The organism is Arthrobacter sp. MDT2-34-1, assembly GCF_059091365.1.
In genome coordinates, this window is record NZ_JBNHGO010000003.1 from 396,761 (window position 1) to 451,345 (window position 54,585).

Sequence of the window (54,585 nt, forward strand, 5' to 3'; positions counted from 1 at the left end):
CAACGCCATCAAGTATTCCCCGCAGGGCGGTGACGTCACGGTCAGCTGCACCGGCGGCGACGAAATGGTTCGATGCGAGGTAGCGGACCGGGGCATGGGGATGGGTGCCGAGGAGAGCCGCAACGTCTTCACGCGGTTTTTCCGCAGTCCCGCCGCCCGCCGTAGTTCCATCCCGGGGCTGGGCCTCGGACTTGCCCTGTCCAAGGACATCGTGGAACGGCACGGCGGCAGCATCAGCTGTGAGAGCGAGCCCGGCCGGGGCAGCGTCTTCACGTTTACCCTGCCCGTAGCCGGTCCGCCCCGGGACGATGAATCCGAAGCCGATAAGACCAGCGTCCAAGGCGCCACCGTCGGCGCCCGGCAAGAGCCGTAACCCCGCCGCCCTGCCGCAACCTGATCGTGCAGACCATCGGGCACGCCACCACGCCACCACGCCACCACGCTGCCCGCCAGCTGCCGGGTCGGCTTCTTCCCGCTCAAGCTCACCGCAGCGGGCGGCGCCCCTGTGCGCGACGTCGCCTGGACGTAGCAGCGAACGACGGCGGGGCCCGCCTTCTACAGGTGGGCTCCGCCGTCGTTGTGGTTTTGGCGGTTTCAGTCCTTGGGTGTGGACTTGGCGGGGTCGACGAAGGGCTTTTGGACGACCTGGCCTTCGCGGACTCCCTCGGGCGTGTGGATGGACAGCGTGGTGCCTTCGCCGCTGAGGTCGATCGGCACCATGGCCAGGCCGATGTTCCGTTCCAGTCGCGGGGAGTGGCAGGCGCTGGTGACCTCCCCGATGGGGGAGCCGTCGCCGACCGAGACCGGGAACGGCTCGATCATGGAGCCGTCGTTGTAGCTGCCCAGCGGCTCGCCGCCGATCTCCACGCCGACCATCAGCCGGTCGATGCCCTTCTCCCGGATGCGGCCGAGCGCTTCCTTGCCCACGAAGTCCGCTTCCTGGTCCAGATCCACCATCCAGTTGTAGTCGTAACCAACCTCCAATGGGTTGGTGCCGAGCGTGATGTCGCACCCGTAGGCCAGCATGCCCGCCTCGATCCGGCGGATGTGGCAGGGACCGATGACCCGCAGGTCGTGCGCCTGCCCGGCTTCCCAAACCGTGTCCCAGAGGCGCCCGGCGTTTGCGGTGGCGTTGTAGAGGTAGATCTCGTAGCCGACTTCGCCGGTGTAGCCGGTCCGGCTGACCACCACGTCCATGCCGTTGAGGGTGTGGTGCTGCATGTAGTAGTACGGCATGTCCAGGATCTGCGGGCCGAACAGGTCGGACATCAGCCCCTTGGCCTTCGGGCCTTGGACCTGGACGGGCGCCACGTCCACCTCTTCCACGGTGACGTCCCAGCCGCCGGCGTGCGCCAGGCCCATGGCCCACAGGTGCACGTCGCTGTCCGCCAGCGAGAGCCAGAACTTGTTCTCCTCCACGCGCAGCAGGATGGGGTCGTTGATGATGCCCCCGTCTGCGGCGGTGATGAAAGCGTACTTGCACTGGCCCACCTCGCACTTGGTCAGGTCCCGCGGGGTGAGCATGTTGGTGAAGTCGAAGGCCTGCGGGCCGCTGATCTGCAGCTGCCGCTCCACGCCGACGTCCCACAGGGTGACGTCGTTCAGCAGCGACCAGTACTCGCTGACCGGATCGCCGTAATGGCGCGGGTGGTAGGTGTGGTTGTACACGCTGTAGGCCGCGACGCCGTGCTCCCGCGACTTCCAGAAGTAAGGGGACTTGCGCAGCCGCGTGTAAAGGGTGACGGCCGGGTTGGGGTTAACGCGGGACGAATCGGTGCCGTTGAACTGGGCGGAGCCAGAATCGAGAATCTCCGACATAGGGGCTTACTCCTTCGAGGTTCTGGCGCCAGCCGGACCTGAAGAGTTGCGCATGATGCGCAACTTTGCGCCATGTGAGACTGCCATGGTGGCAGTCGCTCCGCCGGGGAGTCAAGGGGCAGCGCCAACCGGTTGCGCGGCGCCGCGGCGCCCCATCTGCCGGCGCGCGCCCCCGGACTCGAGGGGTCCCACCGGTTGGTACTCCCGGGGACATCAGGCGCACGCGTGAGATAATTGAGGCAGCCAAGCTCGCGGGTTTGGGGCGGGTCCATCCGCATGGATCCGAGCCGGTCCGCGTGCTCACAATATCGAAGCTCCGGTCTGCTGGCCGCGGTTTCGGTCCGTGGGACGACCGTCTGGCGCGAGGGCCCCGGGGCGCTCCGTCCACTGATGTCGAGTGTGGCGCTCGTGCGAATCAGAGGACTCTTAAATGCTGTTTGCTGAAGGTCAAACCCTTGTTCACCCACACCACGGTCCGGCCGTTGTCCGAGGCATCGGGACCCGGCCCCTGCGGCAGGACGCGGAATGCCGCTACGTCATGCTGGAAGTTAAGAACTCGAACCTGACGGTCGGTGTCCCGCTGGAGCGTGCCGAGCAGGTCGGCCTGCGGCCGGTCTTCGACGAGGGACAGCTGGAGGCACTGTTCGACGTGCTGCGCGCCGCCTCGCGGGAGGAGGATCCGCAGTGGTCCCGGCGCTTCAAGGACAACCAGGAACGGCTCCGCACCGGCGACATCTTCGTGATCGCGGGACTGGTCCGCGACCTCGCCCGGCGCCTGCACGCCAACGGCAACATGTCCCATGCCGAGAAGGACATGCTGCAGTACGCCAAGAAACCGCTCGTCACCGAAATTGCGCTGTCCAAGGGCATTGACCTGCAGGAAGCCGAAGAGGTCCTCGAGTCCGTGGCGACCGGTTCGGGGCCGGAGGTGGAGCACCTGGCCGGCGCCTGAACGACGACGACGCGCAGTGCGACCGTGCATGGGGTCCCTGCTTGGCGAGGGCGGGCTTGGACGACGGCGCGTATGACGGGCGGCGCGCATGACGCGCTCATCACGAAGGGTCAGGCGCGGACCAGACGGGACGTCGCGGCCAGGTCATGGATGGCGTGGTCGTACGCGATGGTGAGCGCGCCGCCGTCGTGCTGGAACTCGTGGTTGGCGCCGTCAAGCACGCCGTACGCCCCGTAGTTTTCCTCCCACGAGCGGTTCAGTGCGAACTTGAAGTTATACCGGCCGGCGGGCAGCTCGGCGTCCAGCTTCCACAAGCCGTCCGTGGCGTCGAAGCGCATCTGCACCGCCCCGTCGGCCGGGTCCCAATCTTGGTCGGCGCCGAGCAGCACGCCAAAGTCGCCCACCACGGCGACTCCAGCAGGTTGGTCGGCGGGCAGGGCGGGCTCCGCCGCCGGCGGCGACGGTTCCGGCAGCGGGGTTCCCGCCGCGAGGGCCGCGGCCAGTTCGGCCGCATCGGGAAAGGCGGTGACCGCCCGCAGCCCCTCCTCGGTGATGGCCCACCCGCCGCGGCCCTTCGACATCCAGCCGGCTTTCACCAGCCGCGCGGTCGCCGTCGTCAGGTTTTTGAAGCCGCGGGGCACACCGCCGCTCAGCAACTCCTTCTCGTGCGCGGTCGGCGGTACGCGCCGCAAGGCCTCGCTGATGACGTCCCTGGCGTCAGGCCGGGTGCCGGTTGCGGCTGCCGCCGCCAGAATCTCGAGGACAGGTTTGAGACGCAGATGGGTTTTGAGCATGGCCGTGGCTCCTTCGCGGGGCTGCCGGAACTGGTGACGCTCCCAGTCTGTTACCCGGCCATGCCGAGCACCACTATTTGGCGTTGTGTGTCGGCTCCCCTAGACCTTGATGACCACCTTGCCCCGCACCTCGCCGGCCTCCAGGCGGCGGAGTGCTTCCGGCATCTGCTCCAGCGGATAAGTGTGGTCGAGCACGGGCTTCAGCTGCCCCGAGACGATCAGCTCACTCAGCCGTTCGAGGTCCGAAGCCGCCTGTCGGGCCATGAACATGACAACACGCTGCCGGTTGAAGAGGGACAGGATCATTCCGCCCAGCGGCCTGAACAGGCCGCCCGTCCAGCGGTCGCCGTGCTCGCCGCCGACGATAACCGCCGTGCCGTCCGCTGCAAGGGCCCGGCGCACGCGCGACAGGGACGGGTTCCCGGCGATGTCCACGATCACGTCATACTTGTGTCCTGCTGCCGCAAAGTCTTCGCGGGCGTAATCGATGACGGTCCCGGCACCGAGGCTCCGCACCAGCTCCGCCTTGGCTGCGCTGCAGACGCCGGTGACCGTGGCGCCCAGGGCCGTGGCTATCTGCACGGCGTAGGTGCCGACGCCGCCGGAGGCCCCCGTGATGAGTACGCGGTGCCCGGCCTGTACGCGGCCGGCGTCCCGCAGCGCCTGCAGCGCTGTCACGCCGGAGACCGGAAGGGCCGCTGCCTGCTCGAAAGTCAGGTCTGCCGGCTTTCGGGCCAGCAGCGACTCCGCTGCCACCGCAAATTCCGCGAAGGAACCCTTGCCGAAACCGAAGACTTCGTCTCCGATCGAAAATTTCGTGACGGCACTGCCTACCGCCGCAACCGTTCCCGCGACGTCAAGCCCGGGGACCGGGTTCTTCGGGGACTTCCACCCGGAGACGGCGCGGACCGGGTACGGCAGGCCGGTGGCCATGTGCCATGTCCCGCGGTCCAGGCCTGCGGCGCGGACCTTGATGAGGACCTGGTTTTCGCCGACCTCCGGTACTGCGATTTCTTCGGGGTGCAGGGCATCGGTGACTCCGTACCGGGTCTGCACTATCGCGCGCATGGTGGGTCTTGTGGGGTCGGGGGAGCCGCTGCCGGGAACCGGCTGCGTGTTCGCGGCCGAAGGGGTGGATTCTGTTGGTTCCATGGGACTTCCTTCTCGAGGACGTGGATGACGTGGAGCCCAAGTACTTCGTACAATGTACGAAGCTACCGTACAATGTACGAGAATGCTATAGTCGCGGGAACAATGATCAAAAAACCGGGCAGCGCCCCCGCGCAACGTGAGCCACTCAGCAGGGAACGGGTGCTCCGCGCCGCCATGGAAATCGCCGACGGCGGCGGGCTGGCCCGCCTGACCATTCGTTCACTGGCCCAGGCACTGGACGCCAAACCGATGTCGCTCTACCACCACGTGCGGAACAAGGACGAGATCCTCGACGGCATCGTCGACGCCGTCTTCGAAGAGATAGAGCTGCCGGTGCCGGGCCGGGAGTGGAAGGCGGAGTTGAAGCGGCGTGCCGCCTCCGCCCGCGACGTGCTGCGCCGGCACCCGTGGGCCATAGCCTTGATGGAATCGCGCACCGCGCCGGGACCGGCAAACCTGCGCCACCACGATGCGACCCTGGGGACTCTTCGGGCTGCCGGGTTCTCGCTGCCGCTGGCGGCCCACGCCTATGCGGTGCTCGATGCGTACGTTTACGGGACGGCTCTCCAGGAGGCATCGTTGCCTTTCGACGGGCCGGACAGCCTGGCGGAGGTCGGCGGGCCGATGGTGGAGATGTTCACCGTCGAGGACTATCCACACCTGCGGGAGTTCGCCGTGGAGCATGTGCTGCAGCCCGGATACGACTTCAGCCACGAGTTCGACTTCGGCCTCGACCTCATTATCGGCGGCTTGGCGGCGTCGCTGCAGGGCCGCTCCGGGACTGGGGAAGAGACACCAGAGCGGGCCGAGGCGCCCTCGCCCTGAACCACCGGGTCGCGGGCGAGGCCATGGGCCCGGAACCCCTGGAACGCGATTGCAGGCAGGAGGGCCCGTGAGGCCCCGCCTTTATTCCGCATTGTCGTTGGCCTGAACCGGAGCGGCGGGACACCCCACTCCGGTGGAGTGCCCCGCCATCGCTCCGGGGTTGCGATTGGTGCGCGCGGGCACATCAACCGCGCCCGGCGTCAGTCGCCGCCGCTATGCCGCAGCGGACATGCTGTCTGCCGCGACGCGCAGCCCGTCGTCGCCGGCGGCCACGCGGATTCGCCCGCCGTCTGCAACGGCCTCGGCCACCAGCAGGTCCGCGATCCGGTCATCCAGCTCGCGCTGGATCACGCGGCGCAGGGGCCGGGCGCCGTATTCGGGCTCGTAGCCGGCCTCTGCGATCCATTCCACGGCGTCCTCGCCAACCTCCAGCGCGATGCCCTGGGCCGCCAGCCGGGCTTCGGTCTTGCGCAACTGCAGCCGCACGATGGAACGCAGCTGCTCCTGATCCAGCTTGCGGAACAGCACGATCTCGTCGATCCGGTTCAAAAACTCCGGCCGCATGGTTTCGCGCAGCCGGCCCATCACCCGGGCGCGCAGATCCTGCTCGCTTCCGAAGCCGTCCACCCCGTCGTTGGCGGTGAAGCCCAGCGCTCCGCCCTTGCTGGCCAGGAACTCCGAGCCGAGATTGGAGGTCATGATCACAACGGTGTTGCGGAAGTCCACGGTGCGGCCCTGCCCGTCCGTAAGACGTCCGTCGTCGAGGACCTGCAGCAGGAGATTGAACACGTCCGGGTGGGCCTTCTCCACCTCGTCCAGCAGCACCACAGAGTACGGGCGCCGGCGGACGCGCTCGGTCAGCTGGCCGGCCTCGCCGTAGCCGACGTAGCCCGGAGGGGCGCCGACCAGCCGTGAGACGGTGTGGCGCTCGCCGTATTCGCTCATGTCGAAGCGCACCATGGCGTCCTCGTCACCGAACAGCGACTCCGCCAGGGCCTTGGCCAGCTCGGTTTTGCCCACACCGGTCGGGCCCAGGAACAGGAAGCTGCCGACGGGCCGGCCCTCGTCCCCCATGCCGGTGCGGTTGCGCCGCACGGACCTGGCGATAGCGGCCACCGCATCGTCCTGGCCAATCACCCGGGCGTGCAGGTCCTCCTCCAACCGCGCCAGCCGCTGCCGGTCGCCCTGGGTCAGCCGGGCGGCCGGAATGCCGGTGGCGCGGGAGATGATCTCGGCGATCTCGGCCTCGCCCACCACATCGGAAGACGCGACGCCGGGGCGGGCCCCGCCGTCGTGGTCTTCCGTGGCACCCGGGGCCGACTGCTGGGCGGAGGCGGCTTCCAGCCGGGCCTTCAGCTCTTCGATCTCGTCGCGCAGCTTCGAGGCGTCCTCGTAGCGTTCCTCGGCGACGGCGGCGTTTTTGGCCGACTCCAGCTCGGCCAGCCGGCCGCGCAAGGCCTCCACGTCAACGCGCGGGCCGCGTCGCAGGCTCAGCCGCGCGCCGGCCTGGTCGATCAGGTCGATCGCCTTGTCCGGCAGGAACCGGTCGGTGAGGTAGCGGGAGGACATCTCGACGGCGGCCCGGATCGCTGCCTCGGTGTAGGCCACCTGGTGGTGTTCTTCGTAACGGTCCTTGAGGCCGGACAGGATGCGGACGGCGTCCTCGATCGAGGGTTCTGAGACCATGACGGGCTGGAAGCGCCGCTCCAGGGCAGGGTCCTTCTCCACCTTGCGGTACTCGCCCAGGGTGGTGGCGCCGAGCAGGTGCAGTTCGCCGCGGGCCAGCCGGGGCTTGAGGATGTTGCCGGCGTCCATGCCGCCCTCGCCGCCGCCGCCGGCACCGATCACGGCATGCAGTTCGTCGATGAACACGATCAGTTCGCTGCTCGCGGCGCTGATCTCGTCCAGGGTCTTGGTCAGGCGTTCCTCGAAGTCGCCGCGGTAGCGGGTGCCGGCCAGCATGCCCGGCAGATCCAGCGACACCACACGCTTGCCGCGCAGCTGTTCCGGGACGTCGCCGGCCACGATGGCCTGCGCCAGCCCCTCGGCGATGGCGGTCTTGCCCACGCCGGCCTCGCCGATCAGCACCGGGTTGTTCTTGGTCCGGCGCGCGAGGATTTCGATGGTCTGGGCGATTTCGTCCGCGCGGCCGATCACCGGGTCCAGCCGGTTCTCCCGGGCCAGGGCCGTCAGGTCGGTGCCGAACTGGTCCAGCATGGGGGTTTCCGACTCGGTGCCGGTGCTCTGTTGCGGGCCGGTTGCAGGGGTGGGGCCGTCGGGCTGCGCCGCAGCTGTCTCCGCCGCCTGCTGCAGTGCCTGCGGGGTGACGCCCGCGCCGGCCAGGATCTGGCCTGCGGGGGTCTCCTGGTTCAGCACGAAGGCGGCGAAGAGGTGCTCGGGGTCGATGTAGGTGGAGCCGAACGCGCGGGCCACTTGGTGCGCATCCAGCAGGGCACGCTGCGCCGACGGCGTGAGCGACGGCGTTTCCCGGGTCGGACCGGTCTTTTCCGGCAGGCCCTGCTCCGCGGAACGCGCGATGGCCTGCGGGTCCGCGCCGGTCAGCTTGATCTGGCTGGCGGCCGGCTCCTGGCCGACCATGACGTGCAGGATGTGCAGCGCGTCCACCTCGATGTGGCCGAGGCCTGCGGCGAACCGGGCTGCCTGCGCCAGCACCTCATGGGTGCGGCGGCTGAGCAGCCGGGTGAGGTCGACCGTGCGGGATTGGGCCGCCCGCTGGCCCTGCAGGTAGCGGGCCAGGAACTCGTCGAATGAACCGTTGCCGGAAGCTGGTCCGAAGAACAGTGGCATGGATAATCCTCCTGTGGAACGTGAGTGTCTTCGACTCATGTTAACGCCTCTACGGCAGGATTATTCCAGAAGTTACCCAAACTTGAGTGGAGCTGGCTCATATGTAGGCCACGGCGGGCCGGTGCTAGTGTTGTGTTCGAAGCTTTGTTCGAAGACGGGGGTCGGGATGTTCGGTGTAGAGCAGCCGTCGGGTGCTTCGGCGGGCCCGGAGATGGGCAGCGGAGCGCCCGAGGAGGCGCGCGGTTTCCCGTCGCCGGCCAGGGACTACTTCCACGGCGGCATCGATCTGAACCGGCACCTGATCCGCGACCGCACCAGCACCTTTGTGATGCGGGTGGCCGGAAACTCGATGGCCGCGGCCGGGATCAGTGATGGCGATGAGCTGATAGTGGATCGCTCTTTGACCCCGCGCGACGGTTCGGTAGTGGTCGCGGTGCTGGACGGGGAACTGGTGGTCCGGCGCCTGCATCTCACCGCGGACGGCGTGCGCTTGCAGGCGGACGACGGCGGCGTTCCCACCGAGGTGGGCGAACTCGCCGACCTGAGGATCTGGGGCGTCGCCACCCGTTGCCTGCACCATGTCTAGCGTCCCCGTGCCCGGGGCAGGCGGGGCGACCTCCGGCCAGCCGTCGGGCTCCGGCGGAGCGACCTCCGGCCGGCCCGGCGAACGGATCGCGCTGGTGGACGTCAACAATTTCTACGTCTCCTGCGAGCGGGTCTTCGATCCGTCCCTCGAGGGACGCCCCGTCGTCGTGCTCTCCAACAATGACGGCTGCGTGGTGGCGCGCTCCGAGGAGGCCAAACAGCTGGGGCTGAAGACCGGGACGCCGTGGTTCCAGGTGGCGCCGCGGGCCAAGGCCTGGGGGCTGGTCGCGCGGTCCAGCAACTACGAGCTGTACGGGGACCTGAGCGCCCGGGTGATGGAAGTGCTCGGCCGGTTCGGGGCCTGGCAGGAGGTCTATTCGATCGACGAGTCGTTCCTGGGCCTGCCCGGCGACGAGGCCCAGTTGCTGGAGACCGCCGGCCGGATCCGTGCCGCAGTTAGTCGTCAGGTGGGCGTGCCGGTCAGCGTCGGCGTGGCGCAGACCAAGACGCTGGCGAAGTTCGCCAACCACGTTGCCAAACGGAATCCCCACATGGCCGGGGTGTGCTCCTTGGGTTCGATGCCCGCTTCCGACATCGCCTGGATTCAGTCGCGCGTCCCGGTCACCGGGCTGTGGGGCGTGGGCGGACGGACGGGGAAACGGCTGAACGCCCTCGGGATCGAGTCGATCGCAGACCTCAAGGCCGCCGACCCGCAGGCAATCCGCAAAAAGTTCTCCGTGGTGCTGCAGCGAACCGTGCTGGAACTGAACGGGACGCCCTGTATCCCGCACGCGGAGGAGCGGGCCGACAAGCAGCAGATCATGTTCTCGCGCAGTTTCTCCACGCCGGTGACCACCCTCGAGGAGATGGACCAGGTGATGGCGGTCTATGCCCAACGCGGGGCGGCCCGAATGGCGGCCGAGGGGCTCCGCGCCTCGGTGCTGACGGTGACTGCGGGGACCAGCAGGTTCGCCGGCGGCGAGGCATCGTTTCCCGCGGCCAGCGTCAACTTGGCGGCGCCTACTCAGGATCCGATCCAGCTGACCAAGGCTGCCGTGGCTGCCATGCGCGGCTGCCTGACTCCGGGCGCCCACTATGTCCGGGCCGGGGTCCTGCTGTCGGGGCTGGAGCCTGCGGCCGGCCAGCAGACCTTCGACCCCTTCGTCAGCGATTTGGAACAGCGGCACATCGGCGACCTGCTGGGCGCGGTGCGTACCAAGTTCGGCGAAGCCTCGATCGGCCTCGGGCAGGGCGGGCTGGCGGCACCCGCGGCGTGGTCAATGAAACGCGAATTTTCCTCGCCTCGCTACACCACCGAGTGGAGCGACCTGCCGGTGGTCAAGGCGTAGCAATGGCGGCCCAACGGTCGCGGCAGCGGCCCAACGGGCACGGCAGCGGGCGAACAGGGCACGGCAGCGGCCGTATCCCGACGACCGCTGCCGTGCCCGCGGTGGATCAGTCGCTCGGGCTCGTGTCGGTGGTGAGCCCGCGGTCGTCCGGCGTTTCCTGGTCCTTCTCTTCAGCCGGCCCGGGCGCGATGTTCATGCCCTCCTTGCCCTCGGGCTCGGGGGCGGAATCGGCCGCCTGCTGCTCCTGAGCATCCGGCGGATCTGCCGGGGTGCCCGACTGGTCCCGCGGACCTTTGACCTGGCCGGTGTCGTTCTCCGTCATGCCAGTCCTTCCCTCTGCCGTTAATGCAGGCGGAGCCCCGGCGAGGGGCCGGGCCCGCCAAAATCCCGGGCGGGTTACACACCGGGCGGGCGCAGGTCGTCGTCCCTGTTGAGGGTGGCGGGTCCGTCCGGCATAGTGCCTCCCTCGCCCGTCCAGCTCTGCCCGAGTTCGTCGTTCTGCGCCGGATCCGACATCGTGGTGTCGCCCAAGGTGGTGCCAGTGGTGTCGCCGAGGGTGGTGGTGCCCGTGGTGCCGCCGGCGGTGGTGGTGGGGCCCGTGGTGCCGCCGTCGTCCTTACCCGAACCGTGGTTGCCGGGCAGCTTGGAGGTTGCCGCGGACCCTGCCTTCTTGGCCGCTTCGGTAACACGGTCGGCGACGCCTGGTGCCTTTTCCTTGACCATGTCGGTGGCTTCGTGCACTTTTTCCTGTACCGCTGGGTTCTGCCAGAACTCCTGGCTCTTGGCCTTCAAGGAATCGTAGGCGGACCTTCCGGATTTCGAACCCAGGACGAATCCGAGGGCGATGCCGGCGCCGAATGTGAGTTTCCCTTTCACAGCGTGCTCCTGTCTGTAGACGGTTGATGGGCGGTGCTAGGTAGAGGTGCGGGCGGTGCCAGTCAGCCGGGGAAAGGCGCGTTGGGCGCGTCCCCGCGGCCGTCCTGGTCCTTGTCGCCGTAGGCCTTCTTGACCAGGTCGTCGGCGAGTTTCTCGTCACCGTGGACCGGGATGTGGGCCTCGTTGACTTCCTTGTCGATGCCGCCTGCGTCGGCGGGAGTCAGAGTGTCGTCATTCGCGTCGTCCGGGTGTTCCGGGCGCCGCTCCTCGTTCGGATTCATCAGGTCCTCCTTCTCGAGCGGGTCGTCCTGTGGGATCAGACCGGGCAGCTGCGCTTTTCGCGCGGCTTCCCATGGGGCCACACTACGCGCCGGTCTCCGGCTTCGCACGGGTCCAGCGGCTGCGCGGGCGCATCGCGGGGGATTCCGTGACCCCTCCGGCCCCGGCCATTCCCGCCAGGACTTCACGGATCGCCGACAACGAATCCACCTGCGGTATCCAGCCGAGTTCGTCCCTGGCCCGGCTGGTGTCCATGACCGGAGCGTAGCGGGCCATGTCCACCCAGCCGGGGTCGCTGGCCAGCAGCCGGAGGGACCACGCGGCGCCGACCAACTGCCGCACCAGCGGCACGGGAACGGGCAGCCAGCGCCGGGCACCGAACAGGGAGGCGACGAGTCCGGGCGTTACCACCGGTTCGGCCGCCACGTTGAAGGCGCCCCTCGCGCCCTGGTCCAGCACCCGCCAGTAGGCGTCCGCCACGTCGTTGGCATGCAACGCCTGGAAGATGAACTCCTCGGGGAACGGGAACAGCGGCAGCCGCAGCCGGTTGACGAAGAACTTGGGGATCCACCGGCCCACAAAGTAGCGGCCGATCTGGCTGCCGGCCTCGGCTTGGAAAATCAGGCCGGGCCGCAGCCGCGCCACCTTGATTTCCGGGTGATCGTCGGCGAACTCGTCCAACAGCGCTTCCTGCTGGCCCTTGAACCGGCTGTAGTGCGAGCTGGCGATGCCTCTGGCGGGCCAATCCTCGCGGACACGGGAGTGCTTCGGTCCGGGGCTGTACGCGCCGACCGACGAGGCGCAAACCACTTGCCCGACGCCGGCGTTGGTGGCAGCGGCGAGCACGTTCGCGGTGCCGTCCACGTTCACCCGGCGCAACTGCTCTTCATCGTGGTTCGGTTGCAGCAGCCACGCGAGATGGACGACGGCGTCGCATCCCTTAAACGCCTGGGTCAGCCTTTCCCGGGCATCGCGGGAGGCGATGTCCAGCGAAACCCACGTGACGCCGTCGTACGGTTCCGTCGTGGCATCGGGCAGCCGCCGCGCGATGCCGACGATCTCCACGTCGTCCGCGCGTTCGCCCCGCGCCTTCTGCAGCCGGCGCAGCACTGCTGTACCGACGTTCCCGCTGGCTCCGACCACGGCGACTCGCATGGACAGACGCTACCGCGGATGCCACGGCTTGGCGAGGGCCCGGCTGGGCGGCCGGCCGCCGGAATTCGGGCTGGATTCGGCCGACGTCCGGGATTTCCGCAGGTCAGCCGCCGCTTAAACGTGGAGGTCGCGCGGTGACGGCTACCGCTCCACTTTGACACGTTCGTTGGGCACGCAGTGCGTCATGGTCAGCCCGGAAACGTCCCGCGGCCCGTTCTTGCCGAGGTTGGCCATCCACTGCTGCTCCGCTTCGGAAAGGTTCTGGCTGGCCAGAGGCCCAAGGTCCTTCACCTCGTCCAGCGAGATGCCGATGCCGCCGCCCACGCCCTGGCCGAGCTCGTCCGCAATCATGTAGAGGTGCCAGAGCATGCGCTCCTGGATCGGCCGGTCGCACTGCGCCAGCGCGTTGGTCAGGTTGGTGATCAGGTCCTCGCGCTCCCAGTCCTCTTGCAGGTAGAACCGCTGGCCGGCCTGCAGGTAGTCGTTGGTCCGCTCGATCCGTTCCCTGGTCAGCCGGCCGCCGATCTCGGGACCGACGGCGTGGTGGTAACCGGAATCCTTCGCCGCCTCCTGCAGCCCGCCGGTGATAGTCGGCTCGTAGTTCACGTGCGGGTTCTGGCCCGGCGCGGTGTCCACAAAGTGCGTCAACTGGCCGTCCCGCTGGTTGGTGGCCACCGGCACCTTCGGGCTGTTGACCGGAAGCTGCAGGTAGTTCGGGCCCACCCGGTGACGCTGGGTGTCGCTGTAGGAGAACGTCCGGCCCACCAGCATCTTGTCGTCGGAGAAGTCGAGGCCGTCCACCAGCACGCCGGTGCCGAACGCGATCTGCTCGCTCTCGGCGAAGAAGTTCTTGGCGGTGCGATCCAGCACCATCCGGCCGACCGGCCGGGGAGGGAACTGCTCCTCCGGCCAGACCTTGGTATCGTCCAGCGGGTCGAAGTCGAGCTCGGGATGCTCGTCGTCGGACATCATCTGCACCACCAGCTCCCACTCGGGGTAGTTGCCGGCTTCGATGGCGTCGTAGAGGTCCTTGGTGTGTGACCCGAGGGTCTGCGCCTGCACGTTCGCGGCGTCCTCGGCGGTCAGCGACTTCACGCCCTGCTTGGGCATCCAGTGGTACTTCACCAGCACCGTCTCGCCGGCGGCGTTGACCCACTTGTAGGTGTTCACGCCGAAGCCCTGCATATGCCGGTAGTCGGCGGGGATGCCGCGCGGGCTGAAGACCAGCATGACCATGTGCATGGATTCGGGGGACTGGCTGAAGAAGTCCATCGCCCGGTTCGGCACCGACGCCTCGAACGTTACCGGGTCCGGCTTCTGCGAGTGGATGAAGTCGGGGAACTTGATCGCGTCGCGGATGAAGAACACGCCCAGGTTGTTGCCGACCATGTCCCAGTTGCCGTCCTCGGTATAGAGCTTCACGGCGAATCCGCGCGGGTCGCGGGCCACCTCGGAGGAATCACGGCCGCCGGCCACGGTGGAGAAGCGGATGGCGAGGTCGGTGCGCTTGCCCGCTTCCTGGAACAGCTTGGCGCGGGTGAACCTGCCGATCGGCTCGTCCCCCCACTTGCCGTAGGCCTCGAAGTAGCCGAAGGCCGTGGTGCCGCGCGCATGCACCACGCGTTCGGGCACGCGCTCGCGGTCGAAGTGGCTCATCTTCTCCAGGAACTGGTAGTTCTCCAGGGTCGCCGGGCCGCGGGCGCCGATGGTTCGCGTGTTCTGGTTGTCGTAGACCTTGTGGCCCTGGCGGTTGGTCAGGGGCTGGTCCGGGAACTGGGCCGCATCGGTCATCACTGATCACTCCTGGGGAAAAGGGGGAGGCCGCTCGCCGTGATTCCAGCTTCCTCCTCGGCCGCGGCGAGGGCAAGAGCCCGACGACGACGCGGCCGGGCTTCGCGGAGGAGTGCCCGTCGCGGTGCGGCGGGAGCCTCGCGGGAGTGGACGTGGCGGTGCGACGGGAGCTTCGCGGGAGTTCCCGGTGGCGGTGCTTTTCGCTCCCACGTCTTGGCAGCGGCTCCCGGCGTTTCGCCTAGTCAGCGCGCTTTAGGGGTAGCCAAAGATGGGCAGTTAGTCCGAGACATGGGAGCGAACACACCGGACGCCCGGTCCGGACCCCGGGCCCGGGCCCGGACCCGGCCCCGCCCCGCCCGGACCTACCGGTGGGCGAAGCTAAGCCCCAGGCGTTTCTCGCTCAAGTACACGCTCAGGCCAATGCCAAGGGCCGCGAACGTGCAGGTCATCCACCAGGTGGACTGCCAGCCGCCGGTAACCGTGGCCAGCCAGGCGATCATGGCCGGGCCGGTGAAGTTGCCGACGTTGAAGATCTGCTGCATCAACCCCATGGCGGCTGGCGGGGACCCGTCCGCCGGCGCCAAGTCCACGGCCATGCGGGTGAGCGTGGACGGGATCACCGAGCCCACCATGGAAAACAGCGCCACACAGGCGAACTGGATGGCCATGCCGCCCGGCGCAACGGTCCAGTCGATGCCGAAGGTGAGCACCGTCGTCGTGCCCATCAGGATGAAGGTGGGGATCATCAGCAGCCGCGGGGGGACGCCGCGCTGCAGCAGGGGAGCGGCGCCGATGGCCCCCAGCGCGTTCAGGCCGCCGACCACCGCGGACAGGATGCCCGGCCAGATCCCGGTGACCCCGTTCTGCTCATAGATGGTAGGCAGGAAACCGACCACGGCCATCCACTGGACGGTGTAGCAGGCGAACACCACGCCGGCGATCCACGGCTTGGGGGACCGGACGGTGCGGCCGATGCGACGGGTGGCCGCGGGCAGGCCGGAACCGTCGCGCCGCGGGTCCTGCGGCACGAACTTCAGCACCAGCGGGATCGGAATGAGCGTCAGGGCGGCCATGATCCACCACCACGTGTGCCAGCTGGTGGCCTGCAGGATGAGCGCGCTGGCCACCAGCCCGGCGAAGGTCGCGAAGCCCTGGTACGCGCTCCAGAAGCCGACCGCCAGGTTGACGCGGACCCCGGGCGTGTTCGCCCGGATGAGCCCTGGCGCCACCACCGTGGTCAGCAGGAAGCCCGCCCCTTCAAGTGCGCGGCAGGCCATCAGCACGGCGGCCGAGTCGGCGAACCCCCCGATGACCGATCCGATGATGAGCAGCCAGAGGCCGGCCAGCAGGCAGCGGCGTGCGCCGATCATTTCCGCCAGCAGGGAAACCGCCAAGCCACCGACCATGCCGGCCACCTGCACCACGCCCAGCAGCACTCCGGCCTGCACCAGGGACATGCCGAGCTCGTCACGGATCACGGGAATGGCCGACGGCAGCTTCCAGATGTGCATCGCGGCCGTGACGCCCGCCAGGACGACGACGATCCATGCCGCGTCTGCCCGCGGCCGGATGGCGCTGGTGGTGGCCACGCTGCTCCTTTCCGGGGGGTTCGATTAGTTGCCCGTACAGACTATCCGCGGCCGGAGAAGGGTGACGCGCGGCACGTAAGACGGGCGCCGGCGTCGTAATAGTTGACTACGATATGGGCGGAGCCGGGCGGGCTCGGCGCGCCATGCCGAGGCGCGGCGGCACCGCACCGCCGTGGATAGACTGGCCAAGGCGGCAAACCCGCCGGGGAACTACGGGAGGGCAACATGTTCGAACCTGGGGCGCCGATCGACGAGGTCGAGCGCGACGTCGAAGCGATCATCATGGAATTGGTGCACGAGCTGGGCGAGCGGGCCGACGCCGATCCGGAGCCGCTGGGCGCCGAGGAGCGCGCCTACATCGCGGCGTTTTCCGACGCCAGGGCCAACAACGACCGCAACCAGACGGCGTTGCTGTCGACGGCAATACGGCAGCCGAACCTGGCCGAGTCGCTGGTCTACCTTAACCAGCGGCTGGACCGGCAGGATCTTGACCCGCGCGAGCCCGTGGGCATCATCGGGATCATCGTCCGGCTGGCGATGGACGGGCTGTGGGTCTCCGACATGCTGGACAGCACGCGGTTCAAGCCGGAGGACCGGCGCCGGATCACCGACGTGCTCACCGGCATGACGTACCTGACCGACGCGCGGCTCAAGGAACTGCTGGCCGAGCTGGCGCCGAAGGGACGGGCGTCGCAGAAGGACTGACCAGCGCAGCCTGCGCCACCGGGCCCGCCCGCAGCTTCAACGGCTGGGGGCGGGCCGGCTGTCGTAAGGGTGTTCCCGTCGTCGTAACCGGCCCGCCCACAGCTTGACCGCTGGGGGCGGGCTCGTCGTCGTGAGGGGTCCGGGCCGTCCGGGGGGAACTAGGCGTCGGTTGCGTCGTGGCCGCGCTGCCGGGCCAAAGCCTTGGCCACCCGGGTGATCAGGTCGTACGGAACGGGCCTTCCCAGCGGAAACTTCAGGGTTCCCTTGGCCGCCAGGTACGGTTCCATGTCGTGCTGCAGCGCCGCATCGGCTTCCGGTACGGGGTAGAGCGAGACGTGGTGTTTCCAGCCGGCGAAATAGACCAGATAGTGTCCCTCAAACATGATGGTCGGTATGGCGTAGCTGATCTTCTCTTCAGCCCCCGGGACCGCGCTGTGGATGGTCTGCCGGATTTCCTGCAGGATGATCCTGACGTCCTCGGGGAACGACGCGATGTAATCGTCGATCGTCGCAAACTGCTCCGCCATCCTGACCCACCTGCCGCCTTCCGGCCTTGCCCTATCAGACGTCCTATCCGGCCACGTCCTAGCCGGCGTGTCCCGCAAACGGCGTCAGCACGATCTTGCCGGACGCGTGGCCCTCCTGGCTGTAGCGCATCGCGTCCGCGGCCTGATCCATCGAAAACGTGCGGTCGATGTCCACGGTGAGCTTGCCCGCGTCGGCCAGCTCGCTCAGCCGCGCGAGTTCGGCAGCGTCCGGGCGTACCCAGATGTAGTGGCCGCCGTGCTTGCCTGCGGTCGGATCGGCGATCGACGCGTGCCGGCCGCCATTGCGCAGCACGGCCAAGGTTTCCTCCAGAACCCCTCCCGCGAAGTCCGCCACGGCGTCCGCGCCCTGCGGAGCGAGCCCGCGCACGCGGTGCACCAGCCCGTCGCCGTATTCCACCGGTTCCGCGCCGAACTCCCGCAGCCGTTGGTGGTGTTGCTTGGAGGCGGTGGCGATGACCCGGAGGCCGCGTTCGGTGGCGAGCTGGATGGCGATTCGACCGACGCCGCCGGACCCGTTGTGGATCAGGATTGTCTCGCCGGTTGACGGGGCCAAGGCGTCCAGGGTCCGCTGTGCTGTCATGCCGGTGAGCGGCAGCCCGGCGGCCTGCTCCCAGCCCAGCGATTTCGGCTTGCGCGCCACCATGGATACCGGCAGCGCCACGAACTCCGCGTAGGTTCCGCCGCTCACGGTGTCCCGGCGGCCGTAGGCGTAGACTTCGTCGCCGGGAGCGTATTCGGGGGTATCCGGTCCCACCTCCTCGACGACTCCGGCCACGTCCCAGCCGGGAATCACCGGGAAGTGCACGTCCAGCATCGCGTCCAGTCCGCCGGCCATCACTTTCCAGTCCACCGGGTTCACGCTGGCCGCTTTGACCCGGATGAGCACCGCACCCGGTGCCACCTTTGGCCGCCGAACCTCCGACTGCTCCAGGACCTCCGGCCCGCCGTACCGCGAGTAGGTCATGGCCTGCATGGTCTTAACCAACGAATGCCGCCTTCCTGTTTTCGCTCCACCCTAGCGGCGGGTTGCAAGCCTTGCCTATGCAGAGGGCCGCGTAACGAACCTCACAGGCCCGCAGGAAATTCCGGCATGGAGGGGCGGTGTTCAACCCTGTAGACCCATCCCGCAACTAAGGAGTCACATGAGCGTCGAAACCGTTGACGTCAGCCTCGAGAACGAACTGGCCGTGGACCGCGAGGCCGCGAACCAGCTGTTCCTGGAAGCCCGCACCGCGAACACCTTCTCCGCCGAGCCGGTCTCGGACGAGCAGCTCGCCGCCATCTATGAGCTGGCCAAGATGGGCCCGACCATGATGAACAACCAGCCGCTGCGCATCACCTGGGTCCGGTCCGCCGAGGCCCGCGAGAAGCTGGGCGCCCGCATGGCGGAGGGCAACCGCGCCAAGACGCTGACGGCTCCGATGGTCGCCGTGCTCAGCTACGACGCCGACTGGCACGAGCACTTCGAGACGTTCTTCCCGCACGCTCCCGAGCGCAAGGCAATGTTCGACGACAACGCCGAAATGCGCGCCGAGGTCGCCAAGAACAACGCGTGGCTGCAGGCCGGTTACTTCATCATGGCCGTCCGCGCCGTGGGCCTGCACGCCGGCCCGATGGGCGCGTTCGACGCCGCCGGCATCGACGAGGACTTCAACGCCGGAACCTCCCACCGCACGTTCATGGTGGTCAACATCGGCACCCCCGGCGAGAACCCCTGGTTCCCGCGGCTGCCCCGCCTGGACGCGGAAATCGCCGTGCAGACGGTCTGATCCCGTCAAACCGCTGACGACGGCGGTGCCCACCCACCGGGGGCTCGCTAGCTTCCCGGGGGAGGGCGCCGCCGTCGGCGTTTAAGGGTGGCGGGCGAGGGCCGCCACCGGAAGGACAGCCAGGACAGCACAGTTCCTGCCGGTCATGACAGCGCGCGCCCCGCCGGACAGGGCGCCACGGCGTCGCCGGCCGGTCAGGACAGCGCGGCGCCGCCCTGCCAGAGTGCGTCGAACGGGGCGTGGGAGGAAACCCGCGCCTTGATGCCCTCGGTGACGAAGTGCTTGGCGGTCTTGGCCGCCTGCAGCGGGGTGGCGCCCTTGGCCAGTTCGGCGGTCACCGCGGCGGCCAGCGAGCAGCCGGCACCGGAGACGGCCACTTCGCCGACCTTCGGCGCGGAGAGCACTTCGAGGGTTTCGCCGTCGTAAAAGACGTCCACCGCGTCCGGGCCGGCCAGGCGCACGCCGCCCTTGGCCAGCACCGCGGCGCCGGAGGCCTCATGGATGATCTTGGCGGCCCGTTTCAGGTCCTCGACGTCGTTGATCGTGATCCCGGAGAGGGATTCGGCCTCGAAGTGGTTCGGGGTGACGAAGGTGGCCAGCGGCAACACCTGGGCCTTGAGCGCCTGGTCCGTGTCCAGCGCGTGACCGGGTTCCTGCCCCTTGCAGATCAGTACCGGGTCCAGCACGATGTTGTCCCATTCCTGGTTCTGCAGCGCCGCCGCGACCGTGTCGATGGTCGCGGGCGAGCCCAGCATGCCCAGCTTGACCGTCTTCAGCGAACCTTCATAGCAGGTTTGGATCGCCTCCAGCTGATCCGCGATGACGCCCGCGTCCACCGGGACGAAGCGGTGGTTCCAGTTGTCCTGGGGATTGAAGGACACGATGCAGGTCAGGGCGGTGATGCCGTAGGTGCCCAAAGCCTGGAAGGTCTTCAGGTCGGCCTGGGCTCCCGCGCCACCGGTGGCTTCGGAGCCGGCGATGGTCAGCGTGATGGCGGGCCGGTTGGTTTCGGTGATGGAAACAGACATGCGGCTATTTTCCACTGACACACCCTCAGCCTCCTAATGACGACGACGGCAGTGCCCCCACCGCCGGCGAGTGTGCGGTGGCCATCAGCTGAGCCGGCTGCCGCCCTCAAGCGCACGTCGGCTCAGCGGATGTCCACCATCCGCCATACGCTGAACCGGCCGATTGCCGCGGCCAGCCCGATCAGCGCTGCCAGTTCCAGCGTGCCGAGCGGGTCGCCGCTGGAGAGCGAAACCAGGATCAGGAACGAAGCAGCCGTCATGACCGCGAAGAACGCGAGCACGTGCAGCCATTGGTTAGCCACCGGCCGGAGCAACATGCCCAGCACGAAGGCGATGGGTGCGCCGATGACCAGCCCGATGCCGCCGGCGTACAACCCGACGACCAGCGCCAGGAGCGCGGCCGACGCGAATTGGTGCCAGCTAAGCGGGCCGCCGGCCAGGGTGAGCAGCAGGGCGCCCAGCGCGAATACGGAGACGGCCACGAGGAATCCGACCACGAAGGCCCCGAACCCGAACGTCACCCGGTGGCGCGGGTTGTCGTCCTCGAAGTCGTCGGGTTCGGGCTCCTCACTCATACAGCCAGAATAGGACGGCGGCGCCGTGAAGCAGTCGGGCATCGCAGGTGCCGGAGCGCGCAGCCCCGCGCGCATGGGAGAATGGTAGGCGGTCCGGGTGGCAGACGGACCCCTAGTGCTAATACAGCGGACGTTTCTTCAGGTCACCGTGAGGTGCGAAACGTTGCGCGAACCACTACTACGAGGGTGAACACCACTGATGACTGAACTGAAATCCCGCACGCCTGCCCGCTTTGCCTCGATCGGCAGCCCCTACTTCGGCGTCATGCTTGCCGTAATGGCGGTGGTCCTGATCCTGTCCAACATCGGCGCCTCCAAGGGCGTGGCCCTGGGCCCGATCATTACTGACGGCGGATTTTTCCTGTTCCCGCTGGCGTACATTCTGGGCGACGTGATCAGCGAGGTCTACGGCTTCAAGGTGGCGCGGAAAGCCATCCTCACCACCTTCGCGCTGTCGGTCTTCGCCTCGCTGTGCTACTGGGTGATCATCGCGCTGCCGGGCTTTGACGACGAGTTCGGGCAGATGAAACAAGAGGCACTTGAGGGTGCGCTCGGCCCGGTGCCTCTGATCGTGCTGGCCAGCCTCCTGGGCTTCCTCGTGGGGCAGACGCTGAATTCCTGGGTGCTGGTGCGCATGAAGGAGCGCTGGGGCGAACGCCGGTTGTGGGCGCGACTGATGGGTTCGACAGGTGTGGGCGAGTTCGCGGACACGCTCATTTTCTGTTCCATCGCGGCCTCGGTGATCGGCATCGGCGATGTCCCCACGTTCATTAACTACGTGGTCGTCGGCTTCGTCTACAAGACCGCGGTGGAATTCCTCTTCGTTCCTGTCACGACCGCCGTCATCGGGCGGGTGAAGAAGCGCGAACCGTCCTACAGCGCGGCGCCTTCTTCGTCCGCCGGCTGATCCTCGGCGGCGAGCGCCGGGACGCGTTCACTGAGCTCCGTCGGCGACAGGTTCGCTGCCCCGCTGATCTCCTCCGGGGCGGCCCCGGCCTTGAGCGCTTCGTCAATTGCAGAGTCCAGGATCGTCTCCGCCTGGTCCATTTCGCCCTGCAGCGTTTCTACAGCCGCGGAGGCGGTCCAGACCTGCTTCAAGTGCTCATCCATTGCTCTACTTCCTATCTCGCCGAGGGATGAATCCCGCCCGAAGGGCATGTCGGCATCGGTGGTGCGGAGTCCGGGGCCCGGAAGCCCCAGCTTACAATGTAAGCCCTGGGGAAATCGAGCCCCGCCGCCGATTTTGTGGCGTCTTCTGCCCAAAACTTTTCATACTTTCGCCAACGGCGGCAAAACCGCGGGTTACCGCGGAAAATCACGTACTTTTGGTACCGGATTAACCGGCTGCCGAGGGGGCTCCGGCCGACGGGCGGGAGGACAGGGCGAAGCCCGGCGCGTAGGCTGGGGCGCGAATGCAGGAGGGAGCGGTCAATGGTCGAACCCGAAACATCTTCGGCGGCTGATGCGGCCCACGGCGGCCACGACAGGCAGCGCCTCGATCGACAGCGGATCCTGGAGGCTGGGGCAGCCTTCATCGAACAGCACGGGGTCCGTCAATTGAGCATGCGGCGCCTCGGGGCGGAGTTGGATGTTGAGGCCATGTCGCTCTATCGCTACGTGCCGTCGCGGGAGCATCTGCTCGATGGCATCGTGGAGATAGTGGTAGATGAGCTGTACAGCGACCCGGAAGTGTATGTGGAACCCCGCCACGGGTGGCAGGACTACCTGCTGCGGTTGGCTCATGGGCTGCGGCGGCTTGCCGTTAAGCATCCGGAGGTTTTCCCGCTGATTGCCACACGCCCCACTGAGGCTCCCTGGGTACAGCCGCCCTTGCGCAGCCTGAAGTGGGTGGAGTCGTTTCTCAAGGCCATGACCGGCGCGGGTTTCAGCAACGAACAGGCCGTGGAGGCCTACCGGGCCTTCAGCAGTTTCCTTATCGGCCACTTGCTACTGGAGGTGGCTGCGCTCGGTGCCGATATAGGGCCGGTCGAGGAGGGCACGCCACCGCCGCCCGGCCAAACTGACCTGACCGACTATCCGCTGCTGCAGAAACTGCAGGGCCTGCTGTCCCAGGACCGCGCCAAGCAGGAATTCGAGGCCTCGCTGGACTGGCTGCTCGAGCGCCTGGACAGCCAGCTTTCCTGATCGCGGATACGATCCACGCCGTGCCGCGGCGGCGCTTCCGCCGTCGTACGTTATTGCGTCCGTAGTAAGGGAATTTAGCTGCGCCGTTTTGCAGATTGATAATAAGCATGCTTTGCTTACATCGTAAGCATGATTACCGTTTGGTCCGGCACCGCCGGACCGAGGTTCCCAGCCAGGGGTCCGGTCGGGTCACGCCCGCGCCCTCCGGTTGGAGACGCTAAGTGAGGAGAGGCATGCAGGTCATACGCAACAACTACGACGCATCACGCTTCGACGCCTATGTAGACGGAGAAGTAGCGGCGTCGCTGCAGTACAAGATCCAAGACGGTGAGATGTGGCTCCTCCAGATTGACGAAGACCGTTTGCACCGCGGGCTTGGCCTGGCCGACGAATTGGTGCGCCGGGCATTGGTTGAAGCCCACCGCCGCCGCCTGCGCGTATTGCCGTTCTGCCAGGAAGCCCGGCAGCAGGTCTTTAACCATCCTGTGTTCCTCCGGCTGGTACCGCAGGAACAGCGCAGCCGCTTCCATAAGTCGTGGGCCTTGGAGAGCAAGGCCGGGGCGGGTCGTCGCCGGCGCCGGGTGTCCTCCGGTGTGGCCCGGAATTCCACCGCGCCGAAGGCAACGGCCCGAAGTTCCGCTGCGCCGAAGGCAGCGGCCCGATGAGTGGCAAACTCAAGGTCACGGTCCGGGTCGACCTGGAGTGCTCGGCCGCGCACATCGAGGTACGCGGGCGCGTCGACGAGCGGAACGTTTTGGCCGTCTACTCTCTGGCCAGGCGGGCAAACTCGCTGGCGTCAGGACTTCAGATAACCATTGACCTGCAGAATGCCTCCGTGGACGGGGCAGTCCTGGCAGACCTGCAAGGATGTGCGGAGGCCGGAGCGCTGCCCGCACATGCCGACCCCGGGCAGTCCGACTGTTGGCTGAGCATTCTGGCTCCGGCCACCGAGCTCTCCGACGTGGCGCTGGCCGCCTGATACCCGGCCCGCACCAAGACACGGAAGGCCGCCGTCGTTCTCACGGAAACGACGGCGGCCTTCCGCCTGCCCGGACCTTGACCCGCCTCCGGCCTGCCGAAACCCTGTTCCGGGCCGCGCCGGTAGATCAGGCGTAGTAGCGGCCGAGCACCTCGGCCTTGAAGTCAAAGAAGGAACCGTCGTCGATGGCCAGCCGCGCGTCGTCGACCAGTTTTACGGTGAAGCGCTCATTGTGGATGGAGATCAGCGTGTGGCTGACCATCTCGTTTGCCTTGTACAGGTGGTGGATATAGGCGCGCGTGTAGTTCGCGCAGGTGTAGCAGTCGCAGCCGTCCACCAACGGGGTGAAGTCCATTTTGAACCGGCGGTTGGACAGGTTTTTGCGGCCGTCGGGCGTGTAGAACGCGGAATTGCGCGCCACCCGTGTGGGGGAGACACAGTCGAAGGTGTCGGCGCCGTTCTCTATCGCGGTGAAGATGTCGTCCGGTTCGGAAATACCCAGCAGGTGGCGGGGCTTGTCCTCGGGCAGCTCCTCGGTGCACCAACGCACGATCGTGCCCAGGTTCTCCTTCTCCAGCGCGCCGCCGATGCCGAAGCCGTCGAAGTTCATCGCTCCAAGGTCGCGGCAGGCCTTGCGGCGCAGGTCTTCATACTGGGCGCCCTGAATCACCCCGAAGAGTGCCTGGTACGGCCGGTGGGAGCGCTCCTCCGTGAGCCGCTCGTGCTCGGTCACGCACCGCTCGGCCCACCGCCGCGTGCGTTCCAGCGACTCCTCCTGGTAGCCGCGCGAATTCATCAGCGTGGTCAGCTCGTCGAAGGCGAACATGATGTCCGCCCCGAGCTGGTGCTGTACCTGCATGGAGATCTCCGGCGTGAAGCGGTGCTTGTCGCCGTTAAGATGCGACTTGAACCAGACGCCGTCGTCGTCCACATGGGCCAGGCGTTCCTTGCCGGGGGCCACCCGGTCGTCGGAGCCGCTGCCGGCCGCGGCCGCGTCCATGCTGATGACTTTCTTGAAGCCGGAGCCCAGGCTCATCACCTGGAAGCCGCCGGAGTCGGTGAAGGTGGGACCGTCCCAATTCATGAACCTGCCCAGCCCGCCGGCCGCATCGAGCACCGCCGCCCCGGGCTGCAGGTACAGGTGGTACGCGTTGGCCAGCAGCGCCTGCGCGCCGAGCTCCTTCATCGACTCCGGGAGGACGGCCTTGACCGTGGCTTTGGTGCCGACGGCGATGAAGGCGGGGGTCTGTATCTCTCCGTGCGGCGTGGTGATGGTTCCGGTCCGGCCCTGGAACGCGCCCCCGTTGTCTTCTACCTGGGCGGGGGCGGGGCTGGCGGTGTCGGACAGGCGGCTGCCGACGCGAAAGGAAAAATCAGACTGGGGCACCCCACCATTTTGCCTTACCGGGCGGCGGCCGGACTCCGGGGCATTGGGTGCGTGGGCGGTGCGTGCGTGGCTGCGCCCGATGAAAGACGGGAGCAAGGTAGCTACAGTAGGCAACCGAAAGGCGGAAGGCATGCTGAAGCAGCACGTGCGCGAGTTCTTCCGGGTTGGTCCGGCGCGCCAAGACCATATTGTTGCCACGCGTTGCGGCCTCAGCGTGGGCCTGCCGCTGCTTGCCCTGCTGGCGTTCGGCCGGTTTGACCTGATGGTATTCGCCGCCTTCGGCGCCTTCACGGGGATCTACGGCCGCGGCGAAGCACACGGCTCCAGGCTGCGGCACCAAGGCTGGTTTGGCGTCCTGATCCTGATGGTCATGTTCCTTGGCGCGCTCACTGCCCGGGCCGGCCCCGGACCCTGGGGGATCGTGTTCGGCACCACCGTGGTAGCCGGGTCGTGCTCCCTGGCAGTCAACTACCTCCGGTTGCGGCCGGCCGGGGTCATCTTCTTCACCTTCGGTTATGCCGCCATCGGCTCGATTCCGCCGGCGGCGCCGTTGTGGCAGGCGATGCTGACCGGACTGGTGAGCGTGGTGCTGGCCATGCTGATCGGGATCAGCAGCCGGTTGGTGCCGTCCTGGCGGACGTCCATGGCCGCGCCGCCGAAACAGGAACTGACCGCTGCACACTGGCGGGAATTCGCGGTGGAGGCCGGCGCGAATGCCGTCGCGGCGCTCGCGGCCGGGACGCTCGCCACCATGGTGGGTCTGGGGCACAACTACTGGGCGATGGTGGCCGCGGTGGCCCCGATCGCCGGTCCCAGCCTGGTCCAGCGGGTGAACAAGGGCGTGCACCGCATCCTGGGCACCTTTGCGGGCGTGGCGGTGGCCGGGGTGCTGCTGGCCCCGCACCCGGCGCCGTGGGTGCTGGTGCTGATGGTGGTGGCGCTGCAGTTCGCGGCCGAGATGTTCGTGCTGCGCCACTATGCCCTCGCGCTGATCTTCATCACGCCGCTGGCCCTGATCATGACCGAGCTCGCTGCCCCCACGGATCCTCAGGAGCTGATGGTGGACCGGGCTTTGCAGACCGCGATCGGTGCGCTGGTAGGGCTGAGCCTGGTGTACCTGATGCACCAGCGCACCGTGCGCATGAAGAACCGGCGGCGCTTCCAACGCAAGCACCGCGGCGAGGGATGAGCGGGGTTCGCCCGCCCGCCCTCCGGACTGCTGCGGTATGGTCTATTCGGCGACCGGCCCCGCGGTGCTGCCGAGCACCAGCGGGTCGGCTTCGGGCAGCGCGCTGCTGCGCCAGCCGTCCCAGGCTTTCCGGATTTCGGCGAGCCGGCGGGCACCGAGGCCGTAACAGCTGATCAGCACCTGGCAGCCGCCCTCCGGCCGGCCCTCCGGATGCGGCGGCGTCGTCGCAACAATCAGGAGGCCGCCGCCATGGTCGGCATATGAATCCACCGTCAGCCCGAGCTGGCGCTCCGACCGGAACCACACCTTGCCGGAGAGAGCCTCACCGGTGGACAGCGTGGCGGAGTACGGCTCGTCCGGCTCCGGCAGGTTGTCGAGTCCCAGGCTGGCGAGCAGGCCGCCGGGCGGCAGCGAGTCGGCGCCGAGGTACGTGGTCTGGCGTGGGTCGTTGGGGTGCCGCTCCAGGGCGAACCGCAGCTGCTGCAGGAAGGTCAGCCAGCCTTCGGTGACGTCCTCCCACCACTCGTCGGACTTCTCGCCGGACTCCCGGCCGCGCTCGAGGCTTAGCTGGACGCCGTCGCCCACCGGCTTCAGGATAAAGGCATCGCCGCCGCTCAGCCTGAGTTGTTTGTGGTCTTCGGATTCGGTGGCACCGGTGAAGTAGATCTCGCGGATCTCCTCGTCCAGGCCCTTCATGTCCCAGCCGTGCCACTGTGCAATGGACCTGGGCTCGCGCAGCATGACCCAGACCTGGCGGGCGTCCGCATTGATGTGGACGCTCAGGGGACCGGTCGCCGGTGCAACGTCGCTATCCGTCATGCGGCCGACTCTACCCGCGGGGCCGCAGGGGTGGCCAGAGTCGGGCGGAACGGGCCTAGGAGTTCCGCTGCTGGGCGTCCAGTGCACGGATCGCCACCAGCTCGTTGCTGATCCGGCGGTCCAACTCGACCGGCTCCAGGGTCTCCGATCCGCCGTGCGTGCGCAGGTACAACAATGAGCTCAAGCGCAGTTCGCGCCACTCACGCTCCACGTCGCGGTCGGCGGCGGCCATGGCGCGGTGGATTTCCTTGTCGTAGAGGTTCGGCTCGTTCAGCTGGCGCTGGCGGACCTCCGCGTTGACCTTCGCGCGGAACGGGTCCTCGTCGGCGTCGTCGGGGGTGCGCAGCGCCTCGGCCAGCCTCCGGGCTTCCTGCTGGTCCTCCTCGTCGCCGGACTCGCGCAGCATGTAGGCGGCCATGGCCATCGCCGACTGAATCCATTTCCACCGGCCGAAGTTCCCGTCGAACGGCTGGTCGATGATCAACCGGCAGACTGTGAGTGCGCGTTCGCGATCGTCCAGCTCCACGAACAGGATATGGGCCAGGTCCCGCACGTCCTGCAGGTGGCTGCCGGCCTTGGTGTTGAGGCCCCGGCTCAGGCGTGCGGCCAGCCGCTGCACCCGGGCATTGCGTGCGTGTGCCCGCGCCACCTCGACCACCACCGCCTCGGGAGTGCCTTCCTCGGCCGGGATCAGTTCCAGTTCAGCCAGCGCCAGCGCGCCGGGCAGCGGCGCGGGCCGGCGGGAGGAAGCCACGCGGATGCGCGAGCCGTGGGCAATGCGCACCTTGCTGCCGTCTTCCAGCGTGGCCACCACCAGCGCCGGCGTGCCGAAATCGTCGGGTACGACGGCGGTGCTCGCCACCGGCGCCGAGTGCTCGCCGGAGCGGGTCAGGAACCGGGCGCCCGCGGCCACGGCCTCGGCCTTGACATGGTGGATGTATGTCTCGGCCTGCTGTTCCGTCATGGGTAAATCCTTAGTCACGCTCGCGATCGTCTGAACAGTATATGAATTCGTTATCTTTTCGGGGGGAGGTGCGGCCCGGTGTCCAGCCCGCCGACCTGATGAAACGATGGATTGTGATCGGCCTCTCGCGCTGTCCAAATCCTGGGAATAGGGACGGTGCGCCCGGGCGTTGATCTCGGCACCGGAGACCGCGGGCCCAAAAAATCGGTGTCCGGCTCGGGATCGAGGACCAAAGATGACCGCGATCGCCGATAGCGTCAAGACATCGAAGTTCCCGCCGGAACCGTACCTCGTCGGTTGTTCCGACGAAGCACCTCACGCACAGCAGCCCTACATCCTTGTGAAAGCTGAATCCAGCCATGAGCATCATTCTTGCCCCGGAGGCCCGCCTTGGCGAAGCGCCGACACACGCCCCCGTGTACCCCGAGCAGTTCCGCAGCAGGAGCCGTTTGACCGTGCTGCTGCATGCCGCCGGCGCGGCCCTGACGGATCTGGCCAACCGCCGAAGCCAGCGGCCGGTCCAGCTGAAGCGGCTGAGCTACCAGGACCAGCACCGGGAGGAGTCCCGGGACCTCGCCGCCCAGATGTACGTCTGGATGCTGCCGAAGTAACCGGGCGGTCAAGCCGCCGGCACTCGGCGGGAGGCCTGCGCCGGCACTCGGCCGCGGTCAGCCCGCCGACCCACCGGGCGGTAAGCCCTCCGACATCCGGGCGGCGGTCAGCGGCACCAGCCCGCGTGAGCCAAGGCCTGGCGCAGCAGGTTGCCGCGGCCGCCGATGAATTCGGACTGGACCGCCTGGCTCAGCGCATCTTCCGGCGTCATCCAGCTCAGTTCCAGGGCATCCTGGCGCGGGTTGCATTCCCCGGTGACCGGGATGACGTAGGCCAGGGCCACGGCATGCTGCCGGTCATCGGTTAGCCCGGTCTCGGACGGCGAGGGGAAGTATTCCGCCACCGTGAAAGGCACCGGGCTGGCCGGCAGTTGCGGCAGGGCCAGCGGGCCGAGGTCCTTCTCCAGATGGCGCAAGAGGGCGGCCCGGACCGTCTCGCGGTACATGACCCGGCCGGAGACGAACGTGCGCACCATCTCGCCTTCGTCCGAAGCCTGCAGCAGCAGGCCGATCTCCGTGACATATCCCAGCGAGTCCAGCCGCACCGGCACCGCCTCTACGTAAAGCATCGGCAGGCGTTGCCGCGCCTCGTGCAGGTCCTCGTGGGACAGCCAGCCGGGATACGGGTCGGGAGTACGTACGCTCATGTACTTGTTCTACCGCACCCCTGCGACGCCAGTCACGCCGGCCGCCCCGCCGGCGCGTCCGTTCCAGTGCAGCCCAGCCACGGCCGGACCCGCCAGAACCGCGGAACCGCTGGTCCCGTCAGGGCCAAAGCGTCGGCGGCAGCGGGTGGTCTCCAGTCGAACCGTTTCGCGGGGCGCTGAACCGCAGGTACCCTCCGCTGGCCTGGTTCGCGCCGTCAGGATGCTCCACCAGTAGGACCACCCGGCCGGCCTCGTCCGCCCGGGAGCAGTCGTAACCGGCCGTGGCGAGGCGCTCCCGTAAGGCGCACAGGTCGCCGTCGTACTCAAAGGCCAGCCCAAGCTGCTCCGTACCGCCGTGCTGTACCTCGACCAGCCCGCCGTTCTTCGCCGCGAAGACCACGCAGGTGCCGTCGCCGCTGAACCGGGGGCGCGCGCCGATTCCGCGGAGGGTGGCCGCAGCACCGGATACGTCCGGCGTCACCCAGACCGGCATGACGGCCCACACCGGATCGGGCGGGTTGTGCCCGGCCTCGTGCCCGAACGACGGCGCGGCGGCCCGTGCCAGGAAGCTGAGGCCCGAGGGTGCGGTGATCCGCGCGGACCGGTCGTTGCCGGCCTCCTCGATTTCCGCCCGCGTGCCGTCGGCCACGGTGCGGCGGACAAATTCGTCGAGGTCGCGGACCTCGAAGCCCAGTTCCACGCTGCCGTCGGTGGCGTCGCCGGGATCGGCCGGGCGCAGGTCCAGCCGCCCCGAGCCGGCGGCGAACTCATGCCGGGCACCGCCGTCGTGGGCCACGCAGGCCAACCCCGCCGCGGTCAACAACTCCCGCCACGGCCCGATGCGGGAGGTGGACAATACGGGACGGACGCGCAGCATCTGGGTTCCTCCTTGGGCCGGCACGGGACGATACCCCAAAACACTAGACGGCGCGGCCCTGCCGTGCTGCCATGAGGGCATGGCCGTTGAGCTTCCGGAGTTGCTGGTGCCAGACGCCGCCGCATGGCGGGCCTGGTTGGAGGAGAACCATGCCTCGTCGGCCGGCGTCTGGCTGATCCTGGGCAAGAAGGGTGGAACGGTTACAGCCTTGGATTATGCCGCCGCCCTGGACGAGGCGTTGTGTTTCGGCTGGATCGACGGGCAGGGCAAGCGGCGCGACGCGGAAAGCACCCTCCAACGCTTCACCCCGCGGACGAAGCGCAGCATCTGGTCGCTGCGGAACGTCGGGCACATCGAGCGGCTGGAGCAGGCCGGGAAGATGCACGAGGCCGGCCGGGCTGCAGTGGCCGCGGCGCAGGCCGACGGCCGCTGGGAGAAGGCCTACGCCGGGCCCGCCACGGCCGAGGTGCCCGAAGACCTGGCCGCGGCGATCGCCGCCGTCCCGGAAGCGCAGGCGATGTTCGAGGTGCTCACCTCGCAGAACCGCTTCGCGCTGATCCACCGGCTGGCCCAGCTGAAGACCGATGCCGCCCGGCAGCGCAAGATCGCCGGCTTCGTGGAGATGCTGGCCCGGCAGGAGACGCCGTATCCGCAGCAGAAGAAGCCGTCCTGACTGCCGGGCGCAGGGGCGTGCACGGGCCCCGGCCGTGCGCCGGTTCACCAGCCCGTTCCGACGCCCGTGCCCACGCCCGCGCCGACCCCGGTGCCCACGCCCGCTCAGGCGGGCAGCGTGGCGGCGGCTTCCAGGGTCATCCAGGCCTGCAGTTGGGTGGACAGCTCGACGCCGCCGCCGGGCCCGCCCGCTGCGGCGGCCGGAACCCCTGGGTCGGGGGAGAAGAGCAGCGCCTCCCCGGTGCGGTGGTTTCCGAGGGTCCGCCCGCCCCAAAAGCCTTGCGCGGTGTCCAAGACCATCCGCGCGGCCAGTTCCCGCGCCGAGTCCGGCAGCCGGTCCGAGCGGGCAGCCAAGGCCAGGTATCGGGCCAGGATCCCGGTGAACAGGCCGCCGTCGCCGGCGCCGTGCGTGCGCAGGACGAGTTGACCGCCGTCGCCGTCGGTCGCCGAAGTTCGTTGGACGAAACCGGCCGCGATGCCCTGCACCAGTTCGGCGGCCCGCGCCAGGTCGGCGTCGCGGCCCGTTTCCAGCAGTGCCCCGAGCACCGGCCCTTGGTTGTAGGTGTAGAGGTCGTCCACCAAAACCGGCCGGCCGCCGTCGACCCGGACGCCGTCGACCCGGACGCCGTCGAGATATAGCCGCTGCCGGGGCGCGTACAGGGTGGCGTCCAACCAGTCCAGGAGCCGGGCGGCCTGCGCCCGGTCGCCCGTGCGCGCCAGATACAGGGCCGCCGGTGCCGTGGCGGGGGTGTTCTTGAAGTCCCTGGCGGTGTTCCAGAACAGGCCGCCGCCCAGGTCCGGGGTGTGCGCCGATTCCAGCTGGGGCAGCAGGCGGCGTGCCGCGGCCCTGTTCCGGAAGCGGGGCTTGTGCGCCTCGGCGGCCAGCATGTCCAGCCGCTGCGCCGCCAACGCGAGCCAGGCCATGTCGTCGTAGTAGGAGTTGTCGAAGCGGAATCCGTTGCGCCAGCGGAGCGTGCGCAGCAGCCGCGCGGCGAGACGGCCGGCGCTCGGCCCGGTGCCGCCGTCGTAATGCCGGCCCCGGCGCAGCTCCCGCCACCCGGCATCAACCAGGCAGTCCAGGAAGTGGGCCTGCCACCAGTAGTGCCACGGCCCGCCGCGGCCGGGGGAGGGTCGGCGGACCGCGCCCAGCATGGTGAACGGAAGGCCCAGCAGGCGCTGGCGGAAATGGCGGACGACGGCGATGGCGGCCTCGTCCGCGCGTCCGGCCGCCAGAACGGGCTTGGGCGGGCGGAGTGCTCCGCCGCCGGGCAGGGTGGGCATGTGGACCAGCCTAACGGCGGATCGGCGCGGCGCAGGCCGGAATCTGCCCGCCGATGCCCGGGGTGTGCGCCGGGCCACACTAGGCTGAGGGTTGCAATGCCGCCGGCAGGAAGGCGGCCGGAGGGATGAGTGTTGAGGACCCGGAGGAGGATCCAGTGGAGGTAGCCGGAACCGTAGCGTTGATCACGGGCGGAGCATCGGGGCTGGGGGCTGCGACGGCCCGCCGACTGCATGCCGCCGGTGCGTCGGTAGTGCTGATGGACCTGCCCGGCTCGAAGGGGAAAGAGCTCGCCGCCGAACTCGGGGACCGGGCCGTGTTCGCGCCCGCCGACGTGACCCATGAAGAACAGGTGCAGGCCGCGGTGGAGGAGGCCGCGGCACTGGGACCGCTGAGGATCGTGGTCAACTGCGCCGGCGTCGCCACCCCGGGCAAAGTGCTGGGCCGCGACGGGGTCCTGCCGCTGGAGGCGTTTGCCAAGGTCATACAGGTCAACCTGGTCGGCACCTTCAACGTGATTCGCCTGGCCGCCGCCGCCATCGCGGCCACCGAACCGGTGGAAACCGAACTGGGCGGGCCCGAGCGTGGCGTCATCATCAACACCGCCTCCGTGGCGGCCTTCGACGGCCAGATCGGCCAGCCCGCCTACGCCGCGTCCAAGGGCGGAGTGGCTGCCATGACGCTTCCGCTGGCCCGCGAACTGGCGCGCTCGCTGATCCGGGTGGTCACCATTGCGCCGGGCATCTTCGAGACGCCCATGATGGCCGGGCTGCCGCAACAGGCGCAGGAATCGCTGGGCCAGCAGGTGCCGCACCCGTCCCGGCTGGGCCGGCCGGCCGAGTATGCGGAGCTGGCTGCGCACATTGTGGCCAACTCGATGCTCAACGGCGAAACCATCAGGCTGGACGGCGCGATCCGGATGGCGCCCAAGTAACCGAAGAGTCGGTGGGCGGGGGAGTAATCGGCGCTTCCGGGCTGCGCCTAAGTTCGGCTCTTCCCGGGCTGCACCCAGGTACCCGGCACCTCCCGGGTGGCGCCCAAGTACCCGAGGGTCGGTGGGCGGGGGAGTAACCGGCGCTCCCGGGCTGTGCCCAAGTAACCGCACGGTCGGATGGGGCGGGGGAGTAACCGGCGCGATCAGAATGACGCAGGCAGCCGGCGCCTCCGAAACCCGTCGGCGGAAGGCGAGGCGCCGCCGTCGTACGCTTGAGGTGGACCGTGCCGAAGCTTGGAGTCCCCCGGGAACGGCACGCCCGCCGCAGCCGCCCGCAGGACGCGAAAGGACGCACCCATGCCGCACGCCGCCCGCGACCGGGACCTCGACGCGAGCCTGCGCGCCGACGTGCGCCGGGTGAGCACGCTCCTGGGGGCATCGCTGGCGCGCCAGCACGGGCCGGAGTTGCTGGACCTGGTGGAGCAGGTGCGGCTGCTGACCAAGGAGTCCAAGGAAGCGGCCCGGGGCGAGGGCGAGGCCACGGGGCCGTGGACCGCCCGCGAGGTGATCGACCAGGTCCGCGAACTGCTCGCGGGGCTGGACGTGGACGAGGCCACCGACCTGGTGCGGGCTTTTGCCTTCTACTTCCACCTGGCCAACGCCGCCGAACAGGTGCACCGGGTGCGCCAATTGCGTGCCCGGCCGGAGGAAGACGGGCAGTTGCTTCGCACCGTCGCCCAGATTGCCGAGGAAGCGGGGCCCGAGGCGCTGCAAAACGCGGTCAACCAGCTCGACGTCCGCCCCGTCTTCACCGCGCATCCCACCGAGGCATCGCGGCGCACCGTGTTGGACAAGCTGCGCGCCATCTCCGACCTGCTGTCCACCACGACGGCGGAGGGCAGCACGGCGCGGCGGCGGCAGGACCGGCGGCTGGCCGAGATCATCGACCAGATGTGGCAGACGGATGAGCTGCGGCACGTGCGGCCGAGCCCTGTGGATGAGGCGCGCAACGCCGTTTACTACCTGGGCAACATCCTCAACAACACCATGCCGGAGCTGATGGGGGACCTGGCCGAACTGCTCTCCGAACATGGCGTGACGCTGCCCGCCGACCGGGCGCCGCTGCGCTTCGGCTCCTGGATCGGCGGCGACCGTGACGGCAACCCGCTGGTCACCGTGGACGTGACGCATGAGGTCTTCCAGCTGCAGAACCAGCACGCGGTGCGGATCAACATCGGCTTTGTGGACAGCCTGATCGCCGTCCTGTCCAACTCGACGACGATCGTGGCCGCCAGCGACGAACTGCTGAATTCCGTGGCCAGGGACCTCGAGAACCTGCCGGGCCTGGACACCAGGGTGCGCGAGCTGAACGCAAATGAGCCCTACCGGCTGAAACTGACCTGCATCAAGGCGAAGCTGCTCAACACCAGCGCCCGGATCCAGCGCCGGCTCCCACATGAGCCCGGGCGGGACTACAGCTCGACGGCGGAGGTGCTGGCCGACTTGGCGCCGATCGAGCGATCCCTGCGCGCCCACACCGCGTCGCTGGTGGCGGACGGTTCGCTGGCCGCCGTGCGCCGGGCGGTCTCGACCATCGGGCTGCACCTGGCCACCCTGGACTTCCGGGACAACGCGGGGAAGCACCACAAGGCGGTCGCGGCGCTGCTGGCCGCCCGCGATGCCGCGCGGACCCCGGCCGGCGTGACCGCGGCCTCGGGTGCTGCGGTGGGCCGAGTGGCGGGTTCGGGCGGGACGGCTGCGCCGGGGGCTGTGGCGACAGCTGGGGGTGGCGCGGCTGCTCGGGCGGGTGTGGCGACAGCCGTGGGCGGCACCGAGGCCGCGGCCGACGCTGCTGCGCCGTCCGGCTACCTCGAGCTGGCCCGCGGACCGAGGCAGCAGCTGCTTTCCGCGCTGCTGCTCGAGCCCGGACCGCTGGCACCGCCGTCGTCGTTGAAAAAGAAGCGCGCACGCACCCTGGAGGTGTTCGGAGCGATCGCCGAGGCCCTGCGCCAGTATGGTCCGGACGCCGTGGAGACGTACATCGTGTCCCGGGCACGCGGCGCCGACGACGTGCTCGCCGCCGCGGTGTTGGCGCGCGAGGCGGGACTGCTGGCGCTGGACGGCTCGGAGCCCAAGGCGCTGATCGGCTACGCGCCGCTGCTGGAAAGCGTGGAGGCGCTGCGCAGCGGCGGGAAGATTTTGGACGACCTGCTCTCGGATCCGCAGTACCGCCGGATCGTGCGGCTGCGCGGCGACCTGCAGGAGGTCATGTTCGGCTACTCGGACTCCAACATGGAAGCCGGTGTGGCCACCAGCCAGTGGGAAATCCACAAGGCTCAGCTGGTGCTGCGCGACGTGGCCGCCCGGCACGGGGTGCGGCTGCGCTTCTTCCATGGCCGCGGCGGGTCGGTCGGCCGCGGCGGCGGGCCCACCTACGACGCGATCCTTGCCCAACCGAACGGCGCGCTCGCCGGCGAGATCAAGTTCACCGAGCAAGGCGAAGTCATTTCCGACAAGTACACCCTGCCGGAGCTGGCCCGGGAAAACCTGGAGTTGGCGCTTGCGGCGGTGCTGCAGGCGTCCGCGCTGCACCAGGAGCCGCGGACCTCGGAGGCCGAACGCGGCCGCTACCACGCGGCCATGGAAGCGATTTCCGGCGCGGCCTATGAGCGCTACCGGCTGCTGGTGGAGCACCCGGACCTGCCGGAGTATTTCCGGACGTCGACGCCGGTGGAGCAGCTGAGCGAGGTGAAGTTCGGTTCGCGTCCGGCCGACCACCCCGAGGCGGGCCCGGCCGCCGGCCAGGGGCTGGGCAAGCTGCGGGCCATCACTTGGGTGTTCGGCTGGACCCAGTCGCGGCAGATCGTTCCCGGCTGGTACGGCGTCGGCAGCGGATTGCGGGCCGCCCGGGCCGCCGGATTGCAGCCGCAGCTGCGCGAGATGATCAGCAACTGGCACTACTTCCAGTCCTTCATCTCGAACGTGGAGATGACGCTCGCCAAGACCGACCTGGAGATCGCGGCGCATTACGTCTCGACGCTGGTGCCGGAGCAGTTGCGGCACCTGTTCGACGACATCCGCGCCGAGTTCGAGCTGACCGTGGCCGAGATCCGGAAGCTGACCGGCGAGAACGAACTGCTCGATAACCAGCCGGTGCTCCAGCGCTCGCTGCACATCCGCGACCAGTACTTGGACCCAATTTCGTACATGCAGGTGGAATTGCTGCGCCGCATCCGGACGTCGGAGCCGGACGAGGCACTGCAGCGGGCCATGCTGATCACCGTGAACGGCATCGCCGCGGGCTTGCGGAACACCGGCTAGCGCGGGAGTGCGGCGTCGAGGGCGAGGCTTGTGCGCGCGGCCTACGCGGCGCGTCGCGTCGGGCTGGCGGCCGGGCCGGAGGCCGTGCGCGGCCTCGGCGCCTGACCGGAGGCCGTGCGCGGCCTCGGCGCCTCACGAGCGGGCCCGCGGTGTCAGAGTGCCAGGATGCCTATCCTCGGCGGCTTGGCAGCGCACATCTGCCCATGTTTAGCCATAACTTCCCATGTCTTGGCCGACCCACCCACGTCTGACTAGGCAGGATGCTTAAGCATGCGGCTAAACGTGGGAAGTTACGGCGCAAGCTCCTCGTCTGCACCCTCCGTCTGCGGCCCGCCCAAGCCTTCCCCCCCCGCCAAGCCACTCAAGCGCCCCGTTCACCCCGCCTATGCCGCCCGCGCGCACAATCCCGCCCGCCCACCTTCCGTCCAGCGGAACCACCTGGTTGCCCGCCCCGCGATTGCTCGTCATGCTGTGGGCATGACGAAGCTGCTGCCTGCCGCCAACCTGTTCGGCCACGACGTCACCGCCGCCATCGAGGCCCAGCCGGACGGCGTGGTGCACCTGGCTGCGCACTTGGATCGGATCTGGCAGCAAGCGGCTCCGTTGCTTGCCGTCCGCGATAACGACGCCCACACGCTCTACGCCTATGGCCTGGCCAAGGCCCTGCTGGCCGCCCACCCGGAGGCCGACGCCGACGTCGTCCTTCCGGCCATCATGCTGCACGACATCGGCTGGTCGCAGGTGCCCCCGGACCAGGTTCTCGCAGCGATCGCCCCCGGCGGCGGCCGGCCGGACCTCGTCTTGCTGCACGAGAAGGAAGGCGCCCGACTGGCGGCCGGAATCCTCGAAGAGGTTGACCACGACCCGGCGCTCATTCCGCGCATCCTTGAGATCATCGACGGGCACGACTCGCGCAAGGAGGCCCTCTCGATTGAGGACTCCATCGTCAAGGATGCAGACAAAACGTGGCGGCTTAGCCCGCACGGCGTCGACACCGTGATGGAGTGGTTCGGGCTGGACCGCGGCCAAGCCCTTCGGCTCTGCAGCCAGCGGGTCCTGGGCCATCTCTTCACCGAGGAGGCCAAGGCCATGGCGCGCGCGCTGTCTGCACTGGAATCGGTAACCTTGTGGCCGCAGCGCCGGGCGCTGCTGGCTGACGGCTAGACTCGGTTTCGGTCGGGTGCCGCGAGGGCACCGGCTTTGAAGCTCTGCGGCACGGACGACGGCGCTGTCCGGCTTGCCCGGAAGACGGCGCCCGGCTTCGTTTGAACGACGGCGGTGCCGGGCTTTGCTTGGACGACGGCGGTGCCCGGCTTTGCTTGGACAATGGTGGTGCCCGGCTAATTTTGAACGACGGCGGTCTCGGCTTACCCGAACGACGACGGTGCCCCATTTTGTGGGGCGACAGGCGGTGCCGGGCTTCGTCTGAACGACGGCGGTGCCGGGCTTCGTCAGACGACGGCCGTGCCGGGTTGTGTCGGACCGGCGGAAAATGGGAGGCAGCTATGGCCGGCGGTAGCCGAGATCCGGGACGCACGGTCACGTCCCGCGTGCTGGCCATCCTTGAAGCCTTCGAGCAATCCCGCAGCGCGCTGAGCCTGACCCAGATTTCCGAGGGTTCCGGCCTGCCGTTGAGCACCACGCACCGGCTGGTCGCGGAGTTGACGGAATGGGGCTTCCTCTCCCGCGGCGCCAACGGCCGCTACCAACTGGGCATCCGCCTCTGGGAGCTGGCGCAGAATGCCGGCCGGCAACTGCGTGATGCCGCGCGCCCGTTCGTGCAGGACCTGTTCTCCCTCACCGGCGAGACGTCACAGCTGGCGGTCCGGGAAGGCCACGAGGTGCTGTACATCGAGCGCATCTACGGCACCAAACGCGTGCCCCGTGCTTCGCGGGTCGGTGGCCGGCTACCGATGCACGCCACCGCCGTCGGGAAAGTCATTCTCGCGTACGAGGAGGAGTGGGTGCGCACGGCCTACCTGAACCGGCAGCTGGAACGTCCCACCGCCCACACGCACATTGTGCCCGGGCGCCTGGCGGAGGAACTGGTCCAGATTCGCGACCAAGGCTACGCCACCACGCTGGAGGAAGTCCGGCTCGGCTCCTGCTCCATCGCCGTGCCCGTTTTTCACACCGGCCGGATCGGCGCCGGGCTGGGGTTGGTGTTGCTGACGTCGCAGGCCGCCACGATGACGCGGCACCTCCCGGCACTGCGCGGTGTCTCGGCACAGATCGAACGCGCCACCGCGCACATCCCGCTGGAGTCTTTGCTGGGCAGCCACATCGCCCGGAAGGCGTGAGCGCCCGGCGCACATCCTGGTAATTCCCGGACAGCCGCACCGCGCTACGGCGTATGCCTGATTGGTCGTTGCCGGGGAGCCATGAGGCGCAAGGCCTGGGCGCCCGGCCCAACAGCCCACCCGGCACCCGGGCTTATTGCTGGCCAGTCACATCGCGTCCAAGGGCCGTACGCCGCCGCATGCCACGAGATGCTAAGCACTATTCGTTTCCACTCAGTGGAAGAGCCCCTTAGGCCCCGCGAGTGACGTGGGCAACACTGGAGTCTAATCAGCCCGCTGAAACCGACAACGGCGACGGCGGGAGCAGACCCCAAGGAGTTCCAGATGTCATCTTCGACCGAAACGGCAGCTTGCCCGTTCGGCCACGGTGCCGAGGCCCCCGCAGGACACCACGGCTATGAGCCGTTCCAAATGAAGGACCCGTTCCCGGCCTACGCGGAGTTGCGGAACGAGCAGCCCGTCATGTTTGACGAGCGCGTCGGCTACTACGTGGTTTCCCGCTACGACGACATCAAGGCCGTTTTCGAGGACTGGGAGACCTTCTCCAGCGAGAACGCCCAGGCACCGGTCCGCCGGCGCGGCCCGCAGGCCACCAAGATCATGGAAGAGGGCGGCTTCACCGCATACTCGGGTCTTTCCGCCCGCCGCCCGCCGGAGCACACCCGGATCCGCGCCGTCGCCCAGAAGGCTTTCACCCCACGCCGCTACAAGGCGCTGGAACCGTTCATCCGGCAGAACGTCGTGGACCAGCTGGAAGCCATGCTGGCCCGCCCCGATCGCCGCGGCGAACTCGTGAAGGACCTGGCCTACACCGTCCCGACGGTCACGATCCTGACGCTGATCGGCGCCGACGTCTCCCAGGTGGACACGTTCAAGCGCTGGTCCGATTCCCGCGCGGCGATGACCTGGGGCGACCTCAGCGACGAGGAGCAGATCCCGCACGCCCACAACCTGGTGGAGTACTGGCAGGAATGCCTGCGCCTGGTCCGTGTCGCCCACGAGGAAGGCGGCGACAACCTGACCGGTGACCTGGTCAAGGCCCAGCAGGACGGGGCGGAGATCAGCGACCACGAAATCGCCTCGATCCTCTACTCCCTGCTGTTTGCGGGACACGAGACCACCACCACCCTGATCGCCAACTCCCTGCGCGTGTTGCTGGCGCGTCCGGACCAGTGGCAGCAACTGGTGGAGGAGCCCAAAAAGATCCCGGCAGCCATCGACGAGGTGCTGCGCTTCTCCGGATCCATCGTCGGCTGGCGCAGGAAGGCGCTCAAGGACACCGAAGTCGGCGGGGTCAAGATCCCGGAGGGCGGCGAATTGCTGCTACTGATGGGCTCCGCCAACCGCGACGCCGCCCGCTTCGAAGACGGCGAGGAGTTCGACATCTCCCGCGGCAACGCCCGCGAACACCTGTCCTTCGGCTTCGGCATCCACTACTGCCTGGGCAACATGCTCGCCAAGCTGCAGGCCAAGATCGCCCTGGAAGAGGTGGCGCGGCTGGCACCGAACCTGAAGCTGGAGAACCCCGGGAACATCGAGTTCCGCGAGAACATCTCCTTCCGTGTCCCCGAAACCGTCCCCGTCAGCTGGGAGGCCTAAGCCCATGCGCAGCAACGAATTTATCCAGTTTTTCGACGGCGGCATCGAGCCCCGGCTCGAGAACCTCGGCGGCAAGGGCGCCTCGCTGGTCACCATGACCTCTGCGGGCATGCCGGTGCCCCCGGGATTCGTCGTCACGACCGCCCAGTTTGACCGCTTCATGCAGGAAGCCGGGATCACCGAGCACATCAACCAACTGCTGGCCGGCCTGGACCCGGAAGACATCGCCCAGGTGGACGCGGTATCCGCCTCCATCCGCGAAGACATCTGCTCCCGCCCGGTACCGGCCGACATGCGCGCCCAGACCGTCGAGGCCTATGACGCCCTGATGTCCCGCTTTGACGCGCCGGTCCCGGTGGCGGTGCGTTCCTCCGCCACCGCCGAGGACCTGCCGGATGCCTCCTTCGCCGGACAGCAGGACACCTACCTCTGGCTGGAAGGCTTTGCCGCCGTCGGCGAACACATCCGCAGCTGCTGGGCATCGCTCTACACCTCGCGCGCCATCATCTACCGGCTGAAGAACAACATCCCGGACCAGGGCCTGTCGATGGCCGTCGTCGTGCAGAAGATGGTCAACGCCAGGGTCTCCGGCGTCGCCATGACCCTGGACCCGGCCAACGGCGACCGCTCCAAGATCACCATCGACGCGTCCTACGGCGTCGGCGAAATGGTGGTCTCGGGGCAGGTCACGCCGGACAACATCGTGCTGGACAAGGTCACGCTGGCCCCGGTCGCCGAACACCTGGGCGACAAGCACGCCGAACTGATCCCCGATGCCGCCGCGCGCACCCTCGTGGAGCGGGAGGTCGACGCCGAGCGGCGGGCCCGGCGCAGCCTGACCGACGACGAACTGCTCGCGGTGGCTCGGATGGCCAAGCGGGCGGAGAAACACTACAAGTGCCCGCAGGACATCGAGTGGGCGCTGGACAGGGACCTGCCCGACGGCGAAAACCTGCTGCTGCTGCAGTCCCGGCCGGAAACCGTGCACTCCTCCAAGAAGCCGGTCGCGGCGTCGTCCGCGGTACCGGGGGCCGGCGGATACGCCGCGGCCCTGGGTGCTGCGCCCGGGACGGCGGCGCCCGCCGGAGCCGGGAACGCCGGAGCCGGGAACGCAGGCACCGCCACCGGCGGCTTCAGCCTGGGCAGCATCACCGCCTCACTGCTGAAGCCCTCCGCCTGACCATTGCCCTGAACTGTTCCGCCTGTTCCACCGCAAGGCAGCAAGGCTCCAACAGCCCCACCGCAAGGAAGCAAGGCAACAAGGTTCCACCGTTCCACCGAACCGCCCACCGAAGGCTCAATGCAGAGCCGCCACCGAAAGGACCGCCATGTCTATGAAGTCCTTCCCGAAGCCCTCCGAACTGCCGGTGCCCGCCGGCGCCGAGGGCTGGGAGAAGATTTACCCGTATTACCTGGTGTTCCAGGACAAGCTCAAGGAACAGGAAGACGCCAAGTTCTGGTTCTGCGACAGCCAGCACTGGCCCACCGTCTACAAGCCGTTCGAGACCATCGGCGGCGAGTTCGCGGTCAAGTGCCTGGGCCAGTACAACGCCCGCCACCTGATGATCCCCAACGCCAACGGCATCGAGTTCCGCGTGCACCTGGGTTACCTGTACATGTCCCCGATCCCGGTTCCCGAGGACCAGATCGCCGACCGCGTCCCGCATTTCGAGCAGCGCGTGGGCCACTACTTCCAAAACTGGGAGGAACTGCTCAAGCAGTGGCACGTGAAGGTCCGCGGCACGATCGACGAAATGGAAACCATCTCGTTCAAGAAGCTGCCGGACATGGTGCCGATGGAAGACATCACCACGGGCAAGGCCAAGGACGGCTCCGAGGTGCTGCTGGAGAACTACGACCGGCTGATCCAGCTGGCCTACCAGAACTGGCAGTACCACTTCGAGTTCCTGAACCTGGGCTACATCGCCTACCTGGACTTCTTCAACTTCTGCAAGGAAGTCTTCCCGAACATCCCGGACCAGTCGATCGCCACCATGGTGCAGGGCGTGGACATGGAACTCTTCCGCCCCGACGATGAGCTCAAGCACCTCGCCAAGCTGGCCGTGGAGCTGGGCCTGCAGTCCGCCTTCGGCAACACGGACGACGTCGATGCCACCTTGGCCGCGATCCGCGCCTCCGAGGGCGGCGACCGCTGGATCGCCCGCTACGAGGAAGCCAAGGACCCGTGGTTTAACTTCACCGTGGGCAACGGCTTCTACGGGCACGACAAGTACTGGAACGAACACCAGGAAATTCCGCTGGGCTACATCGCCGACTACATCCGCCGGCTCGACGAAGGCCAGCACATCATGCGCCCGGTCGAGGAGCTGGTGGCGGAGAAGGAACGGATCGTGGAGGAATACCGCGAACTGCTCGACGGCGAGACCTTGGCCGCGTTCGACGCCAAGCGCCAGCTGGCGGCCACCGCGTACCCGTACGTGGAGAACCACAACTTTTACATCGAGCACTGGACCATGGGCGTCTTCTGGCGCAAGATCCGCGAGCTGTCGCGGATGCTGCAGGCCGAGGGCTTCTGGACAGAGCCGGATGACCTGCTGTACTTGAACCGGAACGAGGTCCGCGACGCCCTCTTCGATCTGGTCACCGGCTGGGGCGTGGGCGCCGAACCGATCGGGCCCACCTACTGGCCGGAGGAGATCGAGCGCCGCCGCGGGATTGTGGACGCGCTGAAGACCGCGCGGCCGGCACCGGCACTCAACACACCGCCGGCCTCGATCACCGAACCCTTCACCCGGATGCTCTGGGGCATCACCACCGAACAGGTCCAGCAGTGGCTGGGCGAGGGCGAAGAAGTGGAAGGCGGCGGACTGCGCGGCATGGCCGCGTCCCCCGGCGTCGTCGAGGGGTACGCGCGGGTGGTCCACGACTCCGACCAGCTCTCCGAAGTGCAGCAGGATGAAATCCTGGTGGCCACCGTGACCGCGCCGAGCTGGGGGCCGATCTTCGGCAAGATCAAGGCCACCGTCACGGACATCGGCGGCATGATGAGCCACGCGGCGATTGTCTGTCGCGAGTACGGACTGCCGGCGGTGACAGGCACCGGCTCGGCCTCCACCACCATCAAGACCGGCCAGCGGCTGCGGGTGGACGGGACCAAGGGCACCGTGCAGATCCTGGACGTTGAGGAAGCCGCCGAACCGGCCGTCGCCGGGCCGGGAGCACACAGCCACACCTGAGTTTCCGGCAGCACTGCAGCCGACTCAAGCACACCAAGTGCCGGGCCGGGAAAAGCCCGCACCCCCAGCGGGTCCCGGCCCGGCACACCGAACATGAAAGCGTGACGATGACACAGCCTCCCCCCGACGCCACGGCCGGCCAAGGCTTCCCGAACCCCGACCAGGGGGCCGGCACCCGGACCGTGCTGATCACCGGAGCCGCCGGAGGGCTGGGCCGCGCCTTCGCCCTGGGCTTCGCGGCCCGCGGGTACCGGGTGGCAGCGGCCGACACCAACCTGGCCGGTGCCGAAAAGACTGCCGCACTGGTCCGCGAAACCGGTGCGGAGGCCGAGGCCTTCGAAGCCGACGTCACCGACGTCGCCTCCACCGAGGCCCTCGCCCGGCGGTGCGCCGACTTCGGGCAGGGGAGCATCGACGTCGTCCTTAACAACGCCGCCATCTATGCCACGGTGACCCGCACCCCGTTCGAGGAGATCGACCCGGCCGAATGGGACCTGGTCATGAACGTGAACCTCAAGGGCCCTTGGCTGGTGACCCGCGCCGCCAGCCCCTACCTGCCCGACGGCGGCCGCGTCATCAACCTTTCCTCCGCCACCATCTACTCCGGCTCGGAGCAGTGGCTGCACTACGTCGCCTCGAAGGGCGGCGTGGTGTCGATGACCCGGGTGCTGGCCAAGGAACTGGGCCGGCGCAACATCACCGTCAACGCCATCGCGCCGGGCTTCACGCTCACCGAGGCCAGCTACGGGCTGATGGAGAACGCCGAGAACTACGGCGTGGACCGCGGTGCGCTCAAACGCGCCAGCCAGCCCGAGGACATCGTGGGCGCGGCGCTCTTCCTGGCCGGCCCGGACAGTTCCTACATCACCGGACAAACCATGGTGGTCGACGGCGGCCGCCAGTTCATCTGAACCACTGCAACCCAAGGAGAACCATGCCTACGGTACATTTCACCGACGCTGAAGGCGCCGTCCGCGACGTCGAAGGCAACCCCGGCGACTCGGTCATGGAAACCGCGGTGCGCAACGGCGTGCCGGGCATCGTCGCCGAATGCGGCGGCTCGCTGTCCTGCGCCACCTGCCACGTCTTCGTCCGCGAGGACACCATGGACCAGCTTCCGGAGATGGAAGACATGGAAGACGAAATGCTCTACGGAACGGCGGTGGATCGCCAGGAGAATTCCCGCCTGTCCTGCCAGCTCAAGCTCGCCGAGGGCCAGGACGTGTACGTCACCACCCCGGAAACGCAGATCTGATCATGGAAACCACCACTACAACGACGACGGCGGCCCCCGCCCAGGCGGCGGAGGGTGCCGTGCAAACCGGGCTGCTGATCATCGGCGCGAGCCAGTCGGGAGTCCAGCTGGCCGTTTCACTGCGGGCGCTCGGCTTCACGGAGCACATCACGCTGCTGGGCGAGGAAAACCACCGGCCATACCAGCGCCCGGCCCTGTCCAAGGAGTTCCTGCAGGGCACGGTGGAGAGCGAATCGCTGATCTTCCGGTCGAACCAGTACTGGGCGGAACACAACGTGGCCCTGGTCAAGGGCGAGCGGATTGAGCGGATCGAGAAGGAAGCGGACGGCTCCGGGGTGGCGCACGCGGTCTCCGGGGCGCAGTTCCCGTTCCGCCGACTGGCCCTGACCGTGGGCGCCCGGGCCCGCAAGCTCCAGGTGCCCCGTGCGGATCTGGACGGCGTGGTCTACCTGCGCAACGCCGACGACGCCCTGGCGCTGAAGGCCCAATTGGAGGGCGTGCGGGACGCGGTGGTGATCGGCGGCGGCTTCATCGGACTGGAGGCTGCATCCAGCCTGCACAAGATGGGCAAGAACGTCACCGTGCTTGAGTACGGGCCGCGGCTGATCGGCCGGGCCGTGGGGGAAGAAACGAGCGACTACTTCCTGACCGCGCATCGTGAACGCGGCCTCGACATCCGGCTGAACTCCCGCATCCGGGAACTGGTGCCGGCGGACGGCGGGGGCAGGGTAGGCGGCGTCGGACTCGACGACGGCACCGTCGTTGCCGCCCAGCTGGTGTTGGTGGGCATCGGCGTCGTGCCCAACACCGAGCTGGCCGAGCAGTTGGGCCTGGAGGTGGACAACGGCATCGTGGTCGACCGGCACGCGCTGGCCTCCGACGGAACCACGGTGGCGGTGGGCGACGTGGCCAACATGCCCAATCCGCTGCCCGGCTCCCCGGAGGGCGAGCGAATTCGGCTGGAAAGTGTGAACAACGCGATCGAACACGCCAAGGTCGCCGCCTATTCGCTGATGGGCCGGCGGGAGGACTACGCCGGGATCCCGTGGTTCTGGTCGAACCAGGCGGACCTGAAGCTGCAGATCGCCGGCCTGACGCTGGGCTACGACCGGACCGTTGTCCGCCGCGACGACGAGCGCGGCAAGTTCTCCGTCCTCTACTACCGCGACGGCCGGATCATTGCCGCCGACTGCGTGAACGCCCCGCTGGACTTCATGGCGGTCAAGAACGCCCTGGCCAAGGGCCAGAACATCCCCGCGGACGCGGCAGCCGACCCCGCCGTCGTCCTCAAGACCATTGCGACGGACGACTGACTGCCCGCCGTGCGGCTGCACGACAAGGAGACCCACCCCATGAGCACCCCCGAGACACAGACCCCGGAGGCCAAGGGCCAAACCCCGGCATGGGCCGCCGGCGGCCAGCCAGACCCCGCCGAGGATCCGCGCGCCGCCGCCTTCGCGGCCGCCCACCCCGTGCGGCCGCTGCCGGCCACGGGCGACATCGACACCACGCCCATCGCCACCACCCCGGCGGCCGCCGGCGACCTGGACCCGATCTGGCAGGCCGTGGTGCCGGAGACACGCACCCGCGCCAACGACATCCACCTGCCGATTTCGCTGGCCTTCGCCGAGCGGCTGTGCCGGGCGTACCCGCAAGCCGACGCGGAACTGGTCCGGGTAGCCGTCCTGCTGCACGACACCGGTTGGGCGCACGTGGACGAGGAACGGATCCTCTCCGAGGGGTTCACCGGCGACTGGCGCAAGGCGGCCATCCGCTTCGAGCACGAGGCCGAGGGCTGCAAGGTGGCACGCACGGTGCTGCCCGGCCTCGGGTATTCGGAGGAGTTCGTCGACCGCGTCTGCGAGATCATCGACGGCCATGACACCCGCCATGTGCCGTACTCGCTGGAGGACGCCCTGGTCCGGGACGCCGACCGGCTGTGGCGGTTCGACCACGCCGGCATCGCGGTGGCCGCCTCCTGGTTCGGCATGACGCCGGCCGTCTACACCGACCGGCTCGGCGCCGAAATCATTCCGGAACTGATCACCGAGGCCGCCCTTGCCATGGGAACGGCCGACCTGGAACGTTCCAGGGCCCTGCTGAAGACAGGAGTCATCCGATGACCACCACCCCCGGCACCGCCAGCCCTGCACCTGGGGGAGCGCCGGCGTCGTCCGCCCCGCCCGCCCTCGCCGCGCGCGCAGCGTTGCACCTGCCCTACACCCACGTCGACGACGTCTTCATCGACGGCGCCTGGGTCCGCGCCCGCGGCACCGGGCGCAATCCGGTGACCGACCCGGCCACCGGCGAGGTCTGGGGGTCGGTGCCGGACGGTACCCCCGAAGACGTGGACGCCGCCGTGGCCGCGGCGCGGCGGGCCTTCGACTCCGGCCCGTGGCCGACGCTGGCGCCGTCCCAACGCGCGGCGTATTTGCTGCGGATTGCGGACGAAGTCGAGAAGCGGTCCGAGGAGCTCTCGCTGACCAACACCCGCGAAAACGGTTCGCCGGTCTCCGAGTCGTCCCGGGCCGCCGGCAATGCCGCAGGAATCTTCCGATACTTCGCCACCCTGGCCGGCTATCTCGAACACGAGGACGTGCGCCCGTTCCCGCACGGCGGCGGCGAATCCGTGGTGCGCCGGGATCCGGTGGGGGTGTGCGGGCTGATCGCGCCGTGGAACTTCCCGATCAACCTCATGGTGATCAAGCTGGCGCCGGCGCTGCTGGCCGGCTGCACCGTGGTGATGAAACCGGCCTCGCCCACGCCGCTGTCCTTCCGCCTCATCGTTGACGCCGTGGCCGCCGCCGGAGTGCCGGCCGGCGTGGTCAATCTGGTCACCGGGTCGGGCAGGCTCGGCGACACCCTCGTCAAGCATCCCGGCGTGGACAAGGTCGCCTTCACCGGTTCCACCCCGGTGGGACGCAAAATCGCCGCCGCCTGCGGCGAGCTGCTGCGCCCCGTCACGCTGGAACTCGGCGGCAAGTCCAGCGCGGTGGTGCTCGAGGACGCCGACCTGGACGAGATGTCGAAGGTGCTGATCCGCTCCAGCATGCGCAACACGGGCCAGACCTGCTACATCTCCAGCCGCATCCTCGCCCCGGCCGCGCGCTATGACGAGGTGGTGGACATGGTGACGGCGACCATCGCCGCCGGCGTCCAGGGCGACCCGCTGGACCCGGCCACGGACTTCGGCCCGTCGGCCACCGAGTCGCAGTACCGGACAGTGCTCGACCATCTGGAGGCGGCCAGGGCCGAGGGGGCCAGGGCCACCACCGGCGGGCGGGCGGCGCGGCTCGGCGGCGGGCTCGAGGGCGGTTACTTCGTGGAGCCCACGGTGTTCGCCGACGTAACCCCGGACATGCGCATCGCCCGCGAGGAGGTCTTCGGGCCGGCCCTGGCCGTGTTGAAGTACACGGACCTGGACGAAGCCGTTGCGCTGGCGAACAACACCGGGTTCGGGCTGGGCGGACTCGTGTTTGGCCAGGACCAGGACGCGGCGCTCGCCGTGGCCGATCGCATGGACACCGGCTCGGTGGGCATCAATTTCTTCGCTTCCAACCACTCCGCTCCGTTCGGCGGCAGGCACGACTCGGGCCTCGGCACCGAGTACGGGATTGAAGGACTCAACGCCTACGTCAGCTACAAGTCCATCCACCGTCGCTAGCCCTGTGCGGCCGTCGCCTGGCCCGTCCCGCCGTCGTTAGGTTTGTCTGGCCAGCAGCCGGGCGTAGAGGTTCAGGTGGTCAGCCGTCATGCGTGCCGCGCTGAAGCGATCCTCGGCGGCCGCCCGGCAGGCGCGGCGGTCCAGCGCGGCGGCCTGGGGCAGGAACCTGGCCAGTTCCCGATGGTCCTCGGCCAGATGCCCGGTGGCGCCGGGCTCGACGATTTCCCGGGCGGCTCCCCGCGGCGTGGCGACCACGGGGGTCCCGGCGGCCAAAGCCTCGATCATGACGAGGCCGAAAGGCTCGGCCCACTGGAGCGGGTTCAACAGGGCGACCGCCTCGCCCAGCAACCGGTATTTGTCGCCGCCGGCGACTTCGCCGAGGAACTCCTCATCCGGCCCGAGCATGGGTTCGATGACGTCGTGGAAGTACCGCAGTTCCTCGGGCTCGCGCATCTTGGCGGCGATCTTCAACGGCATCCCCGCCATGCGGGAAATCCCGATGGCCTCGGCCACTCCCTTGTCCGGACACATCCGGCCCAGGAAACAGGCGTACCCGCCCCCGCCCGCGCCCACCGGGATGGCGGCGGTATCGATCCCGTGGTGAATGACGGCGGAGACGTCGAGGCCGGTACCGGCCACCTGCTGGTGAGAGATGGCGACGAGGGCGACGTGTCGTTCCGCGGCGCGGTAGATACCGGTCAGCTGCGCGGTCAGCCCGGTGTGGATCGTCATGACCCCCGGCACCGAACCCGGCCGGTCCCGGTAGAACGGCCCCGTCAGGGTGTGGTCGTGGATCAGGTCGACGCCGTGGAGCCCCTCGTAGGCGCGGATGATGTGGTGGAGCTCCGACCAGTTGGTCCCGATGGCCTCCGGATCGGACGGCTCCGTGCCCGGCACCAGGGGAACGGGGCATGTGCTGTCGGCGGCGGCGGCCAGCACCACGTCGTGTCCTGCGTCCACGAAGCCGCGGGCGAGGTTGTCAACGACCTCTTCGATACCGCCGTAGCCGCCCGGCGGAACCGGAAACCACGGTGGGGCGATCAGCCCGATACGCATCGTTGGCCTTTTCTCCCGGAGGGGCTCCGGCGTACGACTGCGCAGCCGGGGTTGGCGAGGCGCGCAGGTTCGACGCCTGTGGTCCGGCGGAGCGGCGGCCGGTCACCGGCGGCGGGCGGCGCGGGCCGCAAGGGTCGGCCAAGCAGGGCATCGAGGCGGCTCATCTGTCCCCGGCGGAGCTTTCAGACCCTTCCGTTTCCCGGCCGCTGAGCACCAGCAGCTCCGCCAGCGGCGACCGCGCGCCGTGACGCACCCTCACCTCGGGAGCCAGGCCCTCCACCGTAAAAGTTTTCCCGGTGGCGGCCAGTGACACCCGGGATTTCCCGAGCAGCAGGTTGTCCGCGCGGAACGAGCCGAAGTCTGCCGGAATCTCAGGAGCGAGCCACAGCTCACCCGCCGGGAGATAAGGATCCAGGCGCAGGAGCATGCGCATCAGATGGACCGGCGAGGCGGCGGCCCAGGCCTGCGGCGAGCAGGACGTGGGGTAGGGCACGGGCACGTCGTATTCGCTCCGGTCGAAACCGCAGAACAGTTCGGGCAACCGTCCGTCGAAGTGAACGGCGGCATCAAAGAGCCCTCCCGCCACCCTCCGGGCCTCCTCGACAAACCCGTAGCGCATCAACCCGCTGGCGACCAAGGTGCTGTCATGGGGCCACACGGAGCCGTTGTGGTAGCTGACCGGGTTGTAGGCGCCCATGTCCGATGCCAGCGTCCGGATCCCCCAGCCCGTGAACATCTCGGGGGACATGAGCCGGGCGGCCACTTGCGGTGCCTTGTCGTCATCGACGATGCCCGACCACAGACAATGCCCCATGTTGGAAGTGCAGGCGTCCACCGGCCGCTTTTTTCCGTCCAGGGCCACGGCGTAGTACCCCAGGTCGGGAAGCCAGAAGCGCTCGTTGAACTCCTCCTTCAGCCTTGCCGCGCGGCGCCCCCACTCGGCGGCAAGGTCCTGATCACCGGCCGCGGCGGCCAGCAGGCCGCGGCCGATGTAGGCGCTGTAGACATACCCCTGAACCTCGCACAGGGCGATCGGCGGCTCTGCCAGCCGCCCGTCGGCGAAGTTAATGCCGTCCCAGGAATCTTTCCAGCCCTGGTTGAGCAGGCCGTGGGGAACAGCCCGGTTGTACTCCACAAAGCCGTCACCGTCCCGATCCCCGAAGTTTCGGATCCAGTCCAGCGCACGGTCCGCGTGCGGCAGCAGCGACTGCAGGACGTCCCGCTCCATGCCCCAGCGGTTCAACTCCGACATCAGGACGACGAAGAGGGGAGTCGCGTCCGCCGTCCCGTAGTACGCCGCGTGGTCGCCCAAAACTACTCCGGCCGCCACTCCCAGGCGCACCTCGTGGAGAATCCGGCCGGGCTCCTCCTCTGTATCGGGATTGAATTTGGTGCCCTGCCGGGCGGCGAGCGTCTGCAGCGTCCCGCGTGCCAGCGAGGGGTCCACGGGCAACGCCATGTAGGCGGACAGGAGCGAGTCCCGGCCAAAGAGCGCCATGAACCAGGGGGCACCGGCGGCAACCACGGCGCGTCCCGGATGGGCGGGGTCGAAGATCCGCAGCGCACCGAGGTCCTCGTGGCTTCGCCGCAGCACCGCTTCAATGTCGGTGTTGGCAATGTCCAGCTGCGGCGTTGATTCCCCCCAGGCCCGGTGGCGGCGTGCCGCTTCCAAGTCGGCGACGGAGCCGGTGGCGACGAACGGCTCGGCGGGCCGGTCCTGTTCCACCAGCGGAGTGACGATGACGCTCGTGGACCACTTCCCGCGCGCCGGGATGATTGCCTCGAAGTGGAGCACGTCCTCGTTCACTGCTGCGCCGCGCCCGTGCACGAGGATGCCGCGCCGGCGGCCGCGGCGTACTACTTCGAGCTGGAGCTCATCGCCGCGGGCCTGCCGGACCAGCGGGACCGCAGGCGCCGCCCGCCCGCCTTTCACGTCAAAGAGGTCGGCAAAGTCGGCTTCCACCCGCAACTCCAGGACGCACTCCGCCGGCAGGGCCGAGTGATTGGTCACCACCAGGTCCTCACGCAGGCCGGCCCCGACGAGGCGTTCGCGTTCGACCACCAACTGGGAGTCGGCCAGGCCGTCCGCTCGGCGGGCCCGCCCGACGAAGAGCGCACGGTACGGCTCCAACACGCGGGACAACAGGGGTTCGAGGGGAAGCCCGTTGACGGTCAGGCACCAGCCGGACAAGATCCGGGTGTCTTGGTAGAAGGCGCCCTGCGTCAGGCCGGGAAACATGTCGCCTCCCGCCGAGGAGATGCAGAAGGACGAACCCTCCACCACCGTCACCGCTCCGCCAGCGCTCATCGGCCCGGCCGCGGTATCGGCATTCCAGCCGCCGTCGGACTGCGCCTGCCCCGGCGCGGCGCCTTCTTGTTGCGGGGATGCAGGGGCGATCGATTGCTTTTCCACAGTTGACTCTCTTGAACTGCGCAGCGGAACCCTGATGCTGAAACCGGCTGTTGAGGGAGGCTGCTCCGGCGGCCCGCCTCAGCGGTTTCTCTTTATTTGATGTTCTGGCGGATTAGTACGTCAAGATGGCGGCGCCATAATTCCGGTTCGTCCTGCCTTTTGCCCGGGCACGGTGCGCGCCCCGCCGTCATACCGCACCCGGCGATCCGTGCTCCGGGCGTGCAATGAACCCCGTAACCTGTTGTGCTGGTGGGGGAGGTTGATAGATGAAGAATTGGTTGCTCCTCGCGGGAGCGATTGTTTGCGAGGTGGCGGCGTCCCTGTCGTTGAAGGCTGCCTTGGATTCGCCGGGAATGTACGCGGTGGTGGTCGCCGGCTACGTCACGTCGTTTGCGCTCCTCGCCGCCGTCCTGCGTGCGGGAGTGCCCGTCGGGGTCGCCTACGGGATCTGGGGTGCGCTCGGCGTCGCCCTCACGGCCGTCCTTGCGGCAGTGTTGTACCAGGAACCGTTAACGGCCTTGATGGTTGCCGGTATGGCGCTCGCCGTCGCCGGGGTGGTGCTCGTGCAATGGGGCGGGCACCGGGCTTCGTCGCGCCGGGCAGAGCGGGCGCGTACCTAATGGCCTGGGTCTTCCTCGCTGTCGCGATCGTCCTGGAGGTAGCCGCCACGCTCTCGCTGCGGGCCAGCATCGACGGGCACAAAGCCTGGCTGGTGGCCGTCGTGTCGGGCTACCTCGTAGCCTTTACCTGCCTGTCCTTCGCCCTGCGTCAGGGGCTGGGAATCGGGATTGCCTACGGCATCTGGACTGCCTGCGGCGTGGCCTTGACGGCGCTGGCCGGAAAGTTCCTCTTCGACGAGCCGCTGACAAAGCTGATGGCGGCCGGAATCGCCTGCATCGCGGCCGGCGTGCTGCTGATCGAACTGGGCACGCCGTGACGCCCTCCGCCACAGGGCTGCGAACGCGCCCGGTTGACCGCCGAGGCGGGTGGCCCGGACGGAGCTAAAGTTGAGGGATGCCATCCTTCCGCGCCCAGTTGGAGATCACCGGACTGCGGCCCGGCAACCCTCCGGAAGCGGTAATGGACGCCGCAACGGCAGCTGTGGGTTCCGCCCACGTGGTGGAAGCACACCAGTTGGACGTGGTGGCCGGCGTCCCGCGGATCACCGTCCGCTTCACCGTTGAAGCCAACGCTTATGCCGTGGAGAACCGCCAGGCGTTGCAGGCCGGCGCCAACATGCGCCACGCGGTTGAAGAAGTCGCCGGTACCGCCGGACTGGCCGTGCTGCGCCGCTCGCGCGGCAAGTGGGCTCCGGTCCGCTAAGGGGGAGATGCGCCGCCCTCGGGGTTAGTCCAACGGTTCGCCCCGGCGGATGGCGAGGCGCTCGGCATGCCCCACCTGGAATCGGCGGGACATGCCGCACACGAGCACGAAGAACAGGCCGAAGCCGGCCGCCATCGCCACCGGCGGGGACGGTGAATCGCCCAGGAAACGGTCGTAGAGCAGCCAGCCCAAACCCCAGCAGACTGCCAGCACCACTGCCATCCGGCCGCGGCCGGTCATGGCTGCCACGGCCGCGGCAAAGGACACGGCCGCCACCGCCAGCACAGCCCAGGCCGCGGCGCCCCAGCCGAACAAGTCGGCGCCGCGACCGGTCAGCCAATCCGCGGCATGGACCGCCGCTGCGAGCAGCATCCACCCGGTGAAGAGACCGATCGGAGCATCCGCCAAGAGGGCTTCCACCGGTTCCCGGCCGGGGTGGCGGGTCAGTCCGTAGACCGCCCAGCCCAGGGATGCCAGCACCAACAGGGTAAGGGCCAGCGTCAGCCCCGCCTGTCCGGCCCGCGCTGCCACGACGGTGCCCGCGGTCAGCAGCATCGCCGCCGCGACCGGCCATCCGGTGGAGCGCTGCCGTGCCGACTCGCGCACGGCCGGCCACCACTGGAAGATCATGTAGCCGAAGAGGCCCAAATAAATCAGCGACCAGATCTCGGCTGCACGGGCGTCCAGCGACAGCAGGGTCCGGTCGGGGGAGGGAGGCCCGCCGCCCGCATCATGGATCGGGATGCCGCCGAGCAGGCCCACGCTGCTGGCTCCTGCCAGCAGGCACGCGACCAAAGCGACGGTCACCGCGCACTGGCGTGCCAGGTCGGCGGCGAGCAGGGATCGAAGCCGGCGGACCGGGGGCAGGGCGGTAGCCATCAAGGGTTCCATGGAAGGCGCAGTTTTCACTCTGCTCCCAGGTCGGCGGAAGGGGATGCGGCGGGACGCGGGACGACGGCGTCGGCAGCGCCAGCGGCACGCAGGTAGGCCCGCCGGCGGAAGCCGATCACGGCCGTGATCACCGAAGCCACCAGGACGCCCACCACCGTCCCGATCAGGATGTTGACCCAAAACGGGAAGGTGGACACCGTGCCCGCGACGTAGCCCAGCCCGATCATCCACGCGGCCCACAGCACCGATCCGGCGGCGGAGGCGAGCAGGAACGGCTTGAACGGCACATCCGCCAGCCCGGAGGCCGCAACCGAGGCCGTCCGGCCGCCCGGGATGAAACGGGCCGCCACCACCGCGGCGTAGGTGGAGGATTCACCCGCTTTGCTCAGGGCCAGCGTCACCCCTCGGTCGATCATCCGGCCCCAGCTGTAACGGTTAAGCCAGGCGTTGACGCCGCGCTGAAAC

General features: G+C 68.5%; 54 protein-coding genes (2 of these 54 only partly in view). 29 read left to right on the top strand and 25 right to left on the bottom strand.

Features of this window, described 5'->3' with window-relative positions; all coding sequences use genetic code 11:
* On the top strand, nt 1–373 hold the 3' portion of the coding sequence (locus AC5RVV_RS15140; protein WP_494002212.1) for a sensor histidine kinase. Its footprint begins 1,385 nt before the window's first position; the window shows 373 of its 1,758 coding nt (coding positions 1,386–1,758); its start codon lies off the left edge, out of view; the stop codon is at nt 371–373.
* A gap of 221 nt (nt 374–594) precedes the next feature.
* Here the strand turns inward: AC5RVV_RS15140 and AC5RVV_RS15145 are convergent, their stop codons facing one another.
* Complete coding sequence (locus AC5RVV_RS15145) at nt 595–1,818, bottom strand: glycine cleavage T C-terminal barrel domain-containing protein (RefSeq protein WP_494002213.1); 1,224 nt, start codon at nt 1,816–1,818, stop codon at nt 595–597.
* A 430-nt stretch (nt 1,819–2,248) separates the two neighbouring features.
* On the opposite strand from AC5RVV_RS15145, the gene AC5RVV_RS15150 reads away from it, so the two are divergent.
* Nucleotides 2,249–2,770, top strand: a complete 522-nt coding sequence (locus AC5RVV_RS15150) for a CarD family transcriptional regulator (protein WP_494002214.1) — start codon at nt 2,249–2,251, stop codon at nt 2,768–2,770.
* 110 nt (nt 2,771–2,880) lie between these two features.
* Here AC5RVV_RS15150 and AC5RVV_RS15155 read toward each other — a convergent pair whose 3' ends face one another.
* On the bottom strand, nt 2,881–3,564 hold the full coding sequence (locus AC5RVV_RS15155) for a pullulanase X25 domain-containing protein (protein ID WP_494002215.1): 684 nt from the start codon (nt 3,562–3,564) through the stop codon (nt 2,881–2,883).
* Nucleotides 3,565–3,663: 99 nt separating this feature from the next.
* A complete protein-coding gene (locus AC5RVV_RS15160) occupies nt 3,664–4,716 on the bottom strand; it encodes an NAD(P)-dependent alcohol dehydrogenase (protein ID WP_494002216.1) in 1,053 nt (350 codons plus the stop codon).
* A gap of 102 nt (nt 4,717–4,818) precedes the next feature.
* Here AC5RVV_RS15160 and AC5RVV_RS15165 point away from each other — a divergent pair, with 102 nt between their 5' ends.
* Nucleotides 4,819–5,541 (top strand): TetR/AcrR family transcriptional regulator C-terminal domain-containing protein, encoded by a 723-nt coding sequence (locus AC5RVV_RS15165; protein WP_494002217.1) that lies wholly within the window; start codon nt 4,819–4,821, stop codon nt 5,539–5,541.
* A 213-nt stretch (nt 5,542–5,754) separates the two neighbouring features.
* On the opposite strand, the gene AC5RVV_RS15170 is transcribed toward AC5RVV_RS15165, so the two are convergent.
* Entirely contained in the window at nt 5,755–8,349 is a 2,595-nt protein-coding gene (locus tag AC5RVV_RS15170) for an ATP-dependent Clp protease ATP-binding subunit (protein WP_494002218.1), read from the bottom strand.
* A gap of 211 nt (nt 8,350–8,560) precedes the next feature.
* On the opposite strand from AC5RVV_RS15170, the gene AC5RVV_RS15175 reads away from it, so the two are divergent.
* Together AC5RVV_RS15175 and AC5RVV_RS15180 are read left to right on the top strand one after the other, a co-directional pair.
* On the top strand, nt 8,561–8,935 hold the full coding sequence (locus tag AC5RVV_RS15175) for a LexA family protein (RefSeq protein WP_494002350.1): 375 nt from the start codon (nt 8,561–8,563) through the stop codon (nt 8,933–8,935).
* Nucleotides 8,928–10,283 (top strand): Y-family DNA polymerase, encoded by a 1,356-nt coding sequence (locus AC5RVV_RS15180; RefSeq protein WP_494002219.1) that lies wholly within the window; start codon nt 8,928–8,930, stop codon nt 10,281–10,283. Before AC5RVV_RS15175 ends, AC5RVV_RS15180 begins: the two co-directional genes overlap by 8 nt.
* 106 nt (nt 10,284–10,389) lie before the next feature.
* On the opposite strand, the gene AC5RVV_RS15185 is transcribed toward AC5RVV_RS15180, so the two are convergent.
* From AC5RVV_RS15185 to AC5RVV_RS15210, 6 genes are all read right to left on the bottom strand, one after another.
* Nucleotides 10,390–10,605 (bottom strand): hypothetical protein, encoded by a 216-nt coding sequence (locus tag AC5RVV_RS15185; protein ID WP_494002220.1) that lies wholly within the window; start codon nt 10,603–10,605, stop codon nt 10,390–10,392.
* A gap of 74 nt (nt 10,606–10,679) precedes the next feature.
* Complete coding sequence (locus AC5RVV_RS15190) at nt 10,680–11,159, bottom strand: hypothetical protein (RefSeq protein WP_494002221.1); 480 nt, start codon at nt 11,157–11,159, stop codon at nt 10,680–10,682.
* 62 nt (nt 11,160–11,221) lie between these two features.
* Nucleotides 11,222–11,440: a hypothetical protein gene (locus tag AC5RVV_RS15195; RefSeq protein WP_494002222.1), complete on the bottom strand. Its 219-nt coding sequence runs from the start codon at nt 11,438–11,440 to the stop codon at nt 11,222–11,224.
* A gap of 82 nt (nt 11,441–11,522) precedes the next feature.
* Nucleotides 11,523–12,593, bottom strand: coding sequence for an NAD-dependent epimerase/dehydratase family protein (locus AC5RVV_RS15200; protein ID WP_494002223.1), 1,071 nt, complete (start codon nt 12,591–12,593; stop codon nt 11,523–11,525).
* Between the two features lie 141 nt (nt 12,594–12,734).
* Complete coding sequence (locus AC5RVV_RS15205; protein ID WP_494002351.1) at nt 12,735–14,384, bottom strand: catalase; 1,650 nt, start codon at nt 14,382–14,384, stop codon at nt 12,735–12,737.
* A gap of 362 nt (nt 14,385–14,746) precedes the next feature.
* Complete coding sequence (locus AC5RVV_RS15210) at nt 14,747–15,973, bottom strand: MFS transporter (protein ID WP_494002224.1); 1,227 nt, start codon at nt 15,971–15,973, stop codon at nt 14,747–14,749.
* 225 nt (nt 15,974–16,198) lie between these two features.
* Here AC5RVV_RS15210 and AC5RVV_RS15215 point away from each other — a divergent pair, with 225 nt between their 5' ends.
* On the top strand, nt 16,199–16,678 hold the full coding sequence (locus AC5RVV_RS15215) for a TetR family transcriptional regulator (protein ID WP_494002225.1): 480 nt from the start codon (nt 16,199–16,201) through the stop codon (nt 16,676–16,678).
* Between the two features lie 158 nt (nt 16,679–16,836).
* On the opposite strand, the gene AC5RVV_RS15220 is transcribed toward AC5RVV_RS15215, so the two are convergent.
* Entirely contained in the window at nt 16,837–17,205 is a 369-nt protein-coding gene (locus tag AC5RVV_RS15220; protein WP_494002226.1) for an iron chaperone, read from the bottom strand.
* Nucleotides 17,206–17,263: 58 nt separating this feature from the next.
* Nucleotides 17,264–18,199 carry an NADP-dependent oxidoreductase gene (locus AC5RVV_RS15225; protein WP_494002352.1) on the bottom strand — a complete coding sequence of 312 codons (936 nt, stop codon included), beginning with the start codon at nt 18,197–18,199 and terminating at the stop codon, nt 17,264–17,266.
* 169 nt (nt 18,200–18,368) lie between these two features.
* Here AC5RVV_RS15225 and AC5RVV_RS15230 point away from each other — a divergent pair, with 169 nt between their 5' ends.
* Nucleotides 18,369–18,995, top strand: coding sequence for a malonic semialdehyde reductase (locus AC5RVV_RS15230; protein WP_494002227.1), 627 nt, complete (start codon nt 18,369–18,371; stop codon nt 18,993–18,995).
* Nucleotides 18,996–19,189: 194 nt separating this feature from the next.
* On the opposite strand, the gene thiD is transcribed toward AC5RVV_RS15230, so the two are convergent.
* Together thiD and AC5RVV_RS15240 are read right to left on the bottom strand one after the other, a co-directional pair.
* Nucleotides 19,190–20,023, bottom strand: coding sequence for a bifunctional hydroxymethylpyrimidine kinase/phosphomethylpyrimidine kinase (gene thiD / locus AC5RVV_RS15235; RefSeq protein ID WP_494002228.1), 834 nt, complete (start codon nt 20,021–20,023; stop codon nt 19,190–19,192).
* Nucleotides 20,024–20,145: 122 nt separating this feature from the next.
* The gene (locus AC5RVV_RS15240) at nt 20,146–20,598 is read right to left on the bottom strand and encodes a hypothetical protein (protein WP_494002229.1); all 453 of its coding nucleotides are present in this window, start codon (nt 20,596–20,598) and stop codon (nt 20,146–20,148) included.
* 199 nt (nt 20,599–20,797) lie between these two features.
* Here AC5RVV_RS15240 and AC5RVV_RS15245 point away from each other — a divergent pair, with 199 nt between their 5' ends.
* A complete protein-coding gene (locus AC5RVV_RS15245; RefSeq protein WP_494002230.1) occupies nt 20,798–21,505 on the top strand; it encodes a queuosine precursor transporter in 708 nt (235 codons plus the stop codon).
* Here the strand turns inward: AC5RVV_RS15245 and AC5RVV_RS15250 are convergent.
* Nucleotides 21,472–21,708 carry a hypothetical protein gene (locus AC5RVV_RS15250; RefSeq protein WP_494002231.1) on the bottom strand — a complete coding sequence of 79 codons (237 nt, stop codon included), beginning with the start codon at nt 21,706–21,708 and terminating at the stop codon, nt 21,472–21,474. The genes AC5RVV_RS15245 and AC5RVV_RS15250 overlap by 34 nt on opposite strands.
* A 321-nt stretch (nt 21,709–22,029) precedes the next feature.
* On the opposite strand from AC5RVV_RS15250, the gene AC5RVV_RS15255 reads away from it, so the two are divergent.
* The 3 genes from AC5RVV_RS15255 to AC5RVV_RS15265 all read left to right on the top strand — a co-directional run bounded on the left by AC5RVV_RS15255 (nt 22,030) and on the right by AC5RVV_RS15265 (nt 23,722).
* Complete coding sequence (locus AC5RVV_RS15255; protein ID WP_494002232.1) at nt 22,030–22,743, top strand: TetR/AcrR family transcriptional regulator; 714 nt, start codon at nt 22,030–22,032, stop codon at nt 22,741–22,743.
* Between the two features lie 233 nt (nt 22,744–22,976).
* The gene (locus AC5RVV_RS15260; protein WP_494002233.1) at nt 22,977–23,408 is read left to right on the top strand and encodes a GNAT family N-acetyltransferase; all 432 of its coding nucleotides are present in this window, start codon (nt 22,977–22,979) and stop codon (nt 23,406–23,408) included.
* Nucleotides 23,405–23,722, top strand: coding sequence for a hypothetical protein (locus AC5RVV_RS15265; RefSeq protein ID WP_494002234.1), 318 nt, complete (start codon nt 23,405–23,407; stop codon nt 23,720–23,722). The genes AC5RVV_RS15260 and AC5RVV_RS15265 overlap by 4 nt, the downstream gene beginning before the upstream one ends.
* 127 nt (nt 23,723–23,849) lie before the next feature.
* Here AC5RVV_RS15265 and tgt read toward each other — a convergent pair whose 3' ends face one another.
* Nucleotides 23,850–25,109, bottom strand: a complete 1,260-nt coding sequence (tgt, locus tag AC5RVV_RS15270; RefSeq protein ID WP_494002235.1) for a tRNA guanosine(34) transglycosylase Tgt — start codon at nt 25,107–25,109, stop codon at nt 23,850–23,852.
* A 130-nt stretch (nt 25,110–25,239) separates the two neighbouring features.
* Between tgt and AC5RVV_RS15275 the strand changes: the two genes are divergently transcribed.
* Nucleotides 25,240–26,298 carry an FUSC family protein gene (locus AC5RVV_RS15275; protein WP_494002236.1) on the top strand — a complete coding sequence of 353 codons (1,059 nt, stop codon included), beginning with the start codon at nt 25,240–25,242 and terminating at the stop codon, nt 26,296–26,298.
* A gap of 42 nt (nt 26,299–26,340) precedes the next feature.
* On the opposite strand, the gene AC5RVV_RS15280 is transcribed toward AC5RVV_RS15275, so the two are convergent.
* Both AC5RVV_RS15280 and AC5RVV_RS15285 read right to left on the bottom strand, forming a co-directional pair.
* Nucleotides 26,341–27,117, bottom strand: coding sequence for an SRPBCC family protein (locus AC5RVV_RS15280; protein ID WP_494002237.1), 777 nt, complete (start codon nt 27,115–27,117; stop codon nt 26,341–26,343).
* Between the two features lie 55 nt (nt 27,118–27,172).
* Nucleotides 27,173–28,081 carry a DUF6707 family protein gene (locus tag AC5RVV_RS15285; RefSeq protein WP_494002238.1) on the bottom strand — a complete coding sequence of 303 codons (909 nt, stop codon included), beginning with the start codon at nt 28,079–28,081 and terminating at the stop codon, nt 27,173–27,175.
* Nucleotides 28,082–28,440: 359 nt separating this feature from the next.
* Here AC5RVV_RS15285 and AC5RVV_RS15290 point away from each other — a divergent pair, with 359 nt between their 5' ends.
* Nucleotides 28,441–28,692 carry a hypothetical protein gene (locus AC5RVV_RS15290; RefSeq protein WP_494002239.1) on the top strand — a complete coding sequence of 84 codons (252 nt, stop codon included), beginning with the start codon at nt 28,441–28,443 and terminating at the stop codon, nt 28,690–28,692.
* Between the two features lie 107 nt (nt 28,693–28,799).
* Here the strand turns inward: AC5RVV_RS15290 and AC5RVV_RS15295 are convergent, their stop codons facing one another.
* Together AC5RVV_RS15295 and AC5RVV_RS15300 are read right to left on the bottom strand one after the other, a co-directional pair.
* The gene (locus AC5RVV_RS15295; protein WP_494002240.1) at nt 28,800–29,339 is read right to left on the bottom strand and encodes an NUDIX hydrolase family protein; all 540 of its coding nucleotides are present in this window, start codon (nt 29,337–29,339) and stop codon (nt 28,800–28,802) included.
* A 118-nt stretch (nt 29,340–29,457) separates the two neighbouring features.
* Entirely contained in the window at nt 29,458–30,216 is a 759-nt protein-coding gene (locus AC5RVV_RS15300) for a VOC family protein (protein ID WP_494002241.1), read from the bottom strand.
* A gap of 79 nt (nt 30,217–30,295) precedes the next feature.
* Here AC5RVV_RS15300 and AC5RVV_RS15305 point away from each other — a divergent pair, with 79 nt between their 5' ends.
* Nucleotides 30,296–30,889: a YdeI/OmpD-associated family protein gene (locus tag AC5RVV_RS15305; RefSeq protein WP_494002242.1), complete on the top strand. Its 594-nt coding sequence runs from the start codon at nt 30,296–30,298 to the stop codon at nt 30,887–30,889.
* Nucleotides 30,890–30,993: 104 nt separating this feature from the next.
* Here AC5RVV_RS15305 and AC5RVV_RS15310 read toward each other — a convergent pair whose 3' ends face one another.
* Entirely contained in the window at nt 30,994–32,169 is a 1,176-nt protein-coding gene (locus AC5RVV_RS15310) for a glycoside hydrolase family 76 protein (protein ID WP_494002243.1), read from the bottom strand.
* Nucleotides 32,170–32,324: 155 nt separating this feature from the next.
* On the opposite strand from AC5RVV_RS15310, the gene AC5RVV_RS15315 reads away from it, so the two are divergent.
* From AC5RVV_RS15315 to AC5RVV_RS15370, 12 genes are all read left to right on the top strand, one after another.
* Nucleotides 32,325–33,101 carry an SDR family NAD(P)-dependent oxidoreductase gene (locus AC5RVV_RS15315; protein WP_494002353.1) on the top strand — a complete coding sequence of 259 codons (777 nt, stop codon included), beginning with the start codon at nt 32,325–32,327 and terminating at the stop codon, nt 33,099–33,101.
* Between the two features lie 357 nt (nt 33,102–33,458).
* Nucleotides 33,459–36,422 carry a phosphoenolpyruvate carboxylase gene (locus tag AC5RVV_RS15320; protein ID WP_494002244.1) on the top strand — a complete coding sequence of 988 codons (2,964 nt, stop codon included), beginning with the start codon at nt 33,459–33,461 and terminating at the stop codon, nt 36,420–36,422.
* A 477-nt stretch (nt 36,423–36,899) separates the two neighbouring features.
* Nucleotides 36,900–37,586, top strand: a complete 687-nt coding sequence (locus AC5RVV_RS15325; protein WP_494002245.1) for an HD domain-containing protein — start codon at nt 36,900–36,902, stop codon at nt 37,584–37,586.
* Nucleotides 37,587–37,927: 341 nt separating this feature from the next.
* Nucleotides 37,928–38,722, top strand: coding sequence for an IclR family transcriptional regulator (locus AC5RVV_RS15330; RefSeq protein ID WP_494002246.1), 795 nt, complete (start codon nt 37,928–37,930; stop codon nt 38,720–38,722).
* Nucleotides 38,723–39,046: 324 nt separating this feature from the next.
* Nucleotides 39,047–40,321: a cytochrome P450 gene (locus AC5RVV_RS15335; protein ID WP_494002247.1), complete on the top strand. Its 1,275-nt coding sequence runs from the start codon at nt 39,047–39,049 to the stop codon at nt 40,319–40,321.
* 4 nt (nt 40,322–40,325) lie between these two features.
* Nucleotides 40,326–41,501, top strand: coding sequence for a PEP/pyruvate-binding domain-containing protein (locus AC5RVV_RS15340; RefSeq protein WP_494002248.1), 1,176 nt, complete (start codon nt 40,326–40,328; stop codon nt 41,499–41,501).
* Between the two features lie 148 nt (nt 41,502–41,649).
* Nucleotides 41,650–43,518 carry a PEP-utilizing enzyme gene (locus tag AC5RVV_RS15345; protein ID WP_494002249.1) on the top strand — a complete coding sequence of 623 codons (1,869 nt, stop codon included), beginning with the start codon at nt 41,650–41,652 and terminating at the stop codon, nt 43,516–43,518.
* Between the two features lie 107 nt (nt 43,519–43,625).
* Nucleotides 43,626–44,429: an SDR family NAD(P)-dependent oxidoreductase gene (locus tag AC5RVV_RS15350; protein ID WP_494002354.1), complete on the top strand. Its 804-nt coding sequence runs from the start codon at nt 43,626–43,628 to the stop codon at nt 44,427–44,429.
* A gap of 23 nt (nt 44,430–44,452) precedes the next feature.
* Nucleotides 44,453–44,773: a 2Fe-2S iron-sulfur cluster-binding protein gene (locus AC5RVV_RS15355; protein WP_494002250.1), complete on the top strand. Its 321-nt coding sequence runs from the start codon at nt 44,453–44,455 to the stop codon at nt 44,771–44,773.
* A 2-nt stretch (nt 44,774–44,775) separates the two neighbouring features.
* Entirely contained in the window at nt 44,776–46,086 is a 1,311-nt protein-coding gene (locus AC5RVV_RS15360; protein WP_494002251.1) for an NAD(P)/FAD-dependent oxidoreductase, read from the top strand.
* Between the two features lie 39 nt (nt 46,087–46,125).
* Nucleotides 46,126–46,896 (top strand): HD domain-containing protein, encoded by a 771-nt coding sequence (locus tag AC5RVV_RS15365; RefSeq protein WP_494002252.1) that lies wholly within the window; start codon nt 46,126–46,128, stop codon nt 46,894–46,896.
* Nucleotides 46,893–48,437 (top strand): aldehyde dehydrogenase family protein, encoded by a 1,545-nt coding sequence (locus AC5RVV_RS15370; RefSeq protein ID WP_494002253.1) that lies wholly within the window; start codon nt 46,893–46,895, stop codon nt 48,435–48,437. The genes AC5RVV_RS15365 and AC5RVV_RS15370 overlap by 4 nt, the downstream gene beginning before the upstream one ends.
* A gap of 36 nt (nt 48,438–48,473) precedes the next feature.
* On the opposite strand, the gene AC5RVV_RS15375 is transcribed toward AC5RVV_RS15370, so the two are convergent.
* A complete protein-coding gene (locus AC5RVV_RS15375; protein WP_494002254.1) occupies nt 48,474–49,493 on the bottom strand; it encodes a glycosyltransferase family 4 protein in 1,020 nt (339 codons plus the stop codon).
* Nucleotides 49,494–49,653: 160 nt separating this feature from the next.
* Complete coding sequence (locus AC5RVV_RS15380) at nt 49,654–51,801, bottom strand: amylo-alpha-1,6-glucosidase (RefSeq protein ID WP_494002355.1); 2,148 nt, start codon at nt 51,799–51,801, stop codon at nt 49,654–49,656.
* A gap of 371 nt (nt 51,802–52,172) precedes the next feature.
* Between AC5RVV_RS15380 and AC5RVV_RS15385 the strand changes: the two genes are divergently transcribed.
* The 3 genes from AC5RVV_RS15385 (at nt 52,173) to AC5RVV_RS15395 (ending at nt 53,229) form a co-directional block, all read left to right on the top strand.
* Entirely contained in the window at nt 52,173–52,526 is a 354-nt protein-coding gene (locus tag AC5RVV_RS15385) for a DMT family transporter (RefSeq protein ID WP_494002255.1), read from the top strand.
* Nucleotides 52,526–52,843, top strand: coding sequence for a DMT family transporter (locus AC5RVV_RS15390; protein WP_494002256.1), 318 nt, complete (start codon nt 52,526–52,528; stop codon nt 52,841–52,843). The genes AC5RVV_RS15385 and AC5RVV_RS15390 overlap by 1 nt, the downstream gene beginning before the upstream one ends.
* 77 nt (nt 52,844–52,920) lie before the next feature.
* Nucleotides 52,921–53,229, top strand: coding sequence for a hypothetical protein (locus tag AC5RVV_RS15395; protein ID WP_494002257.1), 309 nt, complete (start codon nt 52,921–52,923; stop codon nt 53,227–53,229).
* 24 nt (nt 53,230–53,253) lie between these two features.
* Here AC5RVV_RS15395 and AC5RVV_RS15400 read toward each other — a convergent pair whose 3' ends face one another.
* Both AC5RVV_RS15400 and AC5RVV_RS15405 read right to left on the bottom strand, forming a co-directional pair.
* Nucleotides 53,254–54,108 (bottom strand): TspO-related membrane protein, encoded by an 855-nt coding sequence (locus AC5RVV_RS15400; protein ID WP_494002258.1) that lies wholly within the window; start codon nt 54,106–54,108, stop codon nt 53,254–53,256.
* A 26-nt stretch (nt 54,109–54,134) separates the two neighbouring features.
* A protein-coding gene (locus AC5RVV_RS15405; protein ID WP_494002259.1) for a DedA family protein crosses the window boundary here: on the bottom strand, nt 54,135–54,585 show its 3' portion. 209 nt of this gene lie beyond the right edge of the window; only the last 451 of its 660 coding nucleotides appear in the window; the start codon falls outside the window, past its right edge; it ends in the stop codon at nt 54,135–54,137.

Bases quoted from the DNA above. Each gene is read 5' to 3' on its own strand.
- AC5RVV_RS15285 (WP_494002238.1), bottom strand. From the start codon at position 28,081: ATGACGGAACAGCAGGCCGAGACATACATCCACCATGTCAAGGCCGAG.
- AC5RVV_RS15165 (WP_494002217.1), top strand. From the start codon at position 4,819: ATGATCAAAAAACCGGGCAGCGCCCCCGCGCAACGTGAGCCACTCAGC.
- AC5RVV_RS15375 (WP_494002254.1), bottom strand. From the start codon at position 49,493: ATGCGTATCGGGCTGATCGCCCCACCGTGGTTTCCGGTTCCGCCGGGC.
- AC5RVV_RS15255 (WP_494002232.1), top strand. From the start codon at position 22,030: ATGGTCGAACCCGAAACATCTTCGGCGGCTGATGCGGCCCACGGCGGC.
- AC5RVV_RS15175 (WP_494002350.1), top strand. From the start codon at position 8,561: ATGGGCAGCGGAGCGCCCGAGGAGGCGCGCGGTTTCCCGTCGCCGGCC.
- AC5RVV_RS15220 (WP_494002226.1), bottom strand. From the start codon at position 17,205: ATGGCGGAGCAGTTTGCGACGATCGACGATTACATCGCGTCGTTCCCC.
- AC5RVV_RS15170 (WP_494002218.1), bottom strand. From the start codon at position 8,349: ATGCCACTGTTCTTCGGACCAGCTTCCGGCAACGGTTCATTCGACGAG.
- AC5RVV_RS15200 (WP_494002223.1), bottom strand. From the start codon at position 12,593: ATGCGAGTCGCCGTGGTCGGAGCCAGCGGGAACGTCGGTACAGCAGTG.
- AC5RVV_RS15330 (WP_494002246.1), top strand. From the start codon at position 37,928: ATGGCCGGCGGTAGCCGAGATCCGGGACGCACGGTCACGTCCCGCGTG.
- AC5RVV_RS15275 (WP_494002236.1), top strand. From the start codon at position 25,240: ATGCTGAAGCAGCACGTGCGCGAGTTCTTCCGGGTTGGTCCGGCGCGC.
- AC5RVV_RS15385 (WP_494002255.1), top strand. From the start codon at position 52,173: ATGAAGAATTGGTTGCTCCTCGCGGGAGCGATTGTTTGCGAGGTGGCG.
- AC5RVV_RS15380 (WP_494002355.1), bottom strand. From the start codon at position 51,801: ATGAGCGCTGGCGGAGCGGTGACGGTGGTGGAGGGTTCGTCCTTCTGC.
- AC5RVV_RS15370 (WP_494002253.1), top strand. From the start codon at position 46,893: ATGACCACCACCCCCGGCACCGCCAGCCCTGCACCTGGGGGAGCGCCG.
- AC5RVV_RS15265 (WP_494002234.1), top strand. From the start codon at position 23,405: ATGAGTGGCAAACTCAAGGTCACGGTCCGGGTCGACCTGGAGTGCTCG.
- AC5RVV_RS15185 (WP_494002220.1), bottom strand. From the start codon at position 10,605: ATGACGGAGAACGACACCGGCCAGGTCAAAGGTCCGCGGGACCAGTCG.
- AC5RVV_RS15335 (WP_494002247.1), top strand. From the start codon at position 39,047: ATGTCATCTTCGACCGAAACGGCAGCTTGCCCGTTCGGCCACGGTGCC.
- AC5RVV_RS15160 (WP_494002216.1), bottom strand. From the start codon at position 4,716: ATGGAACCAACAGAATCCACCCCTTCGGCCGCGAACACGCAGCCGGTT.
- AC5RVV_RS15225 (WP_494002352.1), bottom strand. From the start codon at position 18,199: ATGCAGGCCATGACCTACTCGCGGTACGGCGGGCCGGAGGTCCTGGAG.
- AC5RVV_RS15355 (WP_494002250.1), top strand. From the start codon at position 44,453: ATGCCTACGGTACATTTCACCGACGCTGAAGGCGCCGTCCGCGACGTC.
- AC5RVV_RS15150 (WP_494002214.1), top strand. From the start codon at position 2,249: ATGCTGTTTGCTGAAGGTCAAACCCTTGTTCACCCACACCACGGTCCG.
- AC5RVV_RS15340 (WP_494002248.1), top strand. From the start codon at position 40,326: ATGCGCAGCAACGAATTTATCCAGTTTTTCGACGGCGGCATCGAGCCC.
- AC5RVV_RS15250 (WP_494002231.1), bottom strand. From the start codon at position 21,708: ATGGATGAGCACTTGAAGCAGGTCTGGACCGCCTCCGCGGCTGTAGAA.
- AC5RVV_RS15365 (WP_494002252.1), top strand. From the start codon at position 46,126: ATGAGCACCCCCGAGACACAGACCCCGGAGGCCAAGGGCCAAACCCCG.
- AC5RVV_RS15400 (WP_494002258.1), bottom strand. From the start codon at position 54,108: ATGGCTACCGCCCTGCCCCCGGTCCGCCGGCTTCGATCCCTGCTCGCC.
- AC5RVV_RS15290 (WP_494002239.1), top strand. From the start codon at position 28,441: ATGAGCATCATTCTTGCCCCGGAGGCCCGCCTTGGCGAAGCGCCGACA.
- AC5RVV_RS15320 (WP_494002244.1), top strand. From the start codon at position 33,459: ATGCCGCACGCCGCCCGCGACCGGGACCTCGACGCGAGCCTGCGCGCC.
- AC5RVV_RS15260 (WP_494002233.1), top strand. From the start codon at position 22,977: ATGCAGGTCATACGCAACAACTACGACGCATCACGCTTCGACGCCTAT.
- AC5RVV_RS15280 (WP_494002237.1), bottom strand. From the start codon at position 27,117: ATGACGGATAGCGACGTTGCACCGGCGACCGGTCCCCTGAGCGTCCAC.
- AC5RVV_RS15245 (WP_494002230.1), top strand. From the start codon at position 20,798: ATGACTGAACTGAAATCCCGCACGCCTGCCCGCTTTGCCTCGATCGGC.
- AC5RVV_RS15205 (WP_494002351.1), bottom strand. From the start codon at position 14,384: ATGACCGATGCGGCCCAGTTCCCGGACCAGCCCCTGACCAACCGCCAG.
- AC5RVV_RS15325 (WP_494002245.1), top strand. From the start codon at position 36,900: ATGACGAAGCTGCTGCCTGCCGCCAACCTGTTCGGCCACGACGTCACC.
- AC5RVV_RS15180 (WP_494002219.1), top strand. From the start codon at position 8,928: ATGTCTAGCGTCCCCGTGCCCGGGGCAGGCGGGGCGACCTCCGGCCAG.
- AC5RVV_RS15155 (WP_494002215.1), bottom strand. From the start codon at position 3,564: ATGCTCAAAACCCATCTGCGTCTCAAACCTGTCCTCGAGATTCTGGCG.
- AC5RVV_RS15295 (WP_494002240.1), bottom strand. From the start codon at position 29,339: ATGAGCGTACGTACTCCCGACCCGTATCCCGGCTGGCTGTCCCACGAG.
- AC5RVV_RS15360 (WP_494002251.1), top strand. From the start codon at position 44,776: ATGGAAACCACCACTACAACGACGACGGCGGCCCCCGCCCAGGCGGCG.
- AC5RVV_RS15395 (WP_494002257.1), top strand. From the start codon at position 52,921: ATGCCATCCTTCCGCGCCCAGTTGGAGATCACCGGACTGCGGCCCGGC.
- AC5RVV_RS15390 (WP_494002256.1), top strand. From the start codon at position 52,526: ATGGCCTGGGTCTTCCTCGCTGTCGCGATCGTCCTGGAGGTAGCCGCC.
- AC5RVV_RS15215 (WP_494002225.1), top strand. From the start codon at position 16,199: ATGTTCGAACCTGGGGCGCCGATCGACGAGGTCGAGCGCGACGTCGAA.
- AC5RVV_RS15345 (WP_494002249.1), top strand. From the start codon at position 41,650: ATGTCTATGAAGTCCTTCCCGAAGCCCTCCGAACTGCCGGTGCCCGCC.
- AC5RVV_RS15230 (WP_494002227.1), top strand. From the start codon at position 18,369: ATGAGCGTCGAAACCGTTGACGTCAGCCTCGAGAACGAACTGGCCGTG.
- AC5RVV_RS15305 (WP_494002242.1), top strand. From the start codon at position 30,296: ATGGCCGTTGAGCTTCCGGAGTTGCTGGTGCCAGACGCCGCCGCATGG.
- AC5RVV_RS15350 (WP_494002354.1), top strand. From the start codon at position 43,626: ATGACACAGCCTCCCCCCGACGCCACGGCCGGCCAAGGCTTCCCGAAC.
- AC5RVV_RS15310 (WP_494002243.1), bottom strand. From the start codon at position 32,169: ATGCCCACCCTGCCCGGCGGCGGAGCACTCCGCCCGCCCAAGCCCGTT.
- thiD (WP_494002228.1), bottom strand. From the start codon at position 20,023: ATGTCTGTTTCCATCACCGAAACCAACCGGCCCGCCATCACGCTGACC.
- AC5RVV_RS15240 (WP_494002229.1), bottom strand. From the start codon at position 20,598: ATGAGTGAGGAGCCCGAACCCGACGACTTCGAGGACGACAACCCGCGC.
- AC5RVV_RS15195 (WP_494002222.1), bottom strand. From the start codon at position 11,440: ATGAATCCGAACGAGGAGCGGCGCCCGGAACACCCGGACGACGCGAAT.
- AC5RVV_RS15300 (WP_494002241.1), bottom strand. From the start codon at position 30,216: ATGCTGCGCGTCCGTCCCGTATTGTCCACCTCCCGCATCGGGCCGTGG.
- AC5RVV_RS15145 (WP_494002213.1), bottom strand. From the start codon at position 1,818: ATGTCGGAGATTCTCGATTCTGGCTCCGCCCAGTTCAACGGCACCGAT.